A 57,671-nucleotide genomic window follows, 5' to 3' on the forward strand; every position below is an offset into this window, starting at 1 on the left:
AACCATCAGAATATATAAGAGCCTGCTGCTTTAGCGGGTGCAAAGGTAGCCCCCTTTTTTACTTTTCCAAGCCTTTTCCCAAAAGTTTTTTCCCCTTTTCCGTAAGGACCTGGGAACTCGTACGTTGGACAGGGATTTTTTTTCGCCGGCGGGATGGACAGATCGACAGGATGCGCCAGGACCTACAGACCTACACCGGCAACGGGTGCAAATAAGTGACGCTTTTTATCAATTGGGGACTGCCGAGGGACAAGCCATAAAAAAAGCAACCCTAAAGTTGCTAATTTTCTTCTTTTTTTGCCGCCTGGTCTTCGGCTCTCTGAATCCAGAGATCGTCTAGTTTGTCGATGTCCCAAGGCGTGTATGGATTTTGCCTGACCAATCTTCCGCTTTTAAAAGCTCTGTCCAGAATTCCTTCTATAAGATAATCTTCGTTCACCGATTGCGGATCGTAGCCGCGCTTTATATCAATGTCGAACATTTTTCCTGTGTTATTATAGACGAATGCTTTAAATCCGCTTTTGTAATCTTTTATTAAACTATATACGTTTTTGCCCGTTTGTCGGTAGACCAGCTTTACGAGAATCTGGCCTTGTTTGCGGGAAAGCTTTTTGAGCTTGTCTGTGAATTCGTTTTCGATATAATCCTCTACTATTTTGTAATATTTCTTCTTTTCACGGCTGGTTTTAAGTTTAGCCATGTTATTATCGAGCATCGTCAATCGTTCAGAAGCTATTTTGGCAAATGGATACACCTTGTAAACACGGCTCTGTAAAAGCAAATATGCTTTCTGGTCTTCATAGCTTAACTTGTGACGGCTGATAATTACATCGTCAAGATAAATGGTTTCCATAATGGAATCGTTCTCTGAAAGTTGTTCTTCGTTTTCCGGAACCGTGTCTTTCTTAACTTCCTGGGAAGTAATCGTAGCAGTGCCGATAAGAAAAGCAGCAACAAGGATATGGATCTTCATAGCAAGAGGATTGTGCCAAATTTAAAAATTCCGCAGGCAACTGTAGTGCCAAATTTCTATTTTAGCTGAAAATTAAATTAATGAGCAATAAACCTATTTTGACCGAAACTTCAATGGCGTTCCTGGAGCGCTATCTCAATAATGCATCACCCACAGGACATGAAGCCAGCGGACAACGCATCTGGATGGATTACCTGAAACCTTACGTCGATACCTTTATCACAGATACGTACGGAACTGTGGTTGGGGTTGTAAATCCGGAAGCAGCATATAAGGTAGTGATCGAAGGACATTCGGATGAAATTTCATGGTACGTAAATTATATAACGGACAACGGACTTATATATGTTATTAGAAACGGCGGATCAGATCATGTGATAGCACCTTCAAAACGCGTCAACATCCATACTAAAAACGGAATTGTAAAAGGCGTATTCGGATGGCCGGCGATACATACCAGAAACCGCGATAAGGAAGAAAGCCCTAAAATCGACAATATTTTCATCGACATTGGTTGCGAGACAAAAGCCCAGGTTGAGGAAAAAGGCGTCCATGTAGGTTGTGTGATTACGTATCCCGATGAATTCATGGTATTGAACGACAACAAATTCGTATGTCGTGCCATCGACAACAGATTGGGCGGATTTATGATTGCGGAAGTCGGCAGATTACTATCTGAAAACAAAAAGAAACTGCCTTTCGGGTTATATATCACCAATTCCGTACAGGAAGAAGTCGGGCTGCGTGGAGCTGAAATGATTACGAACACCATCAAGCCGAATGTCGCCATCGTGACCGATGTGTGCCACGATACGACTACCCCAATGATCAACAAAAAAATCGAAGGTGAAATCCAGATTGGAAAAGGCCCGGCGATTACGTATGCTCCTGCCGTACAGAACAATCTTCGTGAGCACATTTTAACAACTGCCGACAAGCATAAAATTCCATTCCAGCGACTCGCCTCTTCACGTGTAACCGGAACAGATACCGATGCTTTCGCTTACAGCAACGGCGGTGTGGCTTCTGCCCTGATCTCGCTTCCGTTGCGTTATATGCATACGACTGTTGAAATGGTCCATAAAGACGATGTTGAAAATGTGATCCGATTGATATACGAATCGTTGCTAAGCATTAAAAAAGGAGAGACTTTTAGTTATTACAAATAATCTCAAGGTTAATTCAAATAAAAAAGCATCTGTGTTTAGCAGATGCTTTTTCGTTTCTAACCCTATTAATTATGAATGTAAAATGAAGTTTAAAGTTTGGCAGGCGTAATCAATTTGGTTTCTGACACTGTCTCATCACATATCTTAAGATTCATCGTTTTTGGTTCTTCAAATTCCGTTACCAAACGATCTTTTTCGATTTCAACGATTTTATCGGCTATTTCTAACGGACGATATGCATTTTCAACCGTGTTGTAATCTGTGATCTGATTGCCGTGAACCATTTTCCTGACATGATCCGAATAATCTTCTGTTTTGGATCCGAAGATTTCCGGAGTGTCATCTGTCGGTTTATACTTCTTAAGCTCGCCGGTCTCACGGGCTGCAGTTTTGTTTCCCTGATGCTTTTCGAGTGTTCCGGCAGACAGTACCGAATGTATTCCCAGACTTACCAGAATGGCGAATACGGTTTTAAAAGATTTCATTGAAAGATGATTGATTGAGAAGTGATTGATGATGATTGAAACCCTTGTTATGCTTTTGCTTTAGCTTTTATCAAAGCTATCGATTCTGTGCTTCCGGCGGCTTCTGCCCATTTCAAGGCTGTAAAGCCATTGTCGCTTTTCTCGTCAAGTTTAGCTCCGTTGTCCAGCAGATGCTTCACGATTTCTACACGATTGTAACGAACTGCGATCATTAACGGTGTTAATCCGTTGGAACGTTCATTTACATTTGCGCCGTACTCGATGAATTTTTTGACTATTTCAAAATCTCCCTTTGAAATGGCCATACACAAAGGTGTGGGATTATCGTAGGCAATTGAAAGTTGGGAATTTGAACTGTTTGAAGCTGATACTTCAACTATACCCAATACGCTTAAAAGCGCGATTCCGAAAGTGATGATTGATTTTTTCATGATTGATTGATGATTTAATTGATATGTGAGTAGACGCATCCTTTTCAAAAAACGTTACTGCATCTTTTTTGATTTAACAATTGTTTAACTAACCAGACCTGACAGAAATTAAAAAAGCCCGCTGTTCATGCGGGCTTTACAATTTTTATGCTTTTTTTATTTTTTGAGGTAATCGAGTACATTTTGTTCGATACGATCTTCAATGTTTGCGATATCGGCTTTGACAAACGGTTCACCGAGGATGTTTTCATAAAGTTCGATATATCTTTCTGAAACGCTGTTTACATATTCTTCGGTCATTTCCGGAATCTGCTGGCCTTCTTTTCCCTGAAAGCCATTTGCAATAAGCCACTGTCGGACGAATTCCTTGGACAATTGCTTTTGCGCCTCGCCATTTTGCTGACGTTCTTGATATCCATCAGCATAAAAATAACGCGAGGAATCAGGTGTGTGGATTTCATCGATGAGCACGATTTTTCCGTCTTTCGTCTTTCCGAATTCGTATTTCGTATCAACGAGAATCAATCCGCGGTCAGCAGCGATATTGGTTCCGCGTTGGAAAAGCGCATGCGTATAATTTTCAAGGACACTGTAATCTTCTTCCGAAACAATTGCCTGTGACAGGATTTCTTCCCTTGAAATATCCCTATCGTGTTCCCCGTTGTCCGCTTTTGTGGTTGGAGTTATGATGGGTTGCGGAAACTTGTCGTTCTCCTTCAGTCCTTCCGGCATATAAACACCGCAGATACTTCTTTTGCCTAAAGCATATTCACGCGCCGCATGACCTGACAAATAGCCGCGGATAACCATTTCAACCTTGAAAGGCTCGCACAATTCACCGACGGCAACATTAGGATCCGGAGTTGCAGTAAGCCAGTTCGGAACGATATCTTTAGTCAATTCCATGAATTTGGTGGCAATCTGATTCAGGATTTGTCCTTTATACGGAATTCCTTTCGGAAGAACCACGTCAAAAGCCGAAAGCCTGTCTGTGGCGACCATGACCAATTGATCATCATTGATATTGTATACTTCACGGACTTTTCCGCGATAGACGTTTTTTTGACCAGGGAAATTAAAATCGGTTGTAGTTATGGTATTGCTCATGTGCTGGATTTGAAAACGCAAATTTAGGTTTTATACCGGTTCTTGTGAAATAAAATAACAACACACTACCTTTAAGGCAAATAGCGTTTATTTCCCAATCAACTACCTGTAAAACAACGGGCTGCTTTGTCTATATTTGATCAAACTTATCCGTATGACAACAGCTCCATATACCGGAACCTGGCCTCAATGGCAAAAAATAGCTTTCCGGTTTTGTTTTATTTATTTCGGGTTGTACATCCTGTCCACCTCATTTTCAGATTTCGGCACCCTCATGACCTACCTGACCAAATTCCAGGTGCTGATAGCGGATACGTTAGTATACGGCTTCAACGACCATATACTCCATTTCAAAAAAGAACTTGTTCCGTTAGCCGGCAGCGGTGATACCTCTTACGGCTGGGTACAGTTGATACTTTACCTCATACTGGCTTTCGTGGGAACCATAATCTGGAGCATACTCGATTACAAACGCACAAATTACCGCAAACTTGATTTCGTGCTTTGGAATTCCATCAGGTATTATGTCTGTTTCATGGCGTTTTCTTACGGCATCATAAAGGTTTTCCTGATGCAGATGAGCTTCCCGCTACTGAGCCAGCTTGCTACACCTCTGGGTGATTTTCTTCCAATGCGGCTAAGCTGGATGTTCATTGGCTATTCAAACGGCTATCAGTTTTTTTCAGGGCTTATGGAACTTACTGTCTTTGGCTTGTTGCTTTTCAGGCGCACGGTATTGCTTGGGTTATTCATTGGCCTGGGCGTTTTTGTCAATGTGCTGTTACTGAACCTGTGCTACGACATTCCGGTAAAACTTTTTTCTGCGCACCTGGTCGCTATGTGCCTTTTTCTGATTTCACCTGACCTTACCAGGCTGTACCATTTCTTTATATGCAACCGGACCACGGCCATAAGTGCCAAATATCATTTTTCATCGGCCAGGAAATGGATGCGCGTGACCCGTATAGGCCTTAAGGTTATTTTCTTTGTGATGATTGGCCTTGTTTTCAAGGAAAGTTATGATTATTACGCAGAAAAACCTCCCAAACCATCGCTTTATGGGGTTTACGATGTGGATACCTATGTGAGGAACCGTGACACAATACCGGTACTGGCAAAAGATTCCATTATCTGGAAAGATGTGATTTTCGACCGGTTCAGAATGGTCAGCGTCAATTCGACAGATACCGTATTACGCCAGAATTACCGCCGAGGCTATTTTTATTACAAACAGGATTCGCTCGCAGGCACTTTGGATTGCTACAAATGGGATCATGGCGACAGTACCTATTTGTGGAAAATCAAATATCGTAAGGAAAAAGACAGAATCTACCTCCAATATAAATCAGGAGCAGATTCTATCCGGATAAGCCTCAGGGATAACCATAGGAAATTTCAGCTCGAAAGACGTGAATTCCATTGGTTGTCAGAAAGCAACAGGTAATTACTACCCCTGATGCTCTATAGTCTTATACGCATCGATGACTTTCTTGACCAATCTGTGGCGCACGATGTCCTTATCGTCAAGTGTGATGATTCCGATGCCTTCCGTATCTTTTAAAATCAATAAAGCTTCCTTGAGCCCGGACATCACATTACGTGGCAAATCTATCTGGCCCGGATCTCCGGTAATGATGAATTTGGCATTGCGGCCCATACGAGTCAGGAACATTTTCATCTGCGAATGCGTCGTATTCTGGGCTTCATCAAGGATAACGAATGCATTATCAAGCGTACGTCCGCGCATAAAGGCCAAAGGTGCAATCTGGATAATTCCTTTGAGAATGTAATCCTCAAGCGTCATTGGTGGCAGCATATCGCGCAAGGCATCATAAAGCGGCTGCATATATGGGTCGAGCTTTTCCTTCATGTCGCCCGGAAGAAACCCAAGGTTCTCCCCTGCCTCAACCGCCGGGCGTGTCAATATGATACGCTTCACCTGTTTTTCTTTGAGTGCTTTTACTGCCAGCGCGACACCGGTATAGGTTTTTCCTGTTCCCGCAGGTCCGACAGCGAATACCATGTCGTTTTTGAAAACCGTATCAACAAGCAATTGCTGGTTCGGTGTCATCGCCTTGATAAGCTTCCCGCCAAGACCGTGCACCAGGATTTTATCGTGGTCCGGCATGCGCTGCTCGTCCTGTGACGTGCTTTGGATGACGCGGTCGATTACGTTGGTGTCGATGTTATTGTATCGGGTAAAATGCGCCATCAGACGGTGAAAACGGTTCTCGAACTCGTCGAGTACGTCTTTTTCACCAAATGCCTTGATTGTCGTGCCACGCGCAACGATCTTCAGTTTCGGATAATACTTTTTGATGGTTTCCAGATGGGCATCCTGCGCGCCCCAAAAATCTTTAGGGGCAATATCGCCCAGTTCAATGATTCTCTCGTTCAAACGCCTGCTATTTTAGTTAGAAACATTCGCATTTATTAGTAGATTTGCAGTCAGCCTGACCGTTGCAAAACACCGTATGCGGTCTTCTCAAATTTACTCATTTTGCGGTCGTACCGCGGTTTAGTTATAAACAATTTTATGTCGATAATTACGCTTACCTCAGATTACGGCCTGCGCGATCATTTCGTGGGTGCGTTGAAAGGTAAGATACTGACTGAATTTGCAGAGGCGAAAATCATCGACATTTCCCACGACATCGATCCGTTCAATACCGTAGAAGCCGCTTACATCGTCGAGGCTGCCTATTCCAGTTTTCCAAAAGGTACCGTCCATTTGATTGGAGTCGATATCGAAGCCGGAACGGACAACCGCCATATCGCAATGGAATGGAACGGCCACTTCTTTGTCTGTGCCGATAACGGAATCCTGAGTTTACTGACAGACCGTTTTGTTCCGGAGAAAATCGTATCCATCAACATACACGACCGTTTACCTGAGGGTTCGGCAGATCTTGACGTTTTCGTTACGGTTGCCTGCCACATTGCCAAAGGCGGACAACTCAATGTAATCGGAAGAGAAACGGATAAAATAAAAGAAGTCACGGAATTACGGCCTGTCGTCGGTTCAGACAATGCTTCGATAAAAGGTTATGTGGTTTATATCGACCACTTTGGCAATGTAGTGACCAACATCAGCCGCAAATTATTCAATGAAGTCGGAAAAGGCCGACAATATGAAATTGTGCTGCGGGAATCGCTGAATCGGTTCGGGCTTGGGACGATTCGTCAGATACGCAATAGATATTCGGACATCGTCACGTCAAAAAACCAGAATTACGACGGGGAAAAACTCGCGTTGTTCAATGAAGCGGGCAATCTCGAAATCGCTCTGTACAGAAGCTCACGCATTACAGGCGGCGCATCGACACTCCTCGGATTGGGCTATCGCGACGCCATAACCATAAATTTCCTGTAATGCTCATCCGGATCGTAAAACTTAGCTTTGCAGAAGAAAACATTCCTGCCTTTCTCGAAAATTTCGAGCTGATGAAACAGCGCATACGAAACGCCCATGGAAACCGTTTTCTCGAATTGTACCGCGACCGTGACAATCCGGAAATTTTCTTTACATACAGCTTTTGGGAAACCGAAGAAGATTTGGAGAATTACCGCAAATCTGAGTTATTTTACGATGTGTGGTCGTTCACCAAAAAATTATTCAATGCCAAACCCGAAGCCTGGAGCGTCGACAAACTCACAAGCCTGCCTTAATGAATCCTTTAATCCGAAAGACTTTTTACCTGCTTCCTGTCCAATGGCGCTATTCACTGCGAAGGCTGCTTTATATGCCTCATGACCTGGTTAAAAAGCGTTTGCCGATGGAGCCGCCAAAAGGGATGATCTTTACCGGGCGCGGCGACTTTTTGGAATTGGGAGCCGACTTTTTTCTGAGGTTTGAAAAATACGGAGGCATCACGCCTGACGACACCATTCTGGATATAGGTTCCGGAATAGGAAGAATGGCCGTTCCTTTTACAAAATTCCTTTCCAAAGACGGACAATACGACGGTTTTGACATTGTAAAACAAGGCGTTGACTGGTGTACAAAAAACATAACGACAAAATTCCCCAATTTCCGCTTCAGGTGGATTCCGTTGCGAAACGAACTCTACAATTTAAGTACGGCCGATTCTGCTGCAAGGCTTCGATTCCCATATGCCGACGAACGCTTCGATTTTATATTTCTCACCTCGGTCTTCACGCATATGATGCCTGAAGATGTGGAAAATTATGCTAAAGAAATAAGCCGTGTCATAAAACCGGGCAAACGCTGCATGGCCAGTTTTTTCCTGCTGGATGAAGACAGCGTCCGGTCTATGAAGCAAACCGGACTAAAGAACTTCCCCTATTCCCATGGCCATTATTCTCTTATGGATCTGTCGGTAAAAGAAGCCAATGTTGCCTATCAAAAAGAGTTTATATTTGACCTTTTTGAAAGCCACGGATTTGAGATCGAGCATTTTTTCCGCGGAAGCTGGTCCGGATTGGAATCAACCGAATTAGGAGAACACCAGGATGTTCTGGTTTTGAAGCGGAACATAAAGAATTAACAAAAAACGAATGAAAGTAATCCTGTTAAGAGAAATCAAGTCCTTTTTCGGTTCTGCCGTGGGCTATCTCGTCATCGCTGTTTTTTTGCTGCTCAACGGCCTGTTCCTATGGGTCTTCGACGGTGACTACAATATCCTGCAAAGCGGATTCGCAGACCTCACGCCTTTCTTTACTATTTCACCGTGGATTTTTCTGTTCCTGATTCCGGCCGTTACGATGCGCAGCTTTTCGGACGAAAGAAAACAAGGGACGCTTGAATTGCTATTGACCAAGCCTCTGACGACTTGGCAGATAGTCAATGGAAAATTCTTCGGGGCTTTCCTGCTCATCGTCATTGCCATCTTACCCACGCTCGTCTATGTTCTTGTTCTGAACAAACTTGGCTTGCCGGAAGGAAACGTAGATATGGGAAGCACGATTGGGTCTTATTTCGGGCTGCTGTTTTTGGTGGCAGGTTATACAGCCATTGGGATTTTTTCGAGCGCGCTGACCGAAAACCAGATTGTGGCTTTTATCCTTTCGCTGTTTCTATGCTTCCTGTTTTTCTTCGGATTCTCGTCTCTGGATACGCTTGGAGGCGCCATTTCAGAATGGGTTACCCCTTTGGGAATGTCGGGTCATTTCGAAAGCATGAGCCGCGGAGTGATCGATACGCGTGATGTGGTTTATTTCGTCACTCTGAGCGTCTTTTTCCTTTCACTTACCGTTTTCAGGTTGAACTCATTACAATCAGGCTCATGAAGAAACAGGACAACTTAAAAAAGCTCGCCGTCGTTGCCGTCATCCTGATCGCGCTCAATGTATTTTCGTTCTTCGCATTCAAGCGTTTCGACCTGACGCAGGACAAACGATACACCCTTTCGCAAACCTCGTTTTCGATTCTTGAAGACGTGAAACAACCATTGGTCGTAGATGTGTTCCTCGAAGGCGAGTTTCCCGGTGAATTCCGCAAATTGCAGACAGAAACCCGTCAGTTGCTCGAAGAATTCAAGGCCTATAATTCAAACGTTACGTTCCGGTTCATCAATCCACTAGATGATTCGGAAGGTTCTGACAACGATAAACGCGACCTGATCTACACCATTTTCAAAATGGATAACCCGATCCGGTCGAAACAGGACAAAGCCGAGATCGAGAAAAGCATCAAGGAAATTCCCGATCTGGACAAAGCCCTTATGGATTCCTTCGCCGGAAGCGGCATGATGCCGGCGCGCGTCACCGTAAACGACAAAGGCAAACAATCTGAAGCTGTCGTGTTTCCGTGGGCGATCGCCACATACGAAGGCCGAAGTGTCAAAATTCCGTTACTCAAGAATTCAATGGCGGCTTCCACGGCACAAAAAGTAGTCGGATCTGTCCAACATCTGGAATATGCATTCGCGAATGGCTTCAATACCATTTCCCACGCCAAGGAAAAGAAAGTAGCCGTAATCAAAGGCAATGGCGAGATGCCGGATTTGTTGATGGCCGATTTCATCAAAAATGTGCGCGAGAATTATTTCATCGGGACATTTACACTCGATTCCGTTGCCAAACAACCGACCCAAACCCTCGAGTACCTGAAGAAATACGATCTTGCCGTCATAACCAAACCATCTGAAACGTTTACCGATGCCGAAAAGCAGGTACTGGACCAGTTTGTGATCAACGGCGGAAAAACCCTTTGGCTTGTGGATGAAGTCCAGATCGAGATGGATTCGCTTATGACAGACGGACAGACACTTGCGTTTCCGCGCGACCTCAACCTGGCCGATATGTTCTTCAAATATGGTTTCAGGATCAATCCGACACTTGTCAAAGACCTTCAGGCTGCACCCATCGCACTCGCAACGGGACAACAGGGAAGCGCGGCCCAATATACCCAATATCCGTGGTATTACTCGCCTTTGATATTCCCTGATGGAAACAACAATCCAATTGTCAGTCACCTCGACGCCATAAAGTTTGAATTCGCCAATGGAATCGACACCTTGAAGAACGGGATTAAAAAATCGGTTCTTTTGAAATCTTCGGTGTATTCAAAAACCGTCGGCACACCTGTGGAAGTCAATCTCAACATGGTTGAAGAGCGGCCGGATCCGAGCCAATTCAAGAATACCGGAAATATTCCTGTGGCCGTATTGCTTGAAGGAAAGTTCCATTCGGTATTTGAAAACCGCGTGCTGCCGTTCAAGGACAAAACGTTTGCAACGGAAGGAAAGCCTTCTAAAATGATCGTCATCTCAGATGGTGATGTGATCCGCAACCAACTCGACAAGAACTACCAGCCCATGGAGCTTGGTTATGACAAATGGACGAACCAGCTCTATGCAAACAAGGAATTCCTCTCGAATTGCGTCAATTACCTGCTCGACGACAACGGACTTATCAACATTCGCAGCAAGGAAGTGAACCTGCCGGTGCTCGATCCGCAAAAAGTGTATGGGGCGTATGACCGTTCCCAATTCATTACGGTCGGAGCGCCAATCGTTTTGCTTGTGGTTGCCGGTGCGGTTTTCACCTTTTTGAGACGCCGCCGATACGCGAAATAGTGTTAATAAAATTTCTTTTGCCATTAGGCAGATTCAAATATATTTGTGTGGCTTTGGAACCTGTGTCCGAGCGCTAAAAACCAACCATAATTGCTCATGAAATTCATTGTATCGAGTTCTTACCTGCTCAAGCAGCTTCAGGTTTTAGGAAGTGTCATCAACAGCAACAATACCTTGCCGATTTTGGACAATTTCCTGTTCGAACTGGACAATTCATCCCTTACGGTTTCTGCATCAGATTTGGAAACCACTATGTCTGCCACGCTTGAAATCGATTCAAACAGCACCGGAAGCGTTGCCGTTCCTGCAAAATTATTGCTTGAAATACTCAAGACATTCCCGGAACAGCCGCTGACGTTTACCGTAGAATCCAACAATACTATTGAAATCAGTTCCAATTCCGGAAAATATGCCTTGGCTTATGCTTCCGGCGATGAATTCCCGAAATCGGTCCAGCTCGACAATCCTTCGACTACGCTTGTCCCTGCCGATGTGTTGGCGACTGCCATTTCAAAAACGATATTCGCTGCCGGAAACGATGATTTGCGTCCGGTAATGTCCGGTGTTTTGTTCCAGTTTTCACCTAACGGACTGACCTTTGTGGCTACGGATGCGCACAAACTCGTGAAATATGCGCGTACCGATGTGACTGCATCTGAAGTTGCCGATTTCATCATGCCGAAGAAACCGCTTAACATCCTCAAAAGTATTTTGGGTGGTTCCGATGCCGAAGTCAAAATCGAGTATAACGATTCGAATGCTACGTTCTCTTTCGATAATTATGTGCTGACTTGCCGCCTTATCGATGGAAAATACCCGAATTATGAAGCGGTGATCCCCAAAGAAAACCCGAACAAGCTGCAGATCGACAGGACGCAATTCCAGAGTTCGGTGCGTCGCGTGGCTATTTTCGCCAACAAGACCACGCACCAGATCCGACTCAAGATTGCCGGTGCCGAACTCAATATTTCTGCAGAAGACATCGATTATTCGAACAAAGCCGAAGAAAGACTCACGTGTGATTACCAGGGCGATGACTTACAGATCGGCTTCAATTCACGTTTCCTGACCGAAATGTTGTCAAACCTGCAATCGGACATGATTCTTTTGGAAATGTCTTTGCCAAACCGAGCCGGAATCCTTACGCCTATCGACGGACTTGATGAAGGCGAAAGCGTTACTATGCTGGTCATGCCGGTCATGCTCAACAATTAAATACCAACTTTACATACTTTGAAAATCCGCTCTCCAAAGCGGATTTTTTATTTCCGGACGATTGGCAACATTTATGCGGATCCATTGTTTATAAACCAACTCTTACATATGTCTTGCAGGAATATTTTTCAAAATACGGTATTGGTATTGTACGTTTTATGGGTTCTTTTTGCATTTAATTGGTTCGGTTCCGGATCATCGAACTATCCTGATTCGTGTGGTGCGGCAAACGGGGCTTTGATTGTGCTCACTTTCTTTATTTACATTGGCGTTACTACAATCTTCTTTATAAGTGTTGCGTTGAGCAAGGGAAATAATAACCGAAACCTATACATTAAGTTACTCTCTGTAATTTTATTTCCCTGGATTTTGGCATTATATCATCTCTTTACTTAAATGCCGTGAAATTGAATAGAAAAACAGTTGAATTTGGATTCTCAAAAACCTAAATGAAGCACATCAGGTTAAGCAGATATAATCTGTGACATTTTTTTTTAAAATAATTTTTTGTCACACTCTCTGTGACATTTTTTTAAAATTTATTTTTTTTGTCACATCTTCTGTGACACTTTTTTATTTAATTTTTTTTTGTCACAAAATATCATAGCGAGAACGAATGCCAGGTTTGGGCAGTTGTTTCTAAACATTTCATCGGCCAAACTTCATCAAAAGAATTATTTCTGTAACTTCCCTATCCAAAATCAGTTAGCATTGGCGGAACCGAAAAGCCTTACGAGTAGGAAAACCTAACAATAAATACCTATGATTAAAAATGTCGTGGCGGTAGCCGTATGTCTTGCAACCTTTATCGCCAGCGCCCAACGATTGGGAAAATTTAGTGCCGATGCCGGAAAACAATCCGTTATGGGCAAAGAAGTCCGTGTGCCTTACACCGATATCAAGAGTTATTTTGGATATATCAAACCCGGATCGGCTCCAGATGAAACCAAGAACGGAAAAAAGATGTACTATATGTATGTGTGGATTCCCGTTGCCGCACCTGAAATTGGCGTACGAATGGTCTCGCCTATTCCGGAAGGATTCAAACCTGCCGATACCGACTATCTTTCTGCCGATTATTCCACCAATGCATCAGACACTAAAAGTTATTTCGACACTTGGGTAACGTTCGAACGAGCCGAAGGCATCCTCAAAATCGAAGATGTGGCCGCAAAAGCAAAATCGGCCAAATGGATTACGATCGATTCGAATGATGATTCAGGTGAATTGCCGGCCCAACCATCGGGAAGCAAATATAATTCGCTCATCCGTGTCACGAGCAGCACATCGGACCCGACAAAATCTTTGGTGATGGGCTTATACCGGATTGGTTTCACCACCTACAAAAAAGGTGAAGTCCAGGGAAGTTTCCTTGCCCAGATTGGAGCTCCAGTCGCATTGCCCGGAATAGCAATCGCCGCTAAACCCGAAGATGTGTCAAAAGCAGTCAAAAAATAAATTCGGTAGTTTGGATAAACAAAAAGCGGAAGGTGAATCTTCCGCTTTTTTTATTTGGCAACGCGGATGAGTTTCTTGTTCACGAATTCCTCAATTCCCAGAGCAGATAATTCACGCCCGTAACCCGATCGCTTGGTTCCGCCGAATGGTAAATCCGGTCGCGATGCGAGATTCTCATTGATGAAAATCATCCCGGTATCCATTTGATTGGCCACGTTGATTGCCCTCTCTTTGTTCTTGCTGAATACGGCTCCGCCCAAACCAAATCCGGTATCGTTTGCCAAAGCGATGGCAGCGGCTTCGTCTTTCACGCTGTAGAATGAAGCGACAGGGCCAAAAAGTTCTTCGTGATAGGCCGGCATTTCTTTAGTGATTCCGGTTATAATCGTGAATTCGTAAAAAGCTCCTTCCCTTTTGATACGCTTACCGCCGACGAGAATTCTGGCTCCGGCTTTTACAGTTGCTTTTACCTGTTTGTCCAGATTTTTGAGTGCTTCTTCACTGACCATCGGACCAATCTGCGTAGTCTTGTCCATAGGATCGCCAACTTTGAGACCGATGAGTTTCTGGCGGAATTTCTCTAAAAATTCATCGGCGACTTTTTGAAGGACTATAATCCGTTTGGCAGATGTACAAGCCTGTCCCGTATTTGAAAAACGGCCGAGAAAAGCTTTTTCCACAGCCAGGTCTACATCGGCATCATCAAGCACAATAAAAGCATCGCTTCCACCGAGTTCCAATACCGATTTTTTGAGATTTTTCCCGGCAGCTTCGGCCAGGCTCGAACCAGCAGCCTCGCTTCCGGTCAGCGATAATCCGGCGATTCTTGGATCGGCTGCGAGTTTGGCGATTCGTTTTCCGGACAGATACAAATTGGTAAAAACACCTTCAGGCGCGCCTGCATCCTTAAACAATTTTTCAATCATCGCTGCACACTGGGGAACATTTGAAGCGTGTTTGAGGCAGACGACATTTCCGGCCATCACATTCGGCGCAGCCAATCGCGCCACCTGGTTATACGGATAGTTCCAAGGCTCAACGGCGAGGATAATACCGATTGGCGACAAACGCACGAATGCCTTTCCGTCCGGGATTTCTATAGGCCTGTCTTTTAGAAAAGCCGATGAATTCTTTGCATAGTATTCATAGACAGAGGCACACATCTCGACTTCCGCCTCACTTTGCGCGATGAGTTTTCCCATTTCAAGCGTAATCAGGGCAGCGAGTTCGGCTTTGCGTTTTCGCATGAGGCTCGCCACTTCAAGAAGTAATGCGGAGCGTTCGGCTATAGTGGTATTTCTCCAGCTTTGAAAGGCTTTATGGGCCTTTGCGAGTTTCTTTTCGAGTTGGACATCAGAAAGTTCGTCGAATGTTTTGACCACTTTATTAGTGTATGGATTGGTGGTTTGGATCACGGAGATTATTGTTTATTCTTAATTTATTATGCTGCGCTCCATACAATTGCTTCGCCAGTTCAGCTAAAGCTTCGGGGCAGCTGCGGCTCGGGTTTTATTTTTTATTGATCCGGATTCCGAAAATGTCTGGCTGAGCCCTGAATCAATGAAAGGCGAGTATCGGGATTTTGGAATGGAACGCAAGTTTTTTGGTCAGGCTCGTTTTAAACAGGTTTTCGAAAAAGCCGCGTTTGTGGTTAAGTAGCGCCAGTAAATCTATTTGGTGTGAATCGAGGAATTCCAGGATCGAACCTTCAATGTCTTCACTGTCGATAATATGAAAGGTGAGTTTGTAATCGCGGAAAACATGGCGCCAGTCTGCGAGTACGACTTCTTTAAGATCTGAACTTTGGGTTTTTATGTAGAGGCAATCGACCTGTGCGCCAAAAGCATCGGCAAACGTGAGCAGTTTTTTGAGCGCGGGTACATCTTTTTCCCGGAACCGGGTGGTAAAAACTATTTTTTCTATGTTTTTGTACGTCGATTCATCTGGAACAGCGAGAACGATGGCATCGGTATCTGTCATGACACTGGCTGTGCTTGTCCCGAAAAAAGTTTCTTTCATGCCGGTAGCGCCTTTTGTCCCCATGACGATAAAATCAAAGTGTTGCTCCTTTACCATTTCCAATATCGTCTGGACCAAATCACCTTCGAGCAGCACGCTTGACACCGGAACATTTTCAAGACCGAAACCAGCAGCAAGCCGCTTCAATTCAGGAACATGGCTTTTGTAATTTTCAAAACTCGCAAGTTCGACGGTGTTATAAACGTCGAGCAGATAAGCTGGCGTGTTGACGTAATCGATGACAGGCATTTCATAAACGTGCAAAGCGACCACTTCGGCATTGGTATTATTGGCGAGTTGAAGCGCGTATTTGTAGGCGTTTGCAGATGATTCGGAGAAATCTGTAGGGAACAATATCTTTTTCATGTGTCGGTTTTAGCTTTCTTAAAGTTAAACATTCGGGCCAATTTCCGTCAGGCCGTTTTGGATTTTTTTAACGATGACGAAGCGATTTGCCAACTATTGCCGATTGCAGACTTTGGGTTATTTTTGCATCATGCAATTACACGATACCATTGTAGCTTTGGCAACACCTTCCGGCACCGGAGCCATTGCGGTCATTCGCCTTTCAGGACTTCACGCGTTGTCCATTTCCGATACTGTTTTTTCTTCGGCATCTGGCAAAATCCTAAGCGAGCAGCAGACTCACACATTGCACTTGGGCAATATTGTAGAAGACGGGCACATCCTGGATCAGGCACTCGTATCTGTATTTCACGGTCCCAATTCGTATACCGGAGAAAATACGGTGGAGATTTCGTGTCACGGATCCATGTATATCCAGCAGCAAATCATCCAATTGTGTTTACGCAAGGGTTGCAGAATGGCCGAACCGGGCGAATTTACGCTGCGTGCCTTTTTAAACGGAAAAATCGATTTATCTCAGGCCGAGGCAGTTGCGGATTTGATCAATTCAGATAACGAAGCATCCCACTCCATCGCGATCAACCAGATGCGCGGCGGGTTTTCGAATGAGATTGCCAACTTACGGGCTGAACTGCTGAACTTTGCCTCACTCATCGAACTCGAACTCGATTTCAGTGAAGAAGATGTTGCTTTTGCCGACAGGACTGAATTCCGAAAGTTGCTCAACCGGATTGAAATCGTTCTGAAACGACTTATCGACTCTTTTGCGTTCGGGAATGTCATCAAAAACGGAATTCCTGTGGCCATTGTCGGGGAACCTAATGTGGGCAAATCGACGCTTCTGAATGCACTTCTGAATGAGGAAAAAGCCATCGTTTCCAATATTGCAGGAACCACACGCGATGCGATTGAAGACGAGCTCACGATTGGCGGAATCGGGTTCCGGTTCATCGATACGGCCGGAATACGCGATACCGAAGATATAGTCGAAAATATCGGCATCCGAAAGACGTTTGAGAAAATGGAATCGGCACAGGTAGTCGTTTATTTAATTAATAATGAACGATTAACGATTAACACACGAGGCACAGCCGAACTGAGCGAAGCTAATGAGCTCGATGCAGTGAAGATAGATGTTGAGAAAGTCCGGAACCAGTATCCGCTCAAACAACTTGTCGTGATTGGGAATAAAGCCGATTTGCTGTCGGAAGACCAGAAGCAAAAAATCGAGGCTGAAATTCCGGGAATCATGCTGATTTCTGCCAAACAAAAAAGCGGTGTCGATGCACTAAAAGAAACCCTATTGTCTTTTGTAAATACCGGCGCACTAAGGAATAACGACACTATTGTCACCAACGCCAGACATTATGATTCTCTGATAAAAGCATTGGAAGAAATACAGAAAGTGCGTTTCGGGCTTGATTCTAACATCAGCAGCGACCTGATGGCCATAGATATACGTGAGGCATTGTATCATTTTGGGCTGATTACCGGACAGGTCACGAATGATGAGCTTTTGGGAAATATTTTTGCGAACTTCTGCATCGGAAAGTAAATCAGGTAATAAAATCCCGATTCCAAGTGGCAGGTTGTGCCATACAACTTCGTTCCGCACTACGACCAAAACTTTTACAAGTGCATTCATTCTGCTTTTGGGATTATTATGGGGCAATTCCAAAAGTGCATCCAAACAACGCGATTTTTAACGCCAAAAGCTCTCCCGAATCTATAATTCCATACCTTTGCAATACATATGGCAATGATGTCTGCCTTGAACCGCCACCAAAAAATTGGAGCTGATGACGTCTAGTAGTGGCTTATGCCAGTATAGATCTATTTATTCAAGGTATTATGACAAAACGAAACTTCAACATTGCCCGAATCCCACAAACAAATTACCTTATCTATCTTGCAAAATGGCTGGCTTTGTCCACCGTCATCGGCATATGCATTGGTTCGGTTACAGCTTTTTTTCTCCTTTCACTGGATTGCGTAACCCATTGGCGCGAAAATCATCTTTGGATCATCGCATTCCTTCCGTTGGGCGGTTTGTCCATCGGGCTCAGTTATCATTATCTGGGCGCATCTGTAGTCAGGGGAAATAATCTTTTGCTTGAGGAATTTCACAATCCCAAACAAATCATCCCGTTCAAAATGGCACCGTTGGTTTTGTTCGGTACGCTGGCCACTCACCTTTTTGGTGGTTCTGCAGGTCGCGAGGGAACGGCCGTCCAGATGGGTGGCGCCATTGCCGATCAGTTCACCAGGTTTTTTAAAATGGAACACAGCGACCGCAAGATCCTGTTGGTCATGGGAATCAGTGCGGGTTTCGCAGCCGTTTTCGGGACGCCACTTGCGGGTGCTGTTTTTGCTTTGGAAGTGTTCGCGATAGGTGGTATTTTCTATCAGGCAATCGTTCCGGCTCTCCTGGCAGCCATAATCGCTGACCACGTATGTCTGGCTTGGCAAGTACAGCATACAACATACGCAATCACCACAATTCCCGAAATGTCTGGTATGAACTTAATCTGGACGTTGGGTTTGGGAATCGGATTTGGACTGACGGCTTTATTTTTTTCAAAAACGGTTCATTTTTTCGGACACCTGTTTAGGAAAAGGATAGCCTATCCGCCGTTACGACCATTCATTGGTGGTGTTGTGATCGCGTTTTCGGTTTGGACGATGGACACGACAGATTATATCGGGCTTGGAATCCCGATGATTTCCGAATCGTTCCTGCAGCAAATGCCTTGGTACGCTTTCGCACTGAAATTGCTTCTGACGACCTTCACCCTGGGCGCCGGTTTCAAGGGAGGCGAAGTCACGCCCTTATTTTTCATAGGGGCTACATTGGGAAGCGCCTGTTTTGGTTTTGTCCCGTTGCCGGTCGCGCTATTGGCCGGAATGGGTTTCGTGGCGGTTTTTTCAGGGGCAACCAATACGCCTATTGCCTGTACGCTGATGGGAATGGAACTTTTCGGGAGCGCCTGTGGAATATACATTGGCCTGGCGTGTGTACTGGCGTACCTTTTCTCGGGACACACCGGAATCTATTCCTCCCAGATTATCGGCAACCCAAAGCATCTGTTCTATGCGAGGTTTCAGGGAAAGCAACTTGAAGATTTACAAAACAAGGATCATTGATAAACTAAAAACAGTATTATGTGGTGGATTTTCGCTTTACTCTCGGCCTTTTTCGCAGCACTCACAGCCATCTTTTCAAAAGTGGGCATCAAAGGCGTCAATACAGATCTGGCTACCGCCATCCGGACAGTCATTGTCCTGATACTTGCCTGGGGAATCGCTTTCTTTAGAGGCGGTACGGCACATCTCCATACGCTCACCCGCCAAAACCTGATTTTCTTATGCCTTTCCGGTGTCGCTACCGGTTTGTCATGGATTTTCTATTTCAAGGCATTACAGGCGGGAAAAGTCTCGCAGGTTGCACCGGTCGACAAACTCAGCGTGGCCATTGCCATTATCCTGTCGGTGGTTTTCCTGAACGAGAAGGTCAGTCCATTGGGAATTCTGGGCGTATTGCTCATCATCTCGGGAACCATCGTTTTGATTTATAGCTGAACTTGTGGAAAAAATCAACCAACTCGACACCGAACTCTTCCTATACCTCAACGCAAAACACAATGCGTTTTTAGATCCCATCATGTAGTGGGCAAGCCATAAGTGGTTTTGGGTTCCGTTCTATGCTTTACTGGCTTACATTATTGTAAAGGAGTACGGCTTCCCAAGAAATGGATATTGGAATTCCGGGCTGTTTTGGTAGCTTACAGCCGTATCTGTAACGGCGTCCCTTATCCCGCAGACGTAATTGTGGCCGGTACCAATCCAACTTATCCGTAAAATGAGCTGCCCTGACAACGTGGAAAAGAGTTGTGCCACTTTCCAAAAAATGGGAAAAATGATACACGCCAGGAATATTTCATTCGATGTGTTTACAAAGAAAAATGTCAACATCAACAGATTTCACTTTGTAGCCTATCATTTTTTATCAGACGAAAGCACATTGGACACCTAACACAAAAAGAACTATTTGATTACCTAAAAATTCCACAATCAGCGGGTGGATTTCTTTCAGCAATGCCTTGTAATACCTACCTTTGCACCGCAAAATAAAGTAACCTCAAACAAAAAAAGATAATGAAAAATTCATGGCACGGCGTAACCTTCGGAGATAAGGCCCCAAATGTTGTAAACGGAATCATCGAAATTCCAAAAGGAAACCGCGCAAAATATGAGCTTGACAAAGAAAGCGGAATGCTGATCCTTGACCGGGTTTTGTTTTCATCTGTATACTATCCGGCCAACTACGGATTCATTCCACGTACGTATTGCGACGACAATGACCCGTTGGACATCCTGGTAATCTGTCAGGTAGACATTGTTCCTTTGTGTATTGTACCGGCCAAAGTAATCGGTGTGATGCGAATGATTGACGGCGGCGAAGCAGATGACAAAATCATAGCCGTTGCAGAAGGCGACCCGAGCGTGAACCACATCAACGATATTTCTGAATTGCCGCAACACTTTATCTCGGAGCTGAAGAGCTTTTTTGAGGATTATAAAAAATTAGAGCATAAAGAAGTTGTGGTAGAAGAATTCCAGAATCGCGAAACTGCCTGGAAAATCATCGATAAGGCAATTGCCGATTATAACGAAAAGTTCAAAAAACAAGTTACGGTATAATTTACCCTGACTCTTTTAGCCGGCCTGAGAATATATTCGATATTTTCAGGCCGTTTTTCTTTGCCTGGAACTGATAATCCGGTTATTCACAACCATTGATTTGAAGTATGATAAATTACCAATTGTGACTATCTTAGCTATCAAACCAGCCACTGACAAATCCATGTATCGCACTTTCAGAAAATTAGGCGCTCTTACCCTGCTCCTATTGGTCGCATCTGTTACCTATGCCCAAAAACAAAGACCAAAGATTGCCATTACACTCAGTGGTGGCGGGGCGAAGGGAATGGCGCACGTGGGTGTGCTCAAGGCGATAGATTCCGCAGGGCTTAAGGTAGATTACGTAACCGGTACCAGTATGGGTGCCGTTGTTGGGGGACTATATGCCGCAGGTTATTCGGCAAATGAAATTCTTGATATTTCCAAAACCCTGGACTGGACTTCATTGCTAAGCAACGATTTGCCGTTAAGCACTTTAAAAATAAGGGAAAAAGAAGAATTCGGGCATTACATTGAAGTGCCTTTGCACAAAGGAAAATTGTCGCTCAAACGTGGAATCATCGAATCGAACGAACTCTGGCTCAAACTCGCCGAATTCTACTTTTCCTATTATGAAATATCAGATTTCAGCAAATTCGACAAAGGTTTCCTGTGCATTGCAACCGATGTGGGGAACGGAAAGATGGTAGTGCTCGATAAAGGCGATATGGTCAGTGCCGTTCGGGCAAGTATGGCTATACCTTCTGTCTTTACCCCTGTCGACATAGACGGAAAAATACTTATCGATGGCGGCCTCACACGTAATTTCCCTGTTGCGAACGCTCGTGAAATGGGTGCCGATATTGTTATTGGAAGTGATGTGTCAGGTAGTATCAACGCAATCGACCAGATCAAATCGCCTATGGATATTTTCAGCAGGCTGCCTTTTTACGACGCGGTCACAGACTTGGAGGAACAAAAAAAACAGGTGAACATTTATGTCGATTATCCACTCGGGCCTTATGGAACGGCCAGTTTCGCATCGGCGGACGAAATCATCAAGATCGGGCTCGAAAAAGGAAGGCAATTGTATCCGCAGATTAAAAGGTTAAAAGATTCTCTTGATCTTATCTACGGAAAACAGGAAATGGAACCGAGGGCCAAAAGACGCGATTCCATACTTATTTCCGAATTCGAGGTAAAAGGCCTTTCCGACAAAAAATCGGAATCTTTCAAAAAATTGATAGGATTCAAGACAGACAGATACTACACTGCAAGCCAGATCAGCGATCAGATACGCGAAGCCTTTGCCACGCGCGGATACAGTAAACTCAGTTACAGGCTTGTTCCCGCAACACAAAACGGCGCAAAAATTATCTTTTACGTCGAAGAATCCGTTTCCACCGCTTTTCGTTTTGGCCTGCGATATAATACCCCAATTGGCATTGCCCTCAAAGTCGGGCTTGTAAAAAGAGGTTTCCTGAGTCCATATTCGGTTGCATCGGCCACGTTTGCCATTGGTGAAAATCCAAGGGGTGAAGCGATTTACAGATATTACCTGACCAAACAACGCAAGCTCGCGCTCCAGGCCGAAACGAATTTCGAAGTTACCGATATCAACACCTACAACGAAGACTTCCGCCGAACCGGCCTTTACAGGCAAGCCAGCCAGAATTGTGATCTGCAGCTATACTGGCAACCCGATACGCATTGGCTGTTCGGGTTCGGGACCACATTGAGCAATGTAGATTATAAACCGACCATAAAATCCCAGGTACAGGCCAGTGGAAATGTAGCCTTTCTGAATACTTATCTGTTCCTGGAACACAATACCTTAAATGCATTGATCTATCCGAATAAGGGACGTCGCGTTTTTGTAAAAGCCGGCATCATCTATAACCAGCTTCCGGACTTTGCCATTTACCAGGACGACGAACTCATTGCCACGGAAGAAGATGAAATTTTTGGTGACGACGCTTACACTCAAATCAAGATTTCGCTCGAACAGTACATCCCGATCAACGAACACGCCATTTTCGCACGTGTACAATCTGGCATGAACTTCAATTACAAACAAATCCTGATGAACGATTTCCGGATTGGCGGCCTGAATAATGTGGTCCGGAACCAGATCACATTTGCAGGTCTTTCCGAGGCTTCCATTTTTTCATCGAGCGTAGTCAGTGCGCAATTTGGTTATCAGCATGCCGTTACGAACAATTTCTACCTCACCGGAATAGTGAACGGTTTGTGGTACGACTTTGTCAAAAGCAATCTCACCGTGAATAGAGATACGAATGGTGTCGGTTATTCGCTGACCGCAGGGTATCGCACCTTCCTCGGGCCGCTCGAGGCCAGCATGACGTATAGCGACCTCAATGAAAAAGTGCTGCCTTACTTTAATGTGGGGTATGTGATCAGCCTGAATTAGACCGCAAAAACTCGTATGGAAAATTGGACACCCATGAACAAAGAAGAAATCCATCAGGACATTCTTTGCCCTGAAAAAGAAATGAGTACCTCTTAAGTACGCAACCATCGGAACCATTGAAAGTCCTTCTGATTCTTATTGGAATCTTTTGTAATCCATTAAAATTCCATATCTTACATTCGGTCAATACAATAATCCTTGACTATTGGAATCATGGAGCCTATTTACAAAGACCTTATCGAACAGACGTATGCCAATTTCAACGCCCGCGACATCGATGCCGCATTTACGGCCATGGATCCGGATGTGGAATGGCCCAGCGGCTGGGAAAGCGGTTATCTTGTGGGCTTTGAAGAAGTACGCGACTACTGGACGCACCAATGGAAACAGATCAACACTACGTTACACCCTATCGGTTACAAATCACTCAGCGATGACAGGGTCGAAGTTGAAGTCCACCAGATTGCCAAAGACCTTTCGGGCGCTCTGTTGTACGAGGGAAAAGTCAAACACGTCTACAGCTTTGAAAACGGTTTGATCAAGGCGATGGAGATTGAGAATGAGCATTGAATTTATTTTCTCCATGTAAAATAATCAACATCTACACACTCAATCGAGTGAATCCAGAAAGAAATGGACAGCGACTACGGCTACAGATATCCATTCTGCCCAGAACAACGTGTAACCCGGAAACCAGTGCAGCCAGTATTCATCCAAAAAGTAGAAAGCCAGGCCAACAACTGTAAGTATACCTAAGAACGTGTTTGATTTTCTCCAGGTTTTCGTGTGGAATACCATAGTAATCACAGCATTTCCCATAAAAAAGGCACCGGCAAAAATATAGTGGATTACAGAAAATTCCTTGTGTGGAAAAACAACTACTCCCAAAAGACAAACTCCCAGGATAAGGTTGTACCATTTACCGCTCCTGTCTACTACAATGTTATTCTCCGTTTCATTTTTAAAGTAGATGACCCCATTGAAGATAAACAGCATAGAGGCCGTCCCCAAGAGCAATCCGTAAACATAGCTATGCCACATGTAGACATAATTGCTAATGCTGTCGCGAAATCCTTCTATTGGCATTCCGCATCTGTTTTTATCGGTTAAGTAAAGAATAAGCGGAATGCTTACGAGAAATGCGGCCAATCCGCGTTCAAACCACTTAAACGTTTGCAATGGATTTTCTTCGAGGGCGCGTAGCACTTTGTTTTCTGTCGGTTTCATGATGTCTTGGTATTTTATGGCAAAAGATCTGCTGAATCTTTTATAGACTCATATCCAAGTTTGCGATAGCTTTCAAATTGGGCTTCGTCAAAAAACTGGTCGCCTGTGGATTCTTGGGGAAATTTGGGATTTCTGAGACGATATTCGCGGACATCGGTAGCTTCTTTTCCAGTAACAGAAGATTTTATATAAATGATCGTACCCGGAACCGGATTATTTGGGTAAAATAGTTTTCCCTTGACCAAATGTTTGGGCGAAAGTCCATTTTCTTTTCCTTTTGGTGTTACTTTGTCAACGTCGATTACAATTTCTACCCCAAAATCAATCCGACAGCGCCTGATGGCATTGGCAAGGCCTTCGCATATGGAATCTTCATCCTGTTCACCGTCACCAAGGACTATATAATGGCAGCGCCGGCGAACCAGCTCATACAATCCCATATTGTCGAAATGGCCGCCATCTGAAAGATAAACGTAGTCATCGTCTATATTGGACTTTCCTATCAGATCCTTCAAAAGGTACACTAATCCGAACGGAGGCTCGGACCTTTGCCACGAATGTTTTCTCGGGTTTCCTATCCATCGGCCAAGCCTGACATTGAAAAGTGTAAGCAGGAAGGATGTAGCGGAAGAAGAATGGTATCCCCTGTTCGGACTCACGGCAGCTCCGGAAATAGCCATGACGGTACCCAGAAATGGGCCGAATTTACGGGAAAACTGATTAGTGGGCCTGTATCCGAAATTAAATATACTGCTCTTTCGCAGGGAAGCAGAACGTGTCGCATTAAAATCGAACCCACAATATAAGGGCGAAAATACAAAGGATTCCGCCATACGATCCTGTCGATCCAGTTCTGATACCGACGTTGTATTTACAGCCGTGTTTATAAGCGGATAAGGACCTGAATAGCTGTCTGATCTGATTTGGGAGAGCAAAATGTCATCTTCCTTATCGAATCCGGTAAAGGTGTTAGCCGAATCTTCCCTGTCGGCTCTCTTGCGCGTAGCCCCAAGATAGGCACGCACCAATCTGTTTTTGTAAAAATCATGGAGCGAAAACTCATTGACGCCGGCACATAAACTCAATAAAGCGGTTGCAGCAGCAAGACAAATAAAACAAACTATAAGAGTACATTCTTTATTTGGGAAGTATTGTTGCATATAGAACGTAAACTTGCCCAATACATAGGAACCAATCAAAAGAAAACCAACCATAAAGAAATATGGTGCGATGCGGACAAATACATCCTTTAGTTGCCTTTTGCTGTTGTTTGCAGGTTTGTCTGTCGGGTCTTTTGACGTGAAAGCGGTACGAACGCCATATCCTATCAATACTGCCCAACCTCCGGTAAAAGCCACGAATTTATCTAAATTAGCCAACGTGCTGATGTGGATAAACTTGCCGGGAAACCATAAGGCCGCAAGCGTTGCTATGATCCACCAAAAAATAAAGCGATGCACTATTCCGCCCATACGCCCCCACCATTCCCTTCGTTCATCAGGAAAATAGTTGCCCATAACCGCCATACGAAAGACTATGGTAATGCAGAAAGCTTCAATGAGTAAAGGTATCCCCAATATAAAAGGCCATAAATCATTCAGTCTAAACAACTGCGCGATTAACTTCCAGACAAGACCTATCAGTAAAACCCCAACAATTGAAGCCAATGCGGAAGAAATTATAATCCGGCCAAAAAGCTTATAATTAATAGCAGTAGACGAAGGATTAGACACGTTATACCGATGGTATTTCCCAATCCAGGCAACTGCCAGCATACCAATAAAGGCAATGACTCCACCCGGCCAAAGCGAATCAAAAATGGCGGAAAAGTCGTGGATTCCCTGTTCAGCTATGCAAAGCAGTGAAATGGCAAAAGCTGATGTAAAAATCCATCCTGTCAGATATTTGGAAAGGTTACCGCTTTTTCCAACTTTAAACCAATCCTTACGACCTGTCGATGATTCCCTGTAAAATGTCCTCATGCCACTCCCGGCAAGGTAAGCAGTCCCGGAAATTACAAAGACACTCAACACTATCACATATAATTGATTGAAGTCATTGTAATCGTGTATCAACCACTTCCAGAAGCTGTGCAGTATTTCCATCGCGGCCAGCACAGTCAGCAAAATCAATAATAATATAACCTGGTTTATCAACGTGTTCCGAAGCCAGGTCATGCCTGCAGTCCAGGAATCTGCAGACATGATGCTTTTATTAGGCGACAGATAATTGCTGAACATCCGCAGCCAACGTATAGGCCGAACTTCCTCACCGAGGGGATCGCCTGATTTTTTTGGATTTAGCCGATCCATAATTTTTGTAACAGAAGTGTTACGATACAGCCATGAAGTATACCACGAGCCAATGTAGCCACCGCCGGATACTGTGGAAAGATAGTCGAACCGCGGAAGCGCACCGAGTTCCGCCAATTTTTGCAATACCCCCAAATTGAACGTCGCTGACCTTATTCCACCACCCGAGAATGCAAGCCCCGCAAGTTTCATGTTATCGGCCAGCATTTCAGGATCGTAGGTTTTTTCGAAATATGGGATCTCTATCGGATATTTTGCCTGTTCTTCCGGTTTGACCTGAGTGGCCCTTTTTTCACGAAGTCGCTGTATTTCAATCAATTCATGTTCAAAAAGGCTTGCAAACGGAAGTGTTATATTCCTTCTGTTCAGAATGAGCAACAGCAATTCAGTATCTTCGAGCAGCTTACGGGCAACATGGGAAAAAAGCCCGGAGAGTGCATCGGCATCCGACTCTGAATCTGACCAGGCATCGGCTTGATCTGTCTGTCCGTCCAAACTTTCCGATGTAGATTTTTCAAAATCCCGTTGCTCATTGGAAATTACCGGTTTTTCAAATCGCCTTTTCCAAAATCTATCGATAATGACTGCATCAAAAGCGGCAAATCCTCCTATTTGCTGATCCCCCGTCCGATTTGTAAAATAACACTGGTATAAGCGTTGGTTTGTTACTCCCGCATCTTGTAAATCATCGAGCGCATAGATTATCTGCAAAGGCATGTACGCAAGGGATTCACATAAATCCAGACGCGTCTTGGGATTGCGATACAGTATTTTTTTGATAAGGAAACGCCAATAATCAGGTGTTGCCCAAAGATTAGGATATTCCGTTTCATTGGAATCGATCTTCTTTTCGTCATTCCCTGTTTCCCTGGATTTGTTTTTTTTGTCAGTTCGGATACGGCCTAATACCTCAAGGGCAGCTTCTTTTGGGAAAGACTGGACATCATCGGCATGTTCTCCCATCCACTGCAACAACATACGTGATCTCAAAAGGAAAGTCCTTAATTTATAGGTTTCTTTTGCAGGTGCATTTCCGTACCATATCAATTCGTTGATCCGCTTATGAATCGTTTTGCCGATATTTAGATCATGCACCTCAGATTCACCAAATGCACCAGGCAAATAATCGATTAGTTGCCAAAGCTTTTGGCCATCGCGCTCGTTGTTCTGCTGCAAACTCTTATTACTTCTAAATATATCCTGAATAACGGTGAGGTATGAAACCGCTTCCGAAGCCAAATCTGTAATGATATCCATAGTAATTGAAATGAAGTTTATATTCAGATAGCAAAATGTCGCCACCTATTTCAATTAACTAATCTACAATGAATTACAAATAAAAAACATCCCTAAATATAGGGATATTTGAGTGATGATATTTTACGGACTTTTAAATAAAGAGGGGTTGATACTGTCTTGGCCTGATCCATTTCAATTCCTGAAAATCAGGAATGAATCGGTTGAACCGGCTTTGCTTTTAAGAAGTATTTCAGCCTTTGCAGGAACCGGTTCCGACTCTTTTGTCCCGAACCGAATCACCACGGTAATTTTATCATTGCCAAGCGTCCGTGTAAAAACCAGCCGATTGTCATTGAATTCAAGCGTTTCATAAGTTCCGTATTGCAGGACCCTTTCGCGGTTCCTAAGCGTGATAAGTTCTTTATAGGTTTGCAATAACGATAGCTTTTCTTTTTCAAGACGGGCAACATTTATATCACGGTAATCCGGTGAAACCTTGATCCAACTGGTTTTGTCGGAAAATCCTGCGAATGGCTTATTGTTCCACTGCATCGGGCTTCTTGATTTGTCCCGGTTGTTTTTATTGGCCTCGAGAAGTGCTTCTTCTGACGTTTTTCCCTGGTCGATGGCGAGTTTATAATGCGTCCTGCCTTGAATATCTTTAATTTCCGACAGATTATCAGCGATGATATTGCGCATCCCGATTTCTTCCCCGTAATACACGAATGGAACGCCTTTGGCCGTAAGTATCAAAGCGGCCAACGCGGCTGCCCTATCCGGTTTTCCTTCGGCCAATCGATCCATCATCCGGGGCATATCATGGCTTCCGAAGAATAATGTGGGGTAATTCGACATATTTTTTTCCATGCTCACGAGTTCGTCAAAAATACGTTGGGCCGAAAATGACGGAATGCTTCCAAAGTTGAAATTGAATACCACGTCGAGCAAATCCTCGCCCTGATATTGTTTGAGTACTTCGATCTTGTCGCTGCCGATTTCCCCAACGATAAACCTTTCCGGATATTCAGAAACCGTTCGTTTGATAAGCCGCATGGCATCTTTTACTCCCGGCTGATCGATGTCGTTTACATGTTGCTGACTTCCGTCTTTTACCGGATTGTCAACCGTAATCCCATCTGTATTGAGAAAATTGATGACGTCCAACCGGAACCCGTCGACGCCCATATCGAGCCAAAACCGCAGCACACGCCGGATTTCGTCGCGCACCGCCGGATTCTGCCAATTCAAATCGGCCATGCGAACGTCGAACTTGTGATAGTAATATTGATTCGTTGCCGGATCTTTTTCCCAGGCCGGCCCGCCAAAGAACGATTCCCAATTGTTTGGTTTGTCTTTCCAGATATAGTAATCGCGGTACGGATTTTCTTTGGATTTGCGTGATTCCTTAAACCATTTGGAATCGGTCGAAGTATGGTTGAGCACCATATCCATGATGACCTTTATGCCTTTTTGATGTGCCGATTGAAGGAAAACCTTAAAGTCCTCATTTGTTCCGTAAGTCGGGTCAACCTGATAATAATCGGCAATGTCGTATCCGTTATCCACTTTAGGTGAAGCCAGGAACGGTGTGAGCCAGATTCCTTTGACACCAAGACTTTTGAGGTAATCAAGTTTGTCGGTCATCCCTTTGAAATCACCGTAACCGTCGCCATTGGAATCGGCATAACTTGGCATATAGATTTGGTAAAAGACCGCCTCTTTCCACCATTTTTTGGGAATCCCTGAGTCTTGTGCACTCAGGGACCAACTAACCCAAAAAACTAAACAAATCTTGATATGCGTAAAAAACTGGCGCTTATTTACCTTTTGCATGATAGTCCACGACTACACCATTGACGCTCATTTTTGTACCAGAATAAGCAACTTTTCCATTAGCCGGGACAAGGACGATTACCGCCGATCCGTTAGCCGGAACAGTTACTTTGGAATTTGCATCGACATTTTTGGCAATGAATTTTCCGGATACCATATCATATAAATCCACTTTTTTTGATTTATCCGAATCTGTATTGATGGTTACGGATTTCGCTTCAGCAGACGGATTGTAATACAGATAAGTCGGATAGGCTTTATCCCGGAAGAAATCGGTAGCCAATAAATCCAGCTGCAATATGTTATCTACGTTTGTCTTTTTTATGATGCTTCCAAAGATGCCCACGTGTCCGCTTCCGTAAACGCTCAATTGCGATTGTGGCGGATTCTGTCCCGGAACCCACAATGGCCCGTCACCCTGGGCGACCGGCGCCTGCACGCTTTCGTATTCCTTCATGTTCGATTTCTTGATGATGCCTTCGTAAGCGATCACGCCTTTTCCGGCAGAAGCCAGCGTGGGAATCGTTTCGTGTTCGTCAGCCATATGTTCCGGATAGAAGAATTTGGAAGCGTTCGCCGCATTGAGCATCCACTTCCCGATTGCCGTGGCATACGATTGGTCATAACGCACCATCGGCACCATCGGCCAAGCCATGTCATACGTATTCATAAGGAAGCCATAACCACCGCGGTCAACCGTACTTCCTACCGTTCCGGAAATGTCGTATCCGTTCCAGTTTCCGACCAAAACGCCCCAGCCTTCGCGGCAAATAGGTGTTCCGTCGAACGTCCAATGAAGCATTTTGTTCACGTCGAAGTTCTGGCCTTGCTCGGCATTGACACGTGCGGCGATAGAAGCTCCAAACGGCATCAGCAGTTCGTAAGTGGGATTCGTCTGTTGGGATTGTAAAGCTTTCAAAGCCGAGATGGTTCCGTCCAGATATTTCTTGTCCCCGAATTTCTTGTAAGCCGCATATAGCACCCATGCATGTCCGGCAGAAGCATCGGGTTGTGCACAGATGTTGTTCTTCATTGGCTTCATATTCCCGTAATCGAAATAGGAATAGTCATAATTTCCTGCGAGGATTTTATCTGCTTCATAGAATTTATCGGCAATGGAACGTGCCATTTCCTCAAGGCCGGGTTCGTTCGGATATTTGTCGTAGATGGCATAGAACATGACGTTCGGGAACACATCGTACCACCAGTCGCGACCATATCCGCCTCCGAGCAAAGCCACTTTTGGCGTGGTATTGTTCATCATGATATTCCAGCCTGTATCCTTGCTGAAGTAATTCTTGAGCATGGCGACATAATTCAGGTTGCCTTGTTTGGTCTTGTCAATACCTACTAAAGTTGCTCCAAGAGTAGCTCCCATCGTAGCCAGTGATTCATGGAACATTCCGTTGTTTACGTTAGGCCCTTGACGTACATCACCGACTGCCGTGTACATTCCCACCACATCCTGATCGAAATTCTTGCGGCTTGTATCCATCCAGACCATGGGCCAGAATTGGCCTTTCTGGTTAAAATCGAAAATGGTTTTGTCAAAGTCGTGGGCGAGTTTGTTGTAATCGATGATTTCAAAAGGCTGAGGCACGTTCGGCATTTGGTCGACTCTCGGAATCGCCTGTTGTTTTACCTGTGCACTGCACGAAAGATTGACGAATAAGGCTAACGGTACAATTAGTTTATAAGGGAAGTTCATTTGATTGGTTGATGATTTTAAAGTAATTCAACTGCCGTTTCTTCAAGCACTTTCGGGTCGACAGCTTTGTTCCCGTCTTCGGGCATGATGGCGTTGCCTTGTTTGATGATGTTTTTGCTGATGAAGATGGAACACAGTTGCAGCAATGCGATGATCCCGATGGCGTAACGCAAAGCCACATCTTCCGATACCGCAAAATACAAAACAAGGAACGTTCCGGCACCGAATAAACGTCCGGCATACAAACCGGCCTCATGGTTCAGGATGTAGGTGAATTCGCCTCTTTTCTCGATTCGGGATACTATGTCGATGACGCGTAACTGAATCGGATAATAGGCTAAATCCATCAATGGTTTTGCAATCAGCAGCAACAACAGGAATATGACGACTCCCGTTTTATTGAACAGGATTCCATTGAGGCAGGCACCGATGGCAAACAGGATGAGTCCGACCGAAAATGTCTTGATGCGGTCTGAAGGTTTTGAAAAACGCCCGATGAAATAAATGATGATTGCCGCTAAAATGGCTCCGATGGATTGGGCTTTTCCGAGCGCGCCTTCTTCGCCTAAAATCTTGAAAATAAGCATCGCTGGTGCCGTTACCAGAAACCCTTGTGCAAGTCCCTTGAACATGGCAAGCGACAGTAATTTATGCCACAGCGGATGGAATTTGAAGAAGATGTATTTCTTCTGGATCGGATTGATGAATCGTCCGCGGAAGCAAACCATCGACGCGATCATGGTAATCAGGAATACGATTCCGGTGATAACGACGTAAGCCGTGTGTTTGGCATCGGCTCCGGATTTCGACTGGATGAACCATCCGATAGCTGCCGGAACGACGATGGCGATTATCGTGTAAAAGAAGGTTTCAAGTCCATAGTAATAGTTGCGGTTTTCATCATCGGTCGTGGACAAAACCAGATAGTCGCGGTTCGACCAATACAATCCGAATGACAATCCCATAGTGATTCCGGCAACTCCTATTCCTAATAAATCCAGATTGGTCAAGGACATCATGATAATCATGGAAACACCGCTGAGCATCATACCCGCAGAATACAGTTTGCGTATCGGGAAGTATTTAAGCAGGAATCCGTTGAGTAGAAAAGTAAGTGGGATTCCGGTGTAAATGGCCAATTGATAGATGACGACTTTTGAGGTATCGTTTGAATTCCGCATGATGTAGGCGGCCACGAAAATATCAATTACCGGCTGGACCAGTGCATACACGAGGTTCGTAAGCACCAGAATCTTAAAATTGTGATCCTGCTTGCGGAAATGATCGACTTCCCTTTTAAGTTTCTGTAGCATCTAGACAGGTTTTAAAAGTGACAGTATTTCCTTGATCGAAAACGTCGCCCCGCACACGAATTCATCCGAAGCGCCGTAATACATGGTGACGGTATCGTCATCTGGTTCCACGATATGTCCGTTGGTGAACACGACGTTTCCAAAGAAGCCGGAGATTTCATAATCTGCGGTAGGAACCATAATCGGGGCATCTGTGCGGGAGATGACTTTTGTGGGATTATCCAAATCGAGAAGGAATGCTCCGAGGCAATACTGGTGATTTTCGTTGGCACCATGATAGATTTCAAGCCAGCCTTTGTGGGTTTTGATTGGGGCCGCACCTGCCCCGACACGTTTGCTGTCCCAATGGCCTTTGCGCGTGGTGACGATGCATTTGTGTTCGCCCCAGTGCAATCCGTCCGGCGATGATGCAATCCAGATGTAATTCCCGCCGATATCGACACTGCTCGGACGGTGCAATGCATAGAATTTACCGTTGACCTTTTCCTCGAAAATAGCGCAATCTTTATTGTGGGCAGGAAAGATGAGCCCATGCTTTTCAAATGTCTTCCAGTCTTTCGTGGTCCTGAGTCCGACTGCGACGCCTTTATCGGACACCGAAGTAAACGTCAGGTAATATGTCCCTTCAATTTCGACCACGCGGCAGTCTTCTATCCCGAAAGTTTCCTGATCGCCTTCTCCAACTAATAGCGGATAGCCTTCAGGTTCCGTAAAATGGATCCCGTCTTCGCTGCTCAGTAAACGCAAATGTGACAATGTGGTCAGGTAATCTTTGCCCTGATAATTGATCACGCGCGCATCTGTGGCGATTAAATCCGGATGGTCTTTGGAGATTTCGATTATTTCAGTCTTGCCGTTCGGAGTCAGTACCGGAAAGGATATGGTGGTTTCTTTTTGTGCCGGCCTTTCCGCAACACGCACGATAAGCCATTTTTTGCCATCGAATTCAAACACGCCCGGATTCAGCAGGCATGTAATCTCAAGGCCTTTGGTACTCGATGGAATATCCGAAGGTGATAATATAGGATTTTGGGCAAAGCGGGTTGCAATGTCTTTCATAGTAGGAATTGTGATGATACGTAATAGAAAGTAACCCAAATCTGTCAGGACAGATTTGAGTTACATAATCAACTAACTAACTCATTTTGTTTTTAGTAACCTGGGTTTTGGGTCAGGGTACCCGCTGTGGCATTTACGTCTGACTGGGGAATTGGATAAAGCATATGCTTTTCCTGAAAATTGATTCCCTGGCCATCAAGTACCTGCTGGGCAATTCCCCAACGCTTAAGATCAAGCAGACGCTGGCTTTCAAATCCAAGTTCTACGCGGCGTTCGTGAATGAGCCATTGTCTGACCTGGTTAGCATCAGCGGCCGATGAACGATCCGGAAGCGTACCTGCCGGTGGCGTTGATCCGTCAGCGGCCACGGTAGTCCTCGCACGATTACGGACTTGGTTGATGATAGTTACAGCTCCCGCAGTATCCCCGGAATTCAGTAAAGCTTCGGCTTTCCATAGAAGACAATCTGCATATCGGATATAAATCTTATTTACCGGAGCATCGTCATTCCCTTTAAATGTGCCGTCAAGGCTCCCCAATAACTTGTTGACATTCTGGTTAGGTACATCGACAGTATAGAATTTTCTAGGATCATTTTCTTCAAATTCATCAAGGAAATTCTGTGTCGGGGCAAAAAATCCCCAACCCATTACCGCACAGAGGCCGTTTCCACGAAGTGGTGCTGCATTGTTCTGGTGATCGAAAACAAAAATATCCTCGTTTTCATTGAACTCGCTTGATTGACGGAACGCATCAAAATAGTTGGCATTCAACCCAAAACCAAGTCCGGAAAGTTGGTCAACCAAGCCAGGAACTGCTGTCCAATTCTCACTGTATAGCTCAATTTTAGCATGCAAGGCAATTGCAGCTCCCTTGGAAACACGCCATTGTTCCGTACTTGAAGAATATTTTGTGTTTGGCAATAGGCTCGCAGCCTGGTCAAGATCGGAACGAAGCTGGTCGAAGATAGTCGCTTCATCTGTCCGGGCAGCCAGTTCAAAGGCAGTATTGATGTCAGTTACCGGCTCAAGGATAAGCGGAACTCCTCCGAAGTTTGTAACCAAAGCGAAATAATAATAGGAACGCAGGAAAAGGCACTCGGCCAATAACTGATTCTTTCTTTCGGTAGTTATTCCCGTTATGGACTCGATTTGCGGATTATTGCAATGCTGGATTACCGTATTGGCTCTTTTGATACCTTCATAATTGTATCTCCAAAGCCCGTTAGGGCCACCATTCGTAGTGGTGAAGGTGAAAGAATTGATCTCATCCATCCACGTTTGATCGCCATCTATGATCCATTTTTTCTGCATATCGTCACTTCCGATGTCCTGCAATACGATATCATTCTGGAAAACGAGTCCACCGGTCCAATCCCAACTTCCCATAATATTAAGGGTGTTGGAAAGTAACATATAGGCAGATTTTGTCTGATTTTCCATTCCGGTAAGCGTTGGCGTAAGATCTACCTGCTCTTGTGTCAGTACGCCTATGGGTTCCTGATTCAGATCATCTTCACAACCCGACAGACCTATTATGCCTATCAACAATCCAATTGTTATATACTTTTTCATGATTCTTTCTTTTACAATTTAATTTTTGCTCCAAATAGTACCGAAGTCATCTGCGGATATGTCCCTTGATCTTTAAGCAATGTAGATTCTGGATCCAGACCGGTGTAATCTGTAAATGTCAATAAGTTCTGTCCGGACACGTAAACACGGAGGTTGCTGATTCTTGGGATGCGAGTCCATGTGTAACCTATTTCCACATTTTTAAGACGCAAATAAGACGCATCTTCTACCATTTTGCTTGAAACCCTGCTTCCACCGTTATCATTGAATGTAAGCCTTGGTGTTGTATTACTTGTTCCCTCGCCGTTCCATGCACCTAAAACCTCAGTAGTGGAATTGAACGGACGGCTGTCATAGTTCAGGATCTGTTTCAGGTCATTGTATCGATCGACATCGGAAACACCTTGCCATAAGAAAGATACGTCAAAACCTTTATAGGAAGCATTAAATGCAAGGCCATAAGTGATTTTTGGTATCGGATTTCCAATAAAGGTCTGGTCATCGGCTGTGATCTGGCCGTCACCATTGACATCGCGAAACTTCATGTCTCCAGGTCGGACAGAACCCGCATCTGTAGACAAATACGAATTTATTTCTGCCTGGTTTTGATAGATTCCAATAAATTCATAACCATAATACGAATTAATCGGTTGACCTGCAGTGGTTCTGGTATGGCTGAAATTATCGTCGATCAAAGGCAGATTCGGGTGCAATTTGGTCACTTCGTTTTTGAGGGTAGCCAGATTTCCGGTCACTCCGTATTTGAACTCATGATCGTTATTCTGATAGTTCAGGGCAAATTCAAAACCTTTGTTTTCCACAGATCCGGCATTGACATAAGTAGGGTCGTAATCACCTATATATCCCGGAGGATCGAGTTGCAACAAGATATCATCGGTCTTTTTGATGAAATAGTCTGCTGAAAAGTTCAGTTTGTTCCTGAAGAACCCAAAATCGATACCTAAGTTGGTCTGTGTAGTTGTTTCCCATTTCAAATCGGGGTTGCCCAAACGCTGTAATTCAGGCCCGTTCGGCGTAATGGTGTACAGATTCTGATACGCGTAATTAGGGATTTCCTGGTTCCCGTTTTGTCCCCAGCTTGCGCGAAGTTTCAGGTTACTCAACCAATCCGACGTTTCTTTCATGAATGATTCGTTCGTCAGGATATAGTTGGCCGATGCTGCTGGGAAAAAGCCCCATTTGTTGTTCGGGCCGAATCTGGATGAAGCATCTGCACGCATAGTTCCCGTTACAAACAATTTCTCTTTGTATCCGTAAGTAGCCGAACCAAACCACGAAAGCAAAGACCATCCGGAAGCAGATCCCGAACTATACGGATAAGGTGTCGTCGGGCTACCCAATCCACCATAATCCAGATAACGGAAAGGATCTGTGGTGTTATCATATATGGATCTCGCACCTCCTATGGCAGAAGCCGAATTCTTGATGAATTCAGAACCCAACAAAGCATTGAGGCTGTGATCACCAAATTTCTTCACATAATTCAATGTGTTGCTCCAAGTAAATGTGACATCTTCGCCACGATCTTCATTAAGGCTTGTCGGGCTGTTGTTACGTCCATTTCCATAATAGACATTAGCTGGGTCATCAATGGTGGAATCTCCATAGTTCTGGGCGAAAATCTTGTTGTGCGTAAAACGCAGGTCGATACCCAGGTTACTTCTGAATTTCAATGAATTGTCAGATAAAAAGCTGTATTCCGCAAATACATTACCGAAAGCCTGGTACCAACTGCGCTTATCGTCTGTATAATTCACTATCGCAATTGGGTTTGAACTGTATTCATAATCGCGGCTGTAACCATTTACACTGTTCGGGCTTACATAAAACGGAAGATCAGTGTATGGATCATCTGCGCTCCAGGTAGGATCTGACGGATCTTTGTATACAGACAGAACCGGTGGACGAATCATGGCATGACGGATAACACCCGGTGCATCACCACTGGAAGACAGTTTATCCTGTTTGATAAATGTCATCTGCATGTTTGTTCCAACTGTAAAACGATCCGATACTTTGGCATTGAGGTTTACACGGAAATTGGCACGTTTGTATGAATCGTTATCCGTTATCACTATACCGTCAATATCATAAAGGCCTCCCGAAACCAAATAGGAAAATTTATCATTCGCCCCGCTGGCAGAAACCTGTATGTTTTTACTTATTCCGGTAGTGAAAAGCTCATCAAGCCAATCTGTATCAGACATTGTTCTCGTAGTACGATCCCGGACATAAGGGCTTTGTGCATCAGCAGCATTTCCCGAGGTGTTATGCCAGGCAATGTCTTTTGCGGTCAAATATTGGTCTGCGTTGAGCATGTCCGGAAGATTCGTAGCAAAATGAACTCCGGTAAATCCTTCAACCTCAAGTACGCCTTTTCCTTGCGAACCGCGCTTGGTTGTTATCACGATTACACCGCCAGCCGCACGCGAACCATAGATTGAGGCTGAAGCGGCATCTTTCAATACCGTCATCGATTTAATATCTGAAGAAGTCAAAGAGGCGATGCTGCGTGTAGGAACTCCATCAACTACATAAAGGACATCTGTATTTCCTATAGTACCTACACCACGCACGCGAAGCTGGATACCATCTCCCGGCGCACCTGTACTGGCTGCTACGAAAACACCTGCCACCTGGCCTTGCAATTGTTGTGTCACATCGGCCACACGGGTTTTGGAAAGATCGCCCATATCCACTTGTGAAACCGCTCCGGAAATGGAAGTTTTCTGTTGGCCGACATATCCGGTAACAATAACCTCCTTAAGCTGCTGACTATCCTCTTTAAGCACCACATTGACCGTTTGATCTCCCGTTACCGGAATCTCCTGTGTCAAGTAGCCAACATAGCTAAAAACAAGAGTATAACCATTAGACACCGAGGCAATGGTATACTTTCCATCAATATCTGTAGCTGTAGAAATGGAGGTGCCTTTAATGGTTACTGTAACCATTGGCAAAGTGCCGTTCGCATCAGAAACCGTACCTTCAACCTTTTGCGCAAAAAGGCCTCCTGAAAAGAATACAGCTATAAGCACGAAAAATAAGTTAGTAAGATTCCTGTTCATATTAAAACTGTGTAATCATTAATAATTAGGGATTTTTTTTTCATGTTGATAAAAATTAGTTGGGTTACTTGTGATTTTGGCTTGCTACAACGTTTTAGTAGCGATGATAAATGTACTTCCAGGCCATAAAAAAGGGTGTACACTATTTATTCAAAAGTGTACACCACTAGCAAACACATTGTTTATCAGTTATTTGAAAAAGAAAGGCTGCGGTTTTTATAATGCAGCTGATAATTTTTCGGAGTGGTCTGATACATCTTTTTGAATTCCCTGTAGAAATAAGATCTATTGTTGAAACCGGATTTATAGCATACTTCAGACACCGTAAGTACATTTTTCCGCAATAGTTCAGCTGCGAATTTGAGACGAACTGTCCGGATCAAATCTCCTGGTGAAATACCGAACAATTGTTTCGTTTTCCGGTACAATTGCGAATTGCTGATCCCGAGTTCTTTTTCGATATAAGCACTTTGGAGGTTTTCATTGTCGATATTCTTCCGAATCAGATTGATGACAAGTTTTATAAAATCTTTTTCTTCATTGTTCACGGGCAAGGCCGATACGCTATCCGGAATCGAATCCTGTGTAAAATGCTGCAGTATCAATTCTTTTTCCTCAAGCAGTTTCTGGATACGGACAAGCAGATGGTCCGGGTAGAACGGTTTTGGTATGTAGGAATTGGCTCCGCTTTCAAGGCCTTCAATTCTGTGTATCACCGAATCTTTTGCGGTTAGCATGATAAAAGGAATATGGCACGTGCGTATGTCGGTCTTGATTTGCCTGCACAGTTCCACTCCATCCATCACCGGCATCATGACGTCGCTGATGATAAGATCCGGAACTTCTTTTTCGACCATTTCAAGAGCTTCCATTCCGTTGTAAGCAGCTGTAAGCGCGTATTTTTCTCCTAAAAGATCATTGAGGAAACCGTGTATTTCCTTTTCGTCTTCAACTACCAATACCTTTTTGCGTTGGTCTTCGATCTGCTCCAAAGCCAGGATACGCGCCGGTATATCCTGTACTTCTTCTTCTCGTTCCTCAAGAATGTTTTTGAGGTGTTGGGAAATCAATACAGGCGATGTGCCCAGGTCGATTTCTTTTTCTGAGAACGATGCTTTATCACACGGAATCAGCACGGTAAACGTGGTCAGTTGATCCGGAATACTCGAAACTTCTATGTCACCTCTCAAAACCGTGACGAGTTTTTTGATGTAGGCAAGGCCGATTCCCGTACGGAACATTTCGGTATCTGAAGTCTGGTTGGTATCCGACAGGAAAAACCGGTCGAATAAAGATTCCAGCTTCTCCTTCGGAATTCCTTTTCCGGTATTTGAAATAGTAATGTTCAAGTGATTGTGTTCCCGTTCCTCAATCGTGAATTTAATCCGGATGGTGCCACCCGAAGGTGTATACTTAAAGGCATTCGACATTAAATTGAACACAATCTTTTCCAGCTTATCCTTATCGAACCAACCTTGTAAAGACGCCGGCACTTCAAGCGCATAATCGATCCGTTTTTCCAAAGCCCAGTCATCAAAGAGTTCCGCGATTTGTTCCGTCAGGCTGACCAGATCGAATTGCTTTACGGTAACTTCAAGGTAATCGTGTTCGGCTTTTCGGAATTCGAGCAGTTGCTGGGTAAGGAACAACAAACGCGAGGCATTGCGCTGGATCATGTGGACGAATTTCTGGTTGCGCTCGTTTAAATGGCCGGCTTCCGATAATTTCTGGATCGGGCCAACAATCAGTGTAAGCGGAGTCAGGAATTCATGGGCGATATTGGTAAAGAAAGCCAGACGGTTTTCGTGCAATACTTCTTCATTTTGGCGAATCAGGATATTCTGTTTGAGCGATTGGCGTTTTAAATAATAACTTCGGACGAACAGGATAAAACCCACACCCAGAATCAGGTAGATCAGATACGCTACGGTCGATTGCCACCAAACCGGCTTGATGCGCAGGTCGATCGAACGAACCGGTTTTGTCCATACGCCGTCGCTGTTCGACCATTTTACATAAAGCGAATAACTGCCCGGCGGGACATTGGTAAACGAAATTATTTTGCGGTTATCTATCTTATTCCAGCCTTTATCGAAGCCTTCGAGCTGGTATGCATATTGGCACTTTTCATTGTTCGTATACGTAAGAGCCGACAATTGGATGTCAAAAAAGTTCTGGTTGTGTTTAAGGACGATAGACGGAAAATCCTTCGAATCGGGAGCAATCACAAGTCCCTGATAATACGGAACCGCCTGGTTCTGTCCGCTGATTTTATCGATGAGCAAGTCCGGGATAAGCTGGGATTCCTTGATTTTCTGCGGAAGGAAATAATTGAACCCTTTGATTCCGCCCATAAAAATATAGCCCGATTCATTATCGTTGTAAAATGCCCCGTCGGCGAATTCATTGTTCTGCAGACCTTCGTTCCGCGAATAATTGATGAACTTGCCTGATTGGAAATTCGACAGCCCAAAATTGGTGCTGACCCAAAGATTGCCTTTGTCCGAAACGATTCCGTGGATGGTGTTATTTGGCAATCCGTCGGCGACCGTATAACTCTTAAAAACAGCCGAACCGTCCGGATTCAGCGTTTCGAGCTTGTTCAGTCCGTAACTCGTGCCAATCCAAAGCTGGTTCTTTTCATCGGTGAGCAAACACAAAATATCATTGCTCGACAAGCTTTTATCATTACCGGGAATGTTCTTGTAACTGTTGAATTTCCCCGATTTTTTATTCAGCAGATTAAGTCCGCCAAGCCTCGTCCCTATCCAAAGTTCATCGTCATTTTTGGGAATGATGGAAAAAACGATGTTGCTGCTCAATTCACTTCCGCCACCCGCTTTATATCTTTTTACCCTATTGATTTCAAGACCGTTGCCTTTACGTCCAATGTGACAACTGATTATTCCGTAACCGTTCGTTCCCAACCACAACAAACCGTCTTTATCCTCATATATGGCGTATACAGATTTGAACGCTTCCGCAGACTGGCTTCCGGCAATTTCATTCCAGCCGATAATTCTTGACTGCTTCTGGTCGTAAACCGAAATCCCTTCGCCATCGGTACCGATGAACACCAGATTATCCCTGCCTTTGCATAACGAAAATACGGCGTTATTGAGCGGGCTGTTGCTTTCGGTGAAATTCTGGTATGATAACGGTTTGTCCGGATTCAGGTAAAAATCCCCGTTGAGCCTAAACAATCCCTTGCCTTTTGTACCGAGTAAAAATGTATGGCCGTCAGTTTCAAGGAACGACCTCACAATGGCGCCGTCGAGTTCCGGTATCTGGTTTTTTGAAATAAGGTTGAACGACTTTTTGATTGGAAATAATTTGAACACGCCGTCTCCGTCTGTTCCTGTCCAGATGATGTTTTCGCTGCCCTGGATGAGCGTCATTACCTTTTGGCTTTTAAGATGGCGCATCCACAAGGAAGACATAGCCTGTCCGTTGAAATCAATCTGTGAATAGCCTGATTTTCCCGAAACCACGATTCCATCAGCCGTGTGGCCGATGATATTATCCAAATGTTGTTCTGAAACAGGTTGAATTTGTTTCCCTAAGGCATCGGACAAAATCCCCTGGCCATTTGTAAAAACGATACAGATGCTACCATCCGGCAATACATCAAACGTCCTTACATCCTTAAACAGCAATGCATTGGAAGCTACAGCCTTTTTGCCATTTGGTTCGCCGGAGATTCTGAGCGCATGCAATTCTCCGTTTTCAGACAAAAGCAGTAAATCGTCGGAACCCGAAAAATCCATCTTACGGACACTTTGCTTAAAGTTATCCTGACCGGAAAGATTGCGGAATTCCTTTCCGTCGAAATACCCTATTCCCCATTCCTTGACGGCACAAAATACCTCTTTGGAAGCATTTAGCGCCAGATTGAATTCAGACTCGGACAGCGGCGGCTTGTTCTTTCTCGAAAAATAATATTGCGTTACCGAATCGGTTGCCTTATCGTATCTATTGATACCGTGCATGGTCAGAATCCAGATACGTCCGTTTTTGTCTTCGCCTACTTTCAGGACCACCTGGTTGCTCAGTGAATGTCCGTCGGCCTGTTCAGACCTGAATATCTTGAAGTTGTTTCCGTCGTAGCGGTTAAGTCCGTCCCAGGTGCCAATCCAGATTAGGTTTTGGGAATCCTGGAAAATACAGTTTACCGAACTGTTTGAAAGCCCTTTGGTGTTGTCAAGCTGCTCAACCGAATATTTGAGGTCGGAGCTTTTTGAAGGTTGTTCCGATGTTGGTTTGCGTGTTTCTGCAGAAGCAAGTGCCCGTTTATCATCTTTGCATGAATACAGACAACTAATGACACATAAAAGCAGGATCAGCAGATGCAGATATCCCGTTTTTTTTTGAGGTGTTGAGGAAATTTGGAAATTCATAGCAAGCATCCCTTTCAGCAGCAATATCGATTGAAATGGGCAGTTACCAAATGTACGAAACAATTGTTCTAAAAGATTGCGTCAACTTATTTGTGCGGCAATCCTTATTTTTTGCTTGAGCATTTGGGCCGCTTTGGTATATCCGCCTTCAGATCCATCCACAAAATGGATATGCCCGTCCTTTTGGTCGCGCACGTAACAGGACATGATCGAGGCATTGCTGATATGCCATCCGTAGAAAATCTGATGTTCAGCTTCCATTTGGCCGAGCAGCTTTTCCAATTCGCGGCGCTGGCTGGCATTTCCGGAAATAACCGTATTGATTTTTCCGTCGATGACCAGTGTATCGGACATTTCGACAAGGCTCTTGAGATAATCCTGCCCCTTGTTAGTAGTAAAATAGAATTTCACATAAAGCGAAAAAAACCACGAACGGATCAATGCGATCCATTTGATTTTGCCGAACCGGAGCCGCATTTCGTTCCCGATGCGCATGAAGGTACTCTGGAATTTTAACCGATCGACAGAAATTGGTTGCCTTGTGGCGTGTGATCCGTAAAGCGAATCGAGTTTTTCAAGTACTTTTTTAAAGACAACAGCCTGAGTTCCGTTTTCGCGCGCAACGACTAGTAAAGTCACTATTTCTTCTTTGTTTTGGGGCGGCCCGATTTTATCCCATCGGCACTGCATTCCGTCAAGATTCAGCGGTTCTCCATTCGAACGCATGTCCGGAAACAGGTAATTTTCGCCTTTGACGATGCTTTCGGCGTAAGCCAGGCCGTTTTCAAGTACAATCGGGATGATGAATGTCGCCGAGCTTTTGAACCGGGCGATTTTTATTCGATGTCCGGCTTTGTAGACATCCGATACCGAAACGACTCCGGTACGCAGCTCCAGATTGAAATTGGCAAAAGTATTCGAACGGTAAATGGCCAGCGCTTTCATGGTCTCGTCTAACAGCGAAGAAGGAATGAGAAATGTCGCCCCATCGCCTCCAAAGAAAAACGGAATGGAGATTTCATTCGCGAACGCAATGTTGAGGACTGCCACAATGCTTCCGGTTGCGATGAGGTTGACTTGCTGATGCATTCCTTCCAAAACCGAATTGGTCGATCCGACAATATCCGTGATGACGATTTGCCAGTCATCCGGAACCGCTGTAAACAGGCCATCATTCACAATAAAATCAGGCAACGGAATTTTGTGCGACGGAAGTTCCGAATAGAAAGTATCGTTGGAATGCTGTGTCAATTTTTGGTTTTTAGGAAATTAAAAGTAGCCATAACTATTGATTTTGATTACATACAGATTAAAAAAGCCTCGGACTATATCGATATAATTTTTACATTGCATAAGTGTATTTAAAACATTTATAAAATGCGATCTATAACTTTTGCTTTGTTGCTCATTTGCTTTCAGTCTGCGATTTGCCAGGAAAACAACCAGCCGCCGACTTTACCTTTCAACCCAAAAAGCCCGCAGGTACACGATCCGGTCATGGCCAAAGAAGGCGATACGTATTATGTTTTCGGGACAGGCACCGGAATAAGTACCTTGTCTTCAAAAGATCTGAAAACCTGGGAAAAAGGCAAACCCGTTTTCGACAAATTACCCGATTGGGTATTACAGGCACTACCGAATTTTAAAGGTGATATCTGGGCGCCGGACATTATTTTCTACAAAGGCAACTATCATATTTTCTATGCCTGTAACGCTACTCCCGGAAAGCCAGATGCGGCTATCGGCCATGCTTCAACACCAACACTGGACCCGAAAAGCCCTAGATACAAATGGACAGATCACGGTAAAATAGTCCAGTCTGTTTTAGGACGCGATTTGTGGCAGGCAATCGACCCGAATATCATCGTTGACGAAAACGGAACGCCCTGGTTCATCTTCGGATCGTTCTGGGACGGCATCAAAGCGGTCAGGATGACGGACGATCTCATGAAATTCAAACATCCCGAAGAATGGCACACCATAGCGCGTCGGCCATCGACCCAAAAACTATATAATTACGGCCTCGAAGACAGCCAGATCGAGGGTGCTTTTGTTTATAAACACGGCGATTATTACTATCTGTTCGCCTCTTTCGATATGTGTTGCCGTGGAGTCAACAGTAATTATCATGTTGTTGTTGGACGATCCAAATCAGTTACCGGACCTTACCTGGACAAGGCTGGATTTTCGATGATGGATGGTAACGGAACCGATATTGCCATTGGCGACGGTGTCAGGTATGCAGCCCTCGGACACAACTCCGTCTACAAGATTGACGCAAAGGAATACTTTGTCGCCCACGGCTATTCGATCCCGGACCAAGGGGTTTCAAAACTGATCGTGACCGAATTGAAATGGGATGCTACGGGTTGGCCGATTGTTGATTTGAAATAGAATCATTTGTAGTAAAATCTGCATTATATTTATCGGCAGAACCAAACTGCTTTCAAATGACTATCAAGCAACCGATTACAGTAAATTCAATAAAGACGATTTGCATACTCTTACTTCTGGTTTTAAGTATCGGATGTCAATCGAAAGAAAAGTCATCGGAACCTAAAAAAATCGTTGCTGAACCTAAAGCTGTTTTCGAACCTGTTCCGATGGACAGTACAGAAATAAACAAATTCCTTGCAGAACGCCCCGAATTCAAGGAATTTGAGTCTGATTTCAAAGCATTCTACAAAACAAACCAGTATAAATACGCCTGGTATGATACGAAAGGGATGATTGAATTCGCCGATCTGTTGGCCGGGTACCTGACGCATGAAGATAAAGACGGGCTTTACATCAAAATTCCGTATCGGGATGAATTCCTCGAACTTGTCAACTACGACGATTCCGACAGCAAAAACAACAAAACCAAAGAAAAACCGGACATCCACACCGAACTGATGCTCACGGGCGAATATTTCTTCTACGCCAAAAATTCATGGGGCGGTGATAAATCAGACAAAGTAAAAGGCTGGTATTTGCCTGTAAAAAAGCTGTCGTATTCAGACCTTTTGCTCAAAAACCTCCAACACGGGAATTTCAGGGATACGGAGAAAGAAGCTGTAGTACCGCAATATCTCGGTCTCAAAAAAGCACTTTGGGAATATAAGGAACTCGCTAAAAAAGGAAGCGAAACGATTGTTCCTGATTTGGGTAAGAAGACATTTAAAGTAAACGACACATCGGCTACAATCGCTTCAATCCGCATCCGGCTGACCGAATTGGGATATAAAATAGACACGGCCGGAACCACTTTTGACAAAGACCTGGCAACTGCCGTGAACAAATTCAAAAAGACCCACGGCCTCAAGGACGATTCGCTCATCACGGCAGAAATGATTGCCGAGCTTAACGTACCGATTTCCAAAAGAATAGATCAGATTGAAATCAACATGGAGCGTTTCCGATGGATTCCACAAGACAAACATCCGGACGAATTCCTGCTCATCAACATTCCCGAATACCGTTTGCATTATTATGAGAACGACAAGGAAACCTGGGGCTGCAACGTAGTCGTTGGCAAAACCATGAACCAGACGGTAATTTTCAGCGGCCTCATGAAATTCATCGTATTCAGTCCGTATTGGAACATCCCGAACAGCATAGTCAAGAAGGAAATCCTGCCCGGAATTGCCCAAAACCCGAATTACCTCGCGTCCCACAATATGGAAAAGGTCAATGGTATTTACCGCCAGAAACCAGGCCCTAAAAATTCCCTCGGCCTGGTGAAATTCCTGTTCCCGAACTCTAATAATATTTACCTGCATGACACGCCTGCCAAATCATTATTTAACCAAGACCAGCGTTCGTTCAGCCACGGCTGTATTCGCGTTGCAGAACCAAAGGAACTGGCCCAACGCATATTAAAGAGTGATAAATCTTGGAATTCAGCGAAAATCGATGCCGCCATGCACAAAGGAAAGGAACAATGGGTGACGCTCAAAAAACAAATTCCGGTGTATATTGGTTATTTCACGGCCTTTGTGGATACAGATGGAAACCTGAATTTCCGCCGCGACATCTATGACCGCGATGCCGATATGGTCACGTTGCTCAAAGAATAAGCAAACTATTTATCGGTGGTCTTTGTAGTATTTGGGTGGGAATAAATCTGACAGTCTATTGATTTCAGATTGATTAATCTTACTTCCGGCCGATGCCATCGCATCCATAAGTTGGTTTTCCGTCCGGATGCCGACCATCGCGCACGACACCGCTTTGTGAGCCAAAACCCAACGGATTGCGGTTTCAGACGGGGTTTGGGTTTCTGATTTAAACCGCGAAATCATATCGGCAATTTCAATCTCCGACCAATCGAGATATGGCTTTGGTTCCTTATCGGCAAGCAATCCGCCGGCAACGCTTCCCCTGGCCAAAACACCAATATTTTTTGATTCGAGCAGCTGCAGGATGTCTTCTTCCGGTCTTCTGTCGAGCAGGCTGAATTGTGTCATCACGGCAGAAATATTAGATCTTTCCACATACTCACGTACCACATTCGGCCGGATCGATGAAATACCGTATGCCTTTATTTTGCCCGATGTTTTGAGGATTTCAAACGCTTCGATGGTTTCATCGATTGGATCATCGATGGTGCCGCCGTGCAATAAATACAAGTCGAGATAATCTGTATGGAGCCGTTTCAAACTGGCATCGATAGCTTTTAGGATGTAGCTTTTTGTCGGATTCCAATCCCAACCGCTTCCGTCATTCCGCCATTGATTGCCAACTTTGGAAGAAATGATGACATCGTTCCTCTTTCCTTTAACCGCTTTCCCGACCAGGATTTCATTCCCGCCTTTGTCGTACAAATCTGCCGTATCGAAAATAGTGATGCCGGAATCTATTGCTTTTGAAATCAGGTAGGATGCTTCGGCATTATCCGGCTTAAGCGACATACAGCCAAACCCCACTTCACTGACTGACAATCCCGAATTTCCAAGCGTCCGGAATTGCATCAGCGGATGATGAGTTTTTGGGTTTGGGAAATTCCGCCAGATGAAATTTTTGCCAGATAGATTCCAGATGAAAGCTGCATTGATATAGAATTGTCGGTCGAATCCAGAGATTTCTCCAACAGTTTGGAACCAGTCATATCAAAGATTTCAATCGTTCCATCCTGAATCCCATAAACAGAGATATTGCCATTTGACGGATTCGGATACAGCACAATCTTATTGCGCGTAACTTCCGGCGCAGACAGATTCGAAAACCAGGCTTCACCTGCATGGATGCCCCAGATATAATCGGCTAACTCGGGATGATCGATGAATGGATTGCGGTTTTTCTGCCACACATAAATCACATTGTTGCGGTGCATTTCAAAATCATCGGACGGATCGCTGTGGTTCCAATCCAATAAATAGGTCAGGTCGCCCATTTGATGCAACGTAGTATCGGCCGGATTTCCGGTGACAAGGCTCAATGCATTGTATCTTACCGCCATGTAGAAAAGGCTTCGGGCCACATCTCCATGCCAGCTACCCTGGTTTCCGGCCGGACCGTTGTAATCTTCTCCATAATCGCGGTTGTTGCGAGAGGAATTCTCAGGTCCATCTTCGGCGCGGATGTGGTGGCCGTCACCGTGGCCTGCATCGATGTCATCTGCATTCGTGGTTTGCCAAATGTCTATTCCATCAGCAACGGAATCGGTTCCATCTGTAAAACCACCGCGCGACTGCGGAAAAATATGTTCGCGGTTCCACGACCCTGTGTTACTCGCTGTAGACTGGAATTTGTATTTGCCTCTTCCCTGCTCCACATACATGAGCCAGACCTGGTTGCTGTTGAGCGGGTTCTGGTCGGCTTCTTTGAGCATGAATTCGATATCGCCGTAATTCTGGGCATGGACGACGGACGGATCGGCAATGATGTCCTGCATGGCTTGTTTAAGCTGATCTCCGGATTTTCCTTCGAGACTGTCGTAATATCCTGCGGGTGCCGTAGAGGAAACGATTCCATAGGTCGGGTTCAAGGGCGTTCCCCAGGCAGATACGGTAAAATCGTTGTCGATCACATAACGCTCTATATTGTCGTTGAGCCGGATATACCCGAAAGGCAAATCGCTTACATGAATCTTGAGGACTTCATCACCTTCGTCAAGATTGTCATCGACTAATTGTATGGTGACGACTGCGGAAAGCTGGCCGGCAGGAATCGTAACTGACGTGTCTCCGGTAAAATCAGAATCGTTGAATGTTCCGTTTTCAAGTGAAAAATCAATCGTAAGGTTGCTCAGGCTTGCCGTTTCCAAAGTAAAGGTGATTGTGAACGATTGGCCTTCGTTGAATTCAGCTGCCGAAGTAGTTATAAGCAACCCGTTGAAATCAAAGCCGCTGCCGTCGTTATTGACGCCGGGCGTCGGGGCTTTCACTTCATAAGTCCCATCAGTTTTGCGTTGTATCGATTGTGTCGTGCCGAGTGAATTGAGGTTTTCATCGATTTGCGAACTGACGCCGAGCAAAGCCATCAAAGCTGTCGCATCGGGATCTGAAGTACCGTAGACAAGCGCATCGACGAGATTGGTTTGGGTAGCGAGTGTTTCATCAGGGAAATCGGATGCATTTCCGAGATACAAACCGATGCCATCTGCTCCGTTCTGGATGACGCTGTTCGGTAAAATATAAGCTGGAACAGGTGACACATTCGCGCTGCCCAAAAGCAGGTTTCCGTTGATGTCCGACTGCAATCCGTCAAGATCTATGACGTAATAACTTTTGTTGGCATCGGACGCCGTGGCCGATCCATTGAAGAAAACCAGCACATAACCATCGAGAGAAAAGTTAGGTACATCGGTCTTGAGTTCCACGAATTCCATGTCATCGGTTCCGGGCGTATCTGTATCCAATTCTGAAATAACTACCTGTGAATTAGCAGTAATAAACCACAATAAACTCAGAACACATATTATTTTTTTGATCATGAGGGCAATTTTTGATTCGGCGAAAGGTACAAATATGGGACGTGTAAACGTGTTAAGAAATTAGCATCAGAAAAGTCTGACGGGAATAAAAAATACCTGAAAATAGGGATTGCACAATACTTTAAATATCAATATATTAGTCGCCCCTAACCCAAAAAACAAAAAAATGGATTCAGCTTGTGAGGAATTCGAATCGCATGTCAAACGTTTGAATGCTATGTTGCGTGAACTTGAAAATCAATTGCAGTCGGTCAAAAATAATTTAGTTTCGGATTCGGATAATGCCGATTTGAAGAGCGACCAAAGACAGTTGATTCTGGACATCCGCATTACGGCAAACGAACTCGAAGATGCGAAATCGAAATTGGAACATTGCATAAGGGCAACAGCCTGACGATTAATTCCTAACCACTAAAAAGGCACCTTATTCAGGTGCCTTTTTTTATAACCGGTCAATATAACTTCCTAGATTATCTTTGAATTCCAAACCGCTTTTGACACGGTCACGGCTTATCTTATTGTGAGAAACCAGGCCCCATAGCAATAATTCCATCCAGAAATAGCGATCCTCGGCAACCAAATCCGGAACGAATTTTTCAATCAATCCGGCCAGCGGAGTTATTGAATCAAGTGCTTTTTTATAGTCGGCATCCGGTGCATCATCCGGAATACTCACGCCGGATTCAGACAAAAACCAATCGGTGACTTCCTGGAACGCCCCGGGTTTTCCTTGTTTTTCAAGTTTATCCACACGAGGAAAGTAATCGGAAAATATGGTTTTCACCGCGTCGTCAATCAATCGTTGGGCTACAAACGCAGCACCTTCCTGCTCACCTTCGTAAACCAACTCGACTTTTCCGGTAACCGCAGGAATCACGCCCATAAAATCCATGAGACGGACTGTGGTGGTATCTTTACCTTCAAGCAACGCCCGTCTTTCGGCAGTACTCAATAAATTCTGGAAAGCCGTGATGCTCATACGTGCACTGACGCCACTTTTAGGATCGATGAATTCACTTTCACGCGCTTCAAAAGCCAATTGTTCCAATAAATCACGCGCAACCGACGGTACATAAACGGCTTCCTGCGGACGTGAATCGAACCTGGCTTCCTGTTCCGTGATGCGTCTTGCGGTTTCGATATCTTCGGGATAATGCGTCAATATCTGTGAACCGATGCGGTCTTTCAAAGGCGTCACGATACTGCCGCGATTGGTATAATCTTCCGGGTTTGCCGTAAAGATAAAGTTGATGTCAAGAGGCAATCTGAGTTTGAACCCACGAATCTGAATATCTCCTTCCTGCAATATATTAAATAGTGCGACCTGTATGCGGGCCTGTAAATCCGGAAGTTCGTTGATGACGAAAATACATCGGTTCGCACGCGGAATCATCCCGAAATGTAAAACTCTTTCATCTGCATATGATAATTTGAGGTTTGCCGCTTTTATCGGGTCGACATCACCGATCAAATCGGCAACGGTAACATCTGGCGTGGCGAGTTTTTCAAAGAACCTGTCGTCTCTGTGAAGCCAGGCAATCGGCGTATTGTCACCGAGTTCTGCAATCGCGTCGCGTCCGAATCTCGAAATCGGGCTGAACGGATCATCATTGATTTCAGATCCTTCTATATAAGGTATGAATTCGTCAAGCAGTTTCACCATTAAACGGGCAAGTCTTGTCTTAGCCTGACCCCGAAGACCCAACAAATTAATGTTGTGCCTTGAAAGAATCGCGCGTTCGAGTTCCGGAATGACCGTGTTTTCAAATCCGTGGATGCCTTCGAACGCCGCTTGCCCCGATCGAATCTTTTGGATCAGGTTTTCGCGCAATTCATCTTTGATTTTTTTCGGCACATAACCCGAAGCTTTGAGTTGACCGAATGTTTTTATGTTTTGATAATCCATTTTAAATTCTTTAGCGTAAGCGTTTTTTTCTGTTCGTTTCGTAATCTTCAAAAATCATTTCGCCCAATCCCTGAAGCCCGGTGTAGAATGCTTTCCCTTGATTTGCCTCGGTAAAATTGGTGACGAATCGTTGCAGATACGGGTCAGTTGCAATCATAAAGGTCGTAATCGGGATATGGAGCTTTCTTGCCTGGGCTGCCTGTGTGTAACATTTTTCAGTAATGTACGGATCAAGGCCATTGCTGTTCATATAATAGGTACCGTCGCTTTCGCGGATGCAACTCGGTTTACCGTCGGTGATCATGAAAATCTGCTTGTTGGTATTTCGCTTTCTTCTCAATATGTCCATCGCCAATTGAAGACCTGCGACTGTATTCGTGTGATAGGGTCCGACTTGCAGATATGGAAGCTCCTTCATTGGAATTGGCCACGCATCGTTCCCGAAAACAATAATGTCGAGTGTATCTTTCGGATATCTTGTAATGATGAGTTCCGACAATGCCATCGCGACTTTTTTGGCCGGCGTAATTCTGTCTTCACCGTAAAGAATCATGCTGTGGCTGATGTCTATCATGAGAACCGTGCTCATTTGTGCCTTGAAAACAGATTCTTCGACTACCAGATCGTCTTCGTGCAGCATGAATTCATCGACACCATTGTGAACCTGCGCGTTCCTGAGACTTTCGGTCAATGAAATCCTTTCGAGACTGTCGCCAAAACGATATTCGCGGAATTCACCCGTATGTTCGTCTCCGCTTCCCGGAAACTTTGTCCGGTGCTGGCCACGTCCGCTTTTTTGCAGGTTGCCGAAGATTTGGTCGAGTGCCTGTTTGCGGATGGCTTGTTCGGCTTTGGCAGTGAGGGCCAAACCTGCGTTTCCATCTGGGTTGATTTCTTCGCGCAGATAACCTTTGCGCTTTAAATCTTCAACAAAATCATCGAGCGAATAATCGGGCGTTGTAAGTCCATATTCTTCATCGAGCTGTTTGAGCCAATCGAGGGCTTCATCGAGATCACCGGACGTATGCGTGATGAGCTCGTTGAAAATTTCGAATAGTTTTTCAAATGGGGTTTGATCGGGAGCCGAATAACTCCGGAAAAAGAAACCGTTTCGGGATTGTTTGGGCATAGCAGATAAATGTACTGCGTTTTGTCAATTTCAGAATCAGGCCCGATTATAATTTTACGTTAAATATGGACGCTTCCAATTGACGTAAATCCGTAAATTTATGCCCGAAAAGCCGCAAGGCATATTTCCATCTTCTTATGAAAATCCAACAAATATATACCGGATGCATCGCTCAGGCTGCGTACTATCTGGAAAGCAATGGTGAAGCCGCGATTTTTGATCCGCTTCGCGAAGTACAACCTTATATAGACCGTGCGAATCAGGACAATGCCAAAATCAAATATATCTTCGAGACCCATTTCCACGCCGATTTTGTCTCCGGGCATTTGGATCTGGCCCAAAAAACAGGTGCCGAAATAGTTTACGGGCCTACTGCAAAACCAGAATTCACGGCACATATCGCATCGGACAACGAAGAATTCAAAGTTGGGGCTTACACGATAAAGGCTTTACATACGCCAGGTCACACTTTGGAAAGCACTACCTATTTATTACTTGATGAAAACGACCAACCCTACGGAATCATAACTGGCGATACCTTATTTATAGGTGATGTCGGACGGCCAGATCTGGCTCAAAAGGCAACCGAAGACCTGACTACGGAAAAACTGGCCGGAATGCTTTTCGATTCACTTCGGAACAGAATCATGCCTTTGCCAGATGACATCATCGTCTTTCCCAGCCACGGCGCCGGAAGTGCCTGTGGTAAGAATATGTCCAAGGAAACGACGGATACACTGGGAAACCAGAAAAAAAACAATTACGCCCTAAGAAGCGACATGGGCAAAGACGAATTCATCAAAGAATTATTGGACGGACTTGGCGCTCCGCCGGCTTATTTCCCTCAGAATGTCGCCCTGAACAGCAAAGGGTATCAGAGCCTCGATACGGTTCTGGAAACCGGTAAGAAAGCCTTGTCGGCACAGAAATTCAAAGAAATGGCAGATTCGTCAGATGCTGTAGTTTTAGATGTACGACACGAATCTGAATTTGTCAAAAATCATATTCCGGGTTCTATTTTCATTGGGCTTCAAGGCCAATTCGCTCCCTGGGTCGGTGCGTTGCTCATGAATGTGGACCAGCCGATTTTATTGATTACGGCAGAAGGAAAAGAAGAAGAGGCTATTACAAGATTGGCACGCGTCGGTTTCGACCATGTACTCGGATTCCTCGATGGCGGATTGGATGCCTGGCAGGAAGCCGGATTTGAGACAGATCATATTGAGAGTATTTCACCGGAGGAATTTGCCTCTGCCGATACAAAACCTGTAATCGATGCACGCAAACCCGGAGAATTTGAAGCCGAACATGTCGAAGGCGCTTCGAACTTCCCGCTTGATACGGTCAATTCTGAATTTGATAAATTACCCGAAGAGACATTTTACATTCATTGTGCGGGCGGCTATCGTTCGGTTATCATGGCTTCTATTTTAAAGGCGCGCGGCATACACAACCTGATCAACGTGGAAAAAGGAATGGCCGGAATACGCCAGACGAATGTGCCGCTGACCAAGTTCCAATGTGCCTCTGAACTGAAATAAACCTCTGTAACAAAATTTTAAGCCGTCAATTTACCGTTGACGGTTTTATTTTGGATAAATTTGCACCCGACATAACAAAAACATATGAAAAAAGCATTATTGGCGTTGGCGATTCCAGCGCTATTGGTTTCCTGCAAAGGGGAAAACGAATTCACCATCAACGGAAACATCAAAGGATTCGACGGAAAAAAAGTATTCCTTGAAGTCCAGGACGATTCTATCGGACCAAAAACGATAGATACGGCCAAAATTGAAAACGGAAGTTTCAAATTCGACGGAGAAGTAAAAGAACCGAGGTTGTATGCCGTGCGGATCGAGTCGCTTCAGGGGAAATCGTATTTCATTGGAGAAGGTGGTTCGATCGATCTTAAAATAAACAAAGACAGTCTTACCAGCATCAATGCGCGTGGTACGATCAATAACGATAAGATGACCGAATTCACGAAACTTATCGACCCAATCCAGAAAGAAGCCATGGAATTCCAGAAAGCCAACCAGCAAAAGGTAATGGAAGCCCAGAAAACACAGGACACGGTAATCATGAACGGTCTTCGCAAGCAATTCATGGCCATCCGCAAAAAGATGGACGACAAAGCGGTGAATTTCATCAAGTCCAATTCAAACACCTATGTCGCTTTATTGCTGATCAAGAACAGAATGTACGGCATGCAGGGTGATTTGGCTGAAGTGGAAGCACTTTACAACGGCCTCGACCCTAAAGTAAAGGAATCTACCGAAGGAAAATCCCTTGGAAAACGACTTGCCGAAGCCAAGAAAATCAGCGTCGGTAAACTGGCTCCGGATTTCTCGGCCCAGACTCCGGAAGGAAAAACCGTTTCACTTAAAGAATCTTTGGGTAAAATTACAATCATCGATTTCTGGGCATCGTGGTGTGGCCCTTGTCGCAAGGCAAATCCGGAAATGGTTGCGCTTTACAACGAATTCCACGACAAAGGGCTCAACATTATTGGTGTTTCTTTGGATAAACCGGGACAAGCCGATAAGTGGAAAGAAGCCATCGCCAAAGATGGCCTTGTATGGACACAGGTTTCTAACCTTAAAGAATGGGAAGATCCAATCGCGAAAACATACAGTGTAGAATCTATCCCGCAAATGTTTGTCTTGAACCAAAGCGGAGTGGTGATTGCAAAAGATGTGCACGGAGAAGAACTTCGCAGCAAATTGCAGCAAGCACTTAGCCCTGCGCCAGTTAGCGGCCCAATGCCCGGAGCACCGATGCCGGTTCAAAAAAAATAAGCCAATAATCACGATTTCGGCTTGCAGAATATAGTCGTCTGGTTATATTTGCAGCCGCTAAGGGAAGATACTCAAGCGGCCAACGAGGACGGACTGTAAATCCGTTGGGAAACCTTCGCAGGTTCGAATCCTGCTCTTCCCACAAAGAATACAAAAAGAAAAAAGCCACAAGCTCCGCTTGATGGCTTTTTTCTTTTTGTATTCTTTGAGCACCACGGAACGTGGTGCCAGGATCACTGGAGCGCAGCGGAAGTAATCCTGATGTGGGAAGAAATGGTTGTTTTTAAAGAGTGGTAAACGGAACGTCGTGCCAGGATCACCGCAGCTCCGCTGCGGTAATCCTGTGGGAAGAGTGGTTCTATCACCTGAAAGCCCAAAAGCGAACGCGGAACGCGTTCCAAACGACCGAGCGAAGCGAGACAAGCCTTCAAGCCTTAAGAATCTTACATTCGAGCGAAGCGAGAAAGAACCTACAACACCTCCCTCAACTCCCCAACCAACCGCACAAACTCCTCCGCCCCATCCTTCTCCTTAAAAGCAATATTCACCCGGGAAACCTCAGCTGTTCCACGTTTAATACAATTCATAGGACACTCAAAAAAGACTTTTCCGCTCATTACAGCCCCGGTAGAAATGGTAAATGGCGTATTGTCAAAACCTGCAGTCGTTTTGAGTACCGGAATACGATAGCCTATCTTTAAAAGTAAATCGGTTTGGGATAAGACGATTTGTCCGAAGTCCGGATCGCCTGCGAACTTTTTGACATTTTCATTCAACTGGGAGATAATCTGCTCTTTGGTCTTTTGTGCAAAAAGGGTTACGGGAAGCAGCAGGAAAAAAATAAATCGGATCATAAGATGCATGTGTTTGGTTCGCAACTAATGTATTCAATGCATGCCGGAAAGTTAGAAAACCTCTTTAAAATTGGGAAAATAGTAACGGTTGTTACCGGACGAAACGCGTTAGTGATGCAAGTATAAAGCCTTTGCAGTGCGCCGCATGGTTTTTCGCGAGACCGTCGCGACCAACGGAAGCGGCGGAAGATGCTGAAAAACCTGTGGAGCGCAAAAAGCTTGACGCGGGCCAGCACGACGGCGGCTTAAGATAGTTTCTGATTCCAGAATAAGTTGTAGCCGCCGAAACGCTATAAAAACAATAATCAACTGTAATTCAATATCTTAATATTGCAGTTACTGTTTTTTACGCTATCTTTAAATCACTGTAAGCCAATAGTTTCCAAAAGCTCTAAAAAAGATAAAGGGAAACTATTGGCTTTTTTATTCCCTCTTATCGAGCGCCGAGATCCATTAAAACCAAACATATGAAAACAAAATCCCTATTTAATTTGCTGATGATAACTGTATCATTGGCCTGCAATGCGCAAATGCGTATCCATGTAATCAATGTCGGCCAGGGTTGTGCCACGCTGGTCGAATTTCCTTGTGCCGCGATACTCATTGATACAGGTGGTGAAAGCAACGCTTACTTTGACTCATCGGCTTCGCTGCAAAGCTATCTGGAAGAATTTTTCATACAACGGCCAGATCTTCAAAACACGTTTGAATGTGTATATCTGACGCATCCGCATATTGATCACACCCGAGGCGTTTCGGTCATAGTACAGCCTCCGTACAAAATAAAGAACATTGTCACCGACGGAATCGAAAATGGATCCGGTGGTTCCCAACAAAAACAGCTTCATAAACTGGCCCAGGATTCAGAGGAGAATTCCAATCCTGCCGACAACATAGGCCTTGAAGCCGTCGTGACAGATGAAATTGGAAACACCGGATTTAC

At 44.7% G+C, this 57,671-nt stretch carries 44 protein-coding genes, 1 tRNA gene and 1 riboswitch (1 of these 46 running past the window's edge); of the genes, 22 read left to right on the forward strand and 23 right to left on the reverse strand.

Going from position 1 to position 57,671, the window contains the following annotated elements; all coding sequences use genetic code 11:
• Positions 1-280 precede the first annotated feature (280 nt).
• Positions 281-973: a DUF4294 domain-containing protein gene (locus G6047_RS02400; RefSeq protein WP_169525880.1), complete on the reverse strand. Its 693-nt coding sequence runs from the start codon at positions 971-973 to the stop codon at positions 281-283.
• Positions 974-1,053: 80 nt separating this feature from the next.
• Between G6047_RS02400 and G6047_RS02405 the strand changes: the two genes are divergently transcribed.
• A complete protein-coding gene (locus G6047_RS02405; protein ID WP_169525881.1) occupies positions 1,054-2,142 on the forward strand; it encodes a M42 family metallopeptidase in 1,089 nt (362 codons plus the stop codon).
• 89 nt (positions 2,143-2,231) lie between these two features.
• Here the strand turns inward: G6047_RS02405 and G6047_RS02410 are convergent, their stop codons facing one another.
• From G6047_RS02410 to G6047_RS02420, 3 genes are all read right to left on the reverse strand, one after another.
• Positions 2,232-2,627, reverse strand: coding sequence for a hypothetical protein (locus tag G6047_RS02410; protein WP_169525882.1), 396 nt, complete (start codon positions 2,625-2,627; stop codon positions 2,232-2,234).
• A gap of 47 nt (positions 2,628-2,674) precedes the next feature.
• Complete coding sequence (locus G6047_RS02415; protein WP_169525883.1) at positions 2,675-3,058, reverse strand: ankyrin repeat domain-containing protein; 384 nt, start codon at positions 3,056-3,058, stop codon at positions 2,675-2,677.
• A 156-nt stretch (positions 3,059-3,214) separates the two neighbouring features.
• A complete protein-coding gene (locus tag G6047_RS02420; protein WP_169525884.1) occupies positions 3,215-4,165 on the reverse strand; it encodes a phosphoribosylaminoimidazolesuccinocarboxamide synthase in 951 nt (316 codons plus the stop codon).
• 154 nt (positions 4,166-4,319) lie between these two features.
• On the opposite strand from G6047_RS02420, the gene G6047_RS02425 reads away from it, so the two are divergent.
• The gene (locus G6047_RS02425; RefSeq protein ID WP_169525885.1) at positions 4,320-5,609 is read left to right on the forward strand and encodes a hypothetical protein; all 1,290 of its coding nucleotides are present in this window, start codon (positions 4,320-4,322) and stop codon (positions 5,607-5,609) included.
• 3 nt (positions 5,610-5,612) lie between these two features.
• On the opposite strand, the gene G6047_RS02430 is transcribed toward G6047_RS02425, so the two are convergent.
• Complete coding sequence (locus G6047_RS02430; RefSeq protein WP_169525886.1) at positions 5,613-6,563, reverse strand: PhoH family protein; 951 nt, start codon at positions 6,561-6,563, stop codon at positions 5,613-5,615.
• A 138-nt stretch (positions 6,564-6,701) separates the two neighbouring features.
• On the opposite strand from G6047_RS02430, the gene G6047_RS02435 reads away from it, so the two are divergent.
• The 7 genes from G6047_RS02435 (at position 6,702) to G6047_RS02465 (ending at position 13,878) form a co-directional block, all read left to right on the forward strand.
• Positions 6,702-7,538: an SAM hydrolase/SAM-dependent halogenase family protein gene (locus G6047_RS02435; protein ID WP_169525887.1), complete on the forward strand. Its 837-nt coding sequence runs from the start codon at positions 6,702-6,704 to the stop codon at positions 7,536-7,538.
• Entirely contained in the window at positions 7,538-7,834 is a 297-nt protein-coding gene (locus G6047_RS02440; protein ID WP_169525888.1) for a putative quinol monooxygenase, read from the forward strand. Before G6047_RS02435 ends, G6047_RS02440 begins: the two co-directional genes overlap by 1 nt.
• Entirely contained in the window at positions 7,834-8,673 is an 840-nt protein-coding gene (locus G6047_RS02445; protein ID WP_169525889.1) for a class I SAM-dependent methyltransferase, read from the forward strand. The genes G6047_RS02440 and G6047_RS02445 overlap by 1 nt, the downstream gene beginning before the upstream one ends.
• Positions 8,674-8,683: 10 nt before the next feature.
• Positions 8,684-9,415, forward strand: coding sequence for a gliding motility-associated ABC transporter permease subunit GldF (gldF, locus tag G6047_RS02450; protein ID WP_169525890.1), 732 nt, complete (start codon positions 8,684-8,686; stop codon positions 9,413-9,415).
• Positions 9,412-11,205 (forward strand): gliding motility-associated ABC transporter substrate-binding protein GldG, encoded by a 1,794-nt coding sequence (gene gldG / locus G6047_RS02455; RefSeq protein ID WP_169525891.1) that lies wholly within the window; start codon positions 9,412-9,414, stop codon positions 11,203-11,205. Before gldF ends, gldG begins: the two co-directional genes overlap by 4 nt.
• Positions 11,206-11,301: 96 nt before the next feature.
• Positions 11,302-12,420, forward strand: coding sequence for a DNA polymerase III subunit beta (gene dnaN, locus G6047_RS02460; protein ID WP_169525892.1), 1,119 nt, complete (start codon positions 11,302-11,304; stop codon positions 12,418-12,420).
• A 762-nt stretch (positions 12,421-13,182) separates the two neighbouring features.
• On the forward strand, positions 13,183-13,878 hold the full coding sequence (locus tag G6047_RS02465) for a LipL32 family surface lipoprotein (protein WP_169525893.1): 696 nt from the start codon (positions 13,183-13,185) through the stop codon (positions 13,876-13,878).
• 50 nt (positions 13,879-13,928) lie between these two features.
• On the opposite strand, the gene G6047_RS02470 is transcribed toward G6047_RS02465, so the two are convergent.
• Both G6047_RS02470 and G6047_RS02475 read right to left on the reverse strand, forming a co-directional pair.
• Positions 13,929-15,293: an NAD-dependent succinate-semialdehyde dehydrogenase gene (locus G6047_RS02470; RefSeq protein WP_169525894.1), complete on the reverse strand. Its 1,365-nt coding sequence runs from the start codon at positions 15,291-15,293 to the stop codon at positions 13,929-13,931.
• A 142-nt stretch (positions 15,294-15,435) separates the two neighbouring features.
• Entirely contained in the window at positions 15,436-16,263 is an 828-nt protein-coding gene (locus G6047_RS02475; protein WP_169525895.1) for a universal stress protein, read from the reverse strand.
• A 130-nt stretch (positions 16,264-16,393) separates the two neighbouring features.
• Here G6047_RS02475 and mnmE point away from each other — a divergent pair, with 130 nt between their 5' ends.
• The 6 genes from mnmE (at position 16,394) to G6047_RS02505 (ending at position 23,944) form a co-directional block, all read left to right on the forward strand.
• Complete coding sequence (gene mnmE / locus G6047_RS02480; RefSeq protein ID WP_169526008.1) at positions 16,394-17,818, forward strand: tRNA uridine-5-carboxymethylaminomethyl(34) synthesis GTPase MnmE; 1,425 nt, start codon at positions 16,394-16,396, stop codon at positions 17,816-17,818.
• 191 nt (positions 17,819-18,009) lie between these two features.
• Positions 18,010-18,079, forward strand: a riboswitch (Fluoride riboswitch).
• 35 nt (positions 18,080-18,114) lie between these two features.
• Positions 18,115-19,407, forward strand: coding sequence for a voltage-gated chloride channel family protein (locus G6047_RS02485; RefSeq protein ID WP_169525896.1), 1,293 nt, complete (start codon positions 18,115-18,117; stop codon positions 19,405-19,407).
• Positions 19,408-19,425: 18 nt separating this feature from the next.
• Positions 19,426-19,842: an EamA family transporter gene (locus G6047_RS02490; protein WP_169525897.1), complete on the forward strand. Its 417-nt coding sequence runs from the start codon at positions 19,426-19,428 to the stop codon at positions 19,840-19,842.
• Positions 19,843-20,418: 576 nt separating this feature from the next.
• Positions 20,419-20,964, forward strand: a complete 546-nt coding sequence (locus tag G6047_RS02495) for an inorganic diphosphatase (protein WP_169525898.1) — start codon at positions 20,419-20,421, stop codon at positions 20,962-20,964.
• Positions 20,965-21,088: 124 nt separating this feature from the next.
• Positions 21,089-23,374 (forward strand): patatin-like phospholipase family protein, encoded by a 2,286-nt coding sequence (locus G6047_RS02500; RefSeq protein WP_169525899.1) that lies wholly within the window; start codon positions 21,089-21,091, stop codon positions 23,372-23,374.
• Between the two features lie 213 nt (positions 23,375-23,587).
• Positions 23,588-23,944, forward strand: a complete 357-nt coding sequence (locus tag G6047_RS02505) for a nuclear transport factor 2 family protein (RefSeq protein WP_169525900.1) — start codon at positions 23,588-23,590, stop codon at positions 23,942-23,944.
• Positions 23,945-23,983: 39 nt separating this feature from the next.
• Here the strand turns inward: G6047_RS02505 and G6047_RS02510 are convergent, their stop codons facing one another.
• The 10 genes from G6047_RS02510 to G6047_RS02555 all read right to left on the reverse strand — a co-directional run bounded on the left by G6047_RS02510 (position 23,984) and on the right by G6047_RS02555 (position 44,376).
• Positions 23,984-24,601: a DUF7103 family protein gene (locus tag G6047_RS02510; protein WP_169525901.1), complete on the reverse strand. Its 618-nt coding sequence runs from the start codon at positions 24,599-24,601 to the stop codon at positions 23,984-23,986.
• 14 nt (positions 24,602-24,615) lie between these two features.
• Complete coding sequence (locus G6047_RS02515; RefSeq protein ID WP_211165365.1) at positions 24,616-28,170, reverse strand: patatin-like phospholipase family protein; 3,555 nt, start codon at positions 28,168-28,170, stop codon at positions 24,616-24,618.
• 174 nt (positions 28,171-28,344) lie between these two features.
• A complete protein-coding gene (locus G6047_RS02520; RefSeq protein ID WP_235946481.1) occupies positions 28,345-29,847 on the reverse strand; it encodes an alpha-amylase family glycosyl hydrolase in 1,503 nt (500 codons plus the stop codon).
• A 121-nt stretch (positions 29,848-29,968) separates the two neighbouring features.
• Entirely contained in the window at positions 29,969-31,693 is a 1,725-nt protein-coding gene (locus G6047_RS02525; RefSeq protein ID WP_169525903.1) for a hypothetical protein, read from the reverse strand.
• 17 nt (positions 31,694-31,710) lie between these two features.
• Positions 31,711-33,006, reverse strand: a complete 1,296-nt coding sequence (locus G6047_RS02530; protein ID WP_169525904.1) for an MFS transporter — start codon at positions 33,004-33,006, stop codon at positions 31,711-31,713.
• Positions 33,007-34,065, reverse strand: a complete 1,059-nt coding sequence (locus G6047_RS02535; protein WP_169525905.1) for a glycoside hydrolase family 130 protein — start codon at positions 34,063-34,065, stop codon at positions 33,007-33,009.
• Positions 34,066-34,157: 92 nt separating this feature from the next.
• Positions 34,158-35,639: a RagB/SusD family nutrient uptake outer membrane protein gene (locus G6047_RS02540; RefSeq protein WP_169525906.1), complete on the reverse strand. Its 1,482-nt coding sequence runs from the start codon at positions 35,637-35,639 to the stop codon at positions 34,158-34,160.
• A gap of 11 nt (positions 35,640-35,650) precedes the next feature.
• Positions 35,651-38,698, reverse strand: a complete 3,048-nt coding sequence (locus G6047_RS02545) for a SusC/RagA family TonB-linked outer membrane protein (RefSeq protein WP_317168264.1) — start codon at positions 38,696-38,698, stop codon at positions 35,651-35,653.
• Between the two features lie 215 nt (positions 38,699-38,913).
• Complete coding sequence (locus G6047_RS02550; protein ID WP_169525908.1) at positions 38,914-43,125, reverse strand: hybrid sensor histidine kinase/response regulator transcription factor; 4,212 nt, start codon at positions 43,123-43,125, stop codon at positions 38,914-38,916.
• Between the two features lie 81 nt (positions 43,126-43,206).
• The gene (locus G6047_RS02555; protein ID WP_169525909.1) at positions 43,207-44,376 is read right to left on the reverse strand and encodes a DUF3095 domain-containing protein; all 1,170 of its coding nucleotides are present in this window, start codon (positions 44,374-44,376) and stop codon (positions 43,207-43,209) included.
• Between the two features lie 126 nt (positions 44,377-44,502).
• Here G6047_RS02555 and G6047_RS02560 point away from each other — a divergent pair, with 126 nt between their 5' ends.
• Together G6047_RS02560 and G6047_RS02565 are read left to right on the forward strand one after the other, a co-directional pair.
• Complete coding sequence (locus tag G6047_RS02560) at positions 44,503-45,519, forward strand: arabinan endo-1,5-alpha-L-arabinosidase (protein WP_169525910.1); 1,017 nt, start codon at positions 44,503-44,505, stop codon at positions 45,517-45,519.
• 56 nt (positions 45,520-45,575) lie between these two features.
• Positions 45,576-47,183 (forward strand): L,D-transpeptidase family protein, encoded by a 1,608-nt coding sequence (locus G6047_RS02565; protein WP_169525911.1) that lies wholly within the window; start codon positions 45,576-45,578, stop codon positions 47,181-47,183.
• A 9-nt stretch (positions 47,184-47,192) separates the two neighbouring features.
• Here the strand turns inward: G6047_RS02565 and G6047_RS02570 are convergent, their stop codons facing one another.
• Both G6047_RS02570 and G6047_RS02575 read right to left on the reverse strand, forming a co-directional pair.
• Entirely contained in the window at positions 47,193-48,077 is an 885-nt protein-coding gene (locus tag G6047_RS02570; protein WP_169525912.1) for an aldo/keto reductase, read from the reverse strand.
• The gene (locus G6047_RS02575; RefSeq protein WP_169525913.1) at positions 48,077-50,041 is read right to left on the reverse strand and encodes an endonuclease; all 1,965 of its coding nucleotides are present in this window, start codon (positions 50,039-50,041) and stop codon (positions 48,077-48,079) included. Before G6047_RS02575 ends, G6047_RS02570 begins: the two co-directional genes overlap by 1 nt.
• A 166-nt stretch (positions 50,042-50,207) precedes the next feature.
• Here G6047_RS02575 and G6047_RS02580 point away from each other — a divergent pair, with 166 nt between their 5' ends.
• Positions 50,208-50,435, forward strand: coding sequence for a hypothetical protein (locus G6047_RS02580; RefSeq protein ID WP_169525914.1), 228 nt, complete (start codon positions 50,208-50,210; stop codon positions 50,433-50,435).
• A gap of 48 nt (positions 50,436-50,483) precedes the next feature.
• On the opposite strand, the gene G6047_RS02585 is transcribed toward G6047_RS02580, so the two are convergent.
• Both G6047_RS02585 and G6047_RS02590 read right to left on the reverse strand, forming a co-directional pair.
• A complete protein-coding gene (locus tag G6047_RS02585; RefSeq protein ID WP_169525915.1) occupies positions 50,484-51,947 on the reverse strand; it encodes an AAA family ATPase in 1,464 nt (487 codons plus the stop codon).
• 10 nt (positions 51,948-51,957) lie between these two features.
• Positions 51,958-53,076, reverse strand: a complete 1,119-nt coding sequence (locus G6047_RS02590; protein WP_169525916.1) for a vWA domain-containing protein — start codon at positions 53,074-53,076, stop codon at positions 51,958-51,960.
• Between the two features lie 137 nt (positions 53,077-53,213).
• On the opposite strand from G6047_RS02590, the gene G6047_RS02595 reads away from it, so the two are divergent.
• The 3 genes from G6047_RS02595 (at position 53,214) to G6047_RS02605 (ending at position 56,016) form a co-directional block, all read left to right on the forward strand.
• Positions 53,214-54,617 carry an MBL fold metallo-hydrolase gene (locus G6047_RS02595; protein ID WP_169525917.1) on the forward strand — a complete coding sequence of 468 codons (1,404 nt, stop codon included), beginning with the start codon at positions 53,214-53,216 and terminating at the stop codon, positions 54,615-54,617.
• A gap of 84 nt (positions 54,618-54,701) precedes the next feature.
• Positions 54,702-55,874 carry a TlpA disulfide reductase family protein gene (locus G6047_RS02600; RefSeq protein WP_169525918.1) on the forward strand — a complete coding sequence of 391 codons (1,173 nt, stop codon included), beginning with the start codon at positions 54,702-54,704 and terminating at the stop codon, positions 55,872-55,874.
• A 61-nt stretch (positions 55,875-55,935) separates the two neighbouring features.
• A tRNA-Tyr gene (locus G6047_RS02605) sits at positions 55,936-56,016 on the forward strand.
• Positions 56,017-56,107: 91 nt separating this feature from the next.
• Here G6047_RS02605 and G6047_RS02610 read toward each other — a convergent pair.
• Together G6047_RS02610 and G6047_RS02615 are read right to left on the reverse strand one after the other, a co-directional pair.
• Positions 56,108-56,305 (reverse strand): hypothetical protein, encoded by a 198-nt coding sequence (locus G6047_RS02610; protein WP_169525919.1) that lies wholly within the window; start codon positions 56,303-56,305, stop codon positions 56,108-56,110.
• A gap of 39 nt (positions 56,306-56,344) precedes the next feature.
• Positions 56,345-56,728, reverse strand: a complete 384-nt coding sequence (locus tag G6047_RS02615; RefSeq protein ID WP_169525920.1) for a hypothetical protein — start codon at positions 56,726-56,728, stop codon at positions 56,345-56,347.
• A 467-nt stretch (positions 56,729-57,195) separates the two neighbouring features.
• Between G6047_RS02615 and G6047_RS02620 the strand changes: the two genes are divergently transcribed.
• Positions 57,196-57,671, forward strand: partial view of a helix-hairpin-helix domain-containing protein gene (locus tag G6047_RS02620; protein WP_169525921.1) — the 5' portion only. 826 nt of this gene lie beyond the right edge of the window; 476 of the gene's 1,302 nt are visible here — the first part of the coding sequence; it begins with the start codon at positions 57,196-57,198; the stop codon falls past the right edge of the window.

This window comes from Flavobacterium silvaticum (genome assembly GCF_012911565.1).
In the GTDB taxonomy this organism is placed as follows: Bacteria; Bacteroidota; Bacteroidia; order Flavobacteriales; family Flavobacteriaceae; genus Flavobacterium; species Flavobacterium silvaticum.

Coding starts and splice junctions, on each gene's coding strand:
- mnmE (WP_169526008.1), top strand. CDS start 16,394: ATGCAATTACACGATACCATTGTAGCTTTGGCAACACCTTCCGGCACC.
- G6047_RS02465 (WP_169525893.1), top strand. CDS start 13,183: ATGATTAAAAATGTCGTGGCGGTAGCCGTATGTCTTGCAACCTTTATC.
- G6047_RS02475 (WP_169525895.1), bottom strand. CDS start 16,263: ATGAAAAAGATATTGTTCCCTACAGATTTCTCCGAATCATCTGCAAAC.
- G6047_RS02400 (WP_169525880.1), bottom strand. CDS start 973: ATGAAGATCCATATCCTTGTTGCTGCTTTTCTTATCGGCACTGCTACG.
- gldG (WP_169525891.1), top strand. CDS start 9,412: ATGAAGAAACAGGACAACTTAAAAAAGCTCGCCGTCGTTGCCGTCATC.
- G6047_RS02405 (WP_169525881.1), top strand. CDS start 1,054: ATGAGCAATAAACCTATTTTGACCGAAACTTCAATGGCGTTCCTGGAG.
- G6047_RS02495 (WP_169525898.1), top strand. CDS start 20,419: ATGAAAAATTCATGGCACGGCGTAACCTTCGGAGATAAGGCCCCAAAT.
- G6047_RS02590 (WP_169525916.1), bottom strand. CDS start 53,076: ATGCCCAAACAATCCCGAAACGGTTTCTTTTTCCGGAGTTATTCGGCT.
- G6047_RS02560 (WP_169525910.1), top strand. CDS start 44,503: ATGCGATCTATAACTTTTGCTTTGTTGCTCATTTGCTTTCAGTCTGCG.
- G6047_RS02580 (WP_169525914.1), top strand. CDS start 50,208: ATGGATTCAGCTTGTGAGGAATTCGAATCGCATGTCAAACGTTTGAAT.
- G6047_RS02540 (WP_169525906.1), bottom strand. CDS start 35,639: ATGAAAAAGTATATAACAATTGGATTGTTGATAGGCATAATAGGTCTG.
- G6047_RS02515 (WP_211165365.1), bottom strand. CDS start 28,170: ATGGATATCATTACAGATTTGGCTTCGGAAGCGGTTTCATACCTCACC.
- G6047_RS02490 (WP_169525897.1), top strand. CDS start 19,426: ATGTGGTGGATTTTCGCTTTACTCTCGGCCTTTTTCGCAGCACTCACA.
- G6047_RS02575 (WP_169525913.1), bottom strand. CDS start 50,041: ATGATCAAAAAAATAATATGTGTTCTGAGTTTATTGTGGTTTATTACT.
- G6047_RS02505 (WP_169525900.1), top strand. CDS start 23,588: ATGGAGCCTATTTACAAAGACCTTATCGAACAGACGTATGCCAATTTC.
- G6047_RS02535 (WP_169525905.1), bottom strand. CDS start 34,065: ATGAAAGACATTGCAACCCGCTTTGCCCAAAATCCTATATTATCACCT.
- G6047_RS02570 (WP_169525912.1), bottom strand. CDS start 48,077: ATGCAATTCCGGACGCTTGGAAATTCGGGATTGTCAGTCAGTGAAGTG.
- gldF (WP_169525890.1), top strand. CDS start 8,684: ATGAAAGTAATCCTGTTAAGAGAAATCAAGTCCTTTTTCGGTTCTGCC.
- G6047_RS02420 (WP_169525884.1), bottom strand. CDS start 4,165: ATGAGCAATACCATAACTACAACCGATTTTAATTTCCCTGGTCAAAAA.
- G6047_RS02445 (WP_169525889.1), top strand. CDS start 7,834: ATGAATCCTTTAATCCGAAAGACTTTTTACCTGCTTCCTGTCCAATGG.
- G6047_RS02530 (WP_169525904.1), bottom strand. CDS start 33,006: ATGCTACAGAAACTTAAAAGGGAAGTCGATCATTTCCGCAAGCAGGAT.
- G6047_RS02415 (WP_169525883.1), bottom strand. CDS start 3,058: ATGAAAAAATCAATCATCACTTTCGGAATCGCGCTTTTAAGCGTATTG.
- G6047_RS02520 (WP_235946481.1), bottom strand. CDS start 29,847: ATGCCAAGTTATGCCGATTCCAATGGCGACGGTTACGGTGATTTCAAA.
- G6047_RS02615 (WP_169525920.1), bottom strand. CDS start 56,728: ATGATCCGATTTATTTTTTTCCTGCTGCTTCCCGTAACCCTTTTTGCA.
- G6047_RS02595 (WP_169525917.1), top strand. CDS start 53,214: ATGAAAATCCAACAAATATATACCGGATGCATCGCTCAGGCTGCGTAC.
- G6047_RS02510 (WP_169525901.1), bottom strand. CDS start 24,601: ATGAAACCGACAGAAAACAAAGTGCTACGCGCCCTCGAAGAAAATCCA.
- G6047_RS02550 (WP_169525908.1), bottom strand. CDS start 43,125: ATGAATTTCCAAATTTCCTCAACACCTCAAAAAAAAACGGGATATCTG.
- G6047_RS02600 (WP_169525918.1), top strand. CDS start 54,702: ATGAAAAAAGCATTATTGGCGTTGGCGATTCCAGCGCTATTGGTTTCC.
- G6047_RS02410 (WP_169525882.1), bottom strand. CDS start 2,627: ATGAAATCTTTTAAAACCGTATTCGCCATTCTGGTAAGTCTGGGAATA.
- dnaN (WP_169525892.1), top strand. CDS start 11,302: ATGAAATTCATTGTATCGAGTTCTTACCTGCTCAAGCAGCTTCAGGTT.
- G6047_RS02435 (WP_169525887.1), top strand. CDS start 6,702: ATGTCGATAATTACGCTTACCTCAGATTACGGCCTGCGCGATCATTTC.
- G6047_RS02585 (WP_169525915.1), bottom strand. CDS start 51,947: ATGGATTATCAAAACATAAAAACATTCGGTCAACTCAAAGCTTCGGGT.
- G6047_RS02565 (WP_169525911.1), top strand. CDS start 45,576: ATGACTATCAAGCAACCGATTACAGTAAATTCAATAAAGACGATTTGC.
- G6047_RS02485 (WP_169525896.1), top strand. CDS start 18,115: ATGACAAAACGAAACTTCAACATTGCCCGAATCCCACAAACAAATTAC.
- G6047_RS02525 (WP_169525903.1), bottom strand. CDS start 31,693: ATGAACTTCCCTTATAAACTAATTGTACCGTTAGCCTTATTCGTCAAT.
- G6047_RS02440 (WP_169525888.1), top strand. CDS start 7,538: ATGCTCATCCGGATCGTAAAACTTAGCTTTGCAGAAGAAAACATTCCT.
- G6047_RS02425 (WP_169525885.1), top strand. CDS start 4,320: ATGACAACAGCTCCATATACCGGAACCTGGCCTCAATGGCAAAAAATA.